Origin of the sequence: Mesorhizobium prunaredense (assembly GCF_900156895.1) — a bacterium.
GTDB lineage: Bacteria > Pseudomonadota > Alphaproteobacteria > Rhizobiales > Rhizobiaceae > Mesorhizobium > Mesorhizobium prunaredense.
The window spans coordinates 1-57,671 of the sequence record NZ_FTPD01000017.1 but is presented as its reverse complement, the minus strand read 5'-3'; the positions used below and the strand labels follow the sequence as shown (position 1 = coordinate 57,671).

Genomic DNA, 57,671 nt, shown 5'->3' with positions numbered 1-57,671 from the left:
ACGATCTCGACGAGGCTGCCTCCGTCGAAGAGCTTGAGGGACTGTCGAACAAGAAGCGTCGCGCCAAGCTCGACGCCATCCGAGACGCCTGCCGTGCGTATATCACAGGGCCGCTGAGAGACTTCCTCACCGCTCAACTAGCGGACGGTACCAACGGGGTCGGCCGCGTGGAAATCGATGAAGCCGATCCTGATGGGCAGACGCTGCTGCTCTGGTACCCCGAGGTGGAGCCGCGTGACAGCGCCTATGTGCGACCGGCCATACGCCTCGAGTCCGGGGCGAAATCGGCGCTCGATCCCAATCGCCCCATCACGATCACGCCCTATGTCGCGGAGGAAGTGGCAGGCATTGATCTCACCGTCGCCAACGTGACCACGATCGAGGCGACCCGCACCTTTTGGGACAAGGTGGTGGTCGCCCACGGATTGCGCCGCTGGTACGAGCGGCGCGGCGAACTGCGGCAGGAAGGCCAGCGGGTGTCTCGGCACTATTATGACCTGCACTGTCTTCTCGGATCCGAGACCGGAAAGGCCGCGCTCGGCGATCTCGATCTTGGTGCCGATTGTGTCCGGCACGCACGAATGTTTTTCGACCGTCCCGACTATGACCTCGCCTCAGCAGTCCCGGGCAGCTTCGCGATCGCGCCCGCTCCAAAGATGGTGGACGCGCTCACGCGCGACTATGCCAATACCGCGGCCATGATCTTCGGCACTCCGCCGAGTTTCGATGACATTCTGGAATCAGCACGGCAGATTGAGCAGGACATCAACACCCATTCCTAGTCGCCTGGCCACGTCGCCGGGGCATCATCAATCCGTTGTCGAGCAAATGGTCTGCTACTTCAAACCCGAGAACATCGAAAAACTTCACGCTGGCCGAGAGGCGACGATCGCGGCAGCGGCTGTTGGGTTTCGGGCCGCTGCTCGTCCGCCGATCGTTGAACCAGCTCGCGCGTGCCGTCCACCACGAAGACGCCGCAATCAACACCGTTGTCCTGCTGTGTCGGACTGTACTTAAACGTAAGAAGGCCGCCCTGACCTCGTTCCCGCTATGCGCCGGCAAGGCCGCCAACGTCATGCGCAACTGCGCGCCCCAGGCCGACGCCATCTTGCGCGGCGCGAACTGCTCGATCCGATTGTTGAGGTACTTGCTCTTGCGGATGCGGATCGGCTTCAGCGCTCGTCGCGATCGATTCCGCAGACGGTGTTCGGCGTCGCAGGAAATGATCGCCTCATGATTGGTCGGGCTGCCGTCGATGACGATGCGATCCGGTCTGCCGTGGCGGTCCAGGGCCTTCCGGAAGAAGCGCTTGGCTGCCGGCAGGTCGCGGTGTTCGCTGAAGAAGAACTCGGACCATGTCGCCGACGCCGTCGACGGCACGATAGATCCATTGGCAGCGTACCTTGATGTATGTCTCGTCCATGTGCCACTTGCCGGTGAGGGCGCGCGCTTGCGCCCGTTGAAGCGCTCCCGAAGCTGGGCGAGAAGTGAACGACCCAGCGGTGCACTGTCGGGCGCTGGCAGGAAGTCCGATGCGCGGGCGTGGATGGATCAAGGCGTTGCGTCAGGACGAGGCTCGGCAGGTGCGTGCGCGCATTGCGGAACTGGAGCGCGACCTCATAGCGCCCACACCTCAAGGACGCCATCGACGTTTCGAAGCCGGACATGAACTTCGCTGCGAAGTTCCGCCTGGCGCGTCTCGAGGAATGCATCTCCGAAATACCGGAGAAACATAGGCGTTAGCGGAAGCTTCGCCGCTCTCAATGCTTGTAGCCGAACATCATCTCTCTGCTGCGATCACATCGATCCTCAGAAAATGCGGAATGGAAGGCGGTCCAGCTAGGGCGCGAATGGCTGGCCCTAGCACCAAGTTCAGTCGGCTTTGCAGTCCTGTACAAGGATTCCGAAGCCACCTGCGCTCGCGTCCCTGTGGTCACACTGCTCGTCGATAGGTCCAGAGTTGTGCGGGGGGAACATTGAGAACGACGAAATCATAGTGAGAAACGATGTACCGGTCGGGCATTTTGAGCACCGGTGACAGAAGACCGTAGGTGATTTGGATCACAGGTCGCCCGGCGGGGATTCGTGCGAGCAAATCCTCGAGCAGTGTGAGGCGCTGTTGCATCGGAAAGCTCAACATCGGCACTGCGCTTATGACACAATCGAACTTTTCCCGGCGCTCCCCCAGAATTTCTTCCAAGGCAAACGCATTGCCCAAGCGGAAATCCACTCCCGGAAAGCGTCGCACCAGGCCGTCATAGAAATCCTTGGAATATTCGACCGAAGTCAGCCGATGCGGTTTGATGCCTCTTTCCAGGATGGCCCTGGTGATGACACCAGTCCCGGCACCAATCTCCAAAACCGGCAATCCAGAATGCGGGTTGACCACACTGGCCATGCGGCGCGCCGCATGGATCGACGTGGGCATGAGTGCGCCCACACCTTTCTTATCCTTCTGCCAACATTTGAAGAATTGCACTTCTTCCTCAAGTTTCTTGCCAAGTCGCTCTTTCAATCGAAAGACCATATCTGCTCCCTTCTCCCGATCCGAGTCGGAGCGACTTTTTGTCGAAGTTTCGCTATATAAACAAGCCTGACTCACAGGGATGAATGCCGCGCTGGAGGCGCGAAACGCCCGCGCCGGCTGACACGCCTTTCCATGATGACGTTTTCTCGCTCAGATGCGCGCCAGGTCTTCCTGTATGGAAATCTTGGTCATGGCCTCGAGAGCCCCTCGCGGCTCGTCGAGCAGCCGTATCTCGGGCTGCACTATCAGCGCCCGCGGGACCCACGCAGGTTCTCATCTGCTGCGCGCTTCGCCAAGCGCACAGCAGACAGCGAGGCCGCTACGGCCGCGAAAAACCCGCGACGGCGGCTCGATTCCGGGACCGGTCCGCCATTTTTGGCAGGTGATCCGTGCAAGTGCGTGGCGTGGATCACCCCAGCTATCTCGTGGCCGTCCCATTGCCAACGTCCTCTTTTCAACCGGCCGAGCCTCCCAGTCGCCGGATCAATGATGACGATCCCCTCTGAATAGTTTTTTGAAGAGCCTGACGGTCTACGCCGTCTTACTGTGGTTCCGGCTTTGCCATAGCCTTCTCTGCCGCGCAGGCGGCAAAGTGCTATGACTCTACCGTGCATTGGCCTTGGAAAATACGACGGCTGGACCACAATAATGAGGTTTAGGCTGAAGACTTTTCAGAAAAACCCCCAAAAAGGAAACAGCAGCTCTTCCGGTCCTTACGAGCCCGGCCGTTCCTATCGGCCGGTAATCATCGCAGGCCATAGTGCCTGTCCTTCCACGACCGGAGCCGAAGCGATTTTTCTGCTAGCAGCTTCACGCTGGGTCCTGTTCCAAGCCGAACTCGCTGGCAAGGCGCATAGGGCATCAGGAACCGCTTTTGGCGACGACGTGAGTTGGCGCCGGTCAGAACGCGACCTGCTCTGCAGCGCCCTAAGCCGCCTGTTGTTGGGCGGCGCGTGCTCCGAATGAGCATTCGAGGCGAACAGCGTTTCCTTTGGGTGGCAAAGAACAGCACCTGATACTTTTATAGTCTATCAAATCGCTGGACATACTAGCAGCGAAATTCGGAGCCTTCCCAAAACTGGAGCAAGACGATGGTGTTAGCTGTGGAGAGATTTTCAAGAAGGAGGTTTGATGGGTTCGTGACCGCGTTCGCGGTAGGCTTGGTCGCTTCTTTCTTCCCCCTCATTGCCCAGGCGGGTAGCCCGGACGCTGGCAAACTGCCGACCAAAATCCCGGCGGGCACTGTGCTTCGTATCGGCGATCCCGAGACGCAAAGGGCCCTGGAATTATCGGGGCTGATCGATCAACTGCCGTTTGAGGTCGAATGGGCCAATATCAGCGGCGGTCCACAGACAATCGAAGCTTTTCGCGCCAACGCATTGGACGTCGGATCCGTTGCCGACATTCCACCCATCCACGCGACCTGGACGGGGCTCAAGGTCAAGATCATTGCCGCGAAGTTCCGCAAGGAACCGGTTGCGCACCCGATTTATCAACTCGGCATTGCACCGGGAGTCGAGGTCAAGACGCTCGCGGATTTGCGCGGCAAACGGATTGCTTTCAGCCCCGGTCAGGCACAAGGCGCGCTGGTGTTGAGGATCCTGCAGGCCGCCAGCCTGGAAAAGGAGGATGTAGATCTCATCGAACTGCCTAGCAAAGGCGATGCCTATCCGGTGGCACTTGCCGGCAAGCAAGTCGACGTCGCGCCGATCTCGGGCGTCCTCATCAAGCGCTATCTCCGCCAGTATGGCGCCGACGGCGCTGCCACCATCCCGCACGGCTTGCGCGATGATCCAGCCCATCTCTATGCCCCACAAGCCGTGCTTGACGACCCGGCCAAAGCAGCCGCTCTCGGCGAATATGTGCGCTACTGGGCGCTGGCCGCCCGTTGGGTGGAAGAGCATCCCAAGGAGTGGATCGAGGGATACTACGTCGCCACCCAGGGCCTCAACACAGAAGATGGCCAGTATCTGGTCAACGCTGATGGTCGGTTCGACATCCCCTCCGACTGGAACGACGTGATCGTGCGCCAGCAGGCGACGATCGATCTCCTGGCCAAGGAGTTGAACAAGCCCGCGATCAAGGCCGAGGACCTGTTCGACAGGCGCTTCGAGGCGATCGCCACAAACGCGCTGAACGCTTCCTGACGCCTCCTTTCCGAGACCGGAGACGACACCGATGAACGCATTCTCCAACACCGCCGCAGTTGCCCCCGCCTTTCCTGCCGCATCGGATGAAAGGTTGTTGATCCCGCCGGCCGTGGAGCCCCGCAAGACCGGGACGAGGCGACTCGCACTTGGGCGAACGATCCCGTTTGGCGCGCTGATCGGGCCCGCACTTCTTCTCGTGATCTGGTCCATCGGCAGTATCGCCGGCCTGATCGATCCAAGAACGCTGCCGGCGCCTTGGTCGGTTGTCGGCACCGCCATCGATCTCATCGCCGAAGGGAAGCTTCAGCATCATTTGATGACGTCTGCCTGGCGGGCAGCACAGGGGCTGGTGTTCGGAATCCTGATCGGGACCATCCTTGCTCTCATTTCAGGTTTGTCGCGGCTTGGTGAGGCCATCATCGACGGCCCTGTTCAGATCAAGCGGGCGATACCGACGCTCGCTCTGATCCCGCTGCTGATGCTGTGGTTCGGCATCGGCGAGGGCATGAAAGTAACGACCATCGCGCTGGCTGTCCTGATCCCGATCTATATCCAGACCCACAGCAGCTTGCGCAGCATAGACAGCCGTTATGTCGAACTGGCCCAGACCTTGCGAATGGGCTACGGCGAATTCATCCGCCAGGTCATCCTGCCCGGCGCCCTTCCAGGGTTCTTCCTTGGCCTGCGTTTTGCGGTGACCTATGCCTGGCTGTCTCTGGTGGTGGTGGAACAGGTCAATGCCACCAGCGGCATCGGCTACATGATCGATCTCGCACGCAACTACGGCCAGACCGACATCATCATCGTCGGCCTCGTCGTCTACGCATTGCTCGGTCTAGCCTCCGACGGCATCGTCCGCTTCTTCCAGGAAAGGTCCCTGTCATGGCGTCGCACCTTGGCGGATTGAGCGGCGCGCCGGTGGTGCGGGTCGAGAGCCTTGTGAGAAGTTTCGGGCCGCGAACCATCCTCGACGGCCTCAGCCTCGACATCGAGAAGGGGGAGTTCGTCGCCCTTCTCGGCCGTAGCGGGTCGGGCAAGAGTACATTGTTGCGCGCGCTCGCCGATCTCGACGACAAAGTCTCCGGCTCCGGCCGACTCGAAACACCCGACAAGAAATCGGTGGTGTTCCAGGATGCCCGGCTGTTGCCATGGAAACGAGTGCTGGAGAATGTGGTTCTTGGCCTCGACCTGCCGGAAGCCGCCGAACGCGGACGGGTAGCTCTCGATGAGGTTGGCCTGAGCGGCCGCGAGAACGCGTGGCCGGTCGAACTCTCTGGTGGCGAGCAGCAGCGGGTGGCATTGGCGCGCTCGCTGGTTCGTGATCCTGAGCTGCTGCTAGCGGACGAGCCGTTTGGCGCGCTCGACGCGCTGACCCGCCTGCGCATGCACGATCTGCTGCGCCAGCTCTGCGCCCGTCACCAGCCGGCCGTGCTGCTGGTTACCCATGATGTGGACGAAGCCGTAACGCTGGCGGACCGGGTTTTGGTGCTCGACAACGGCGCGATCGCCGCCGACATCGCGATCGATATCCCCACGCCACGCGATCACGGCGATCGCCGGTTCGGCGAGATCCGCTCCCAACTTCTGCGTCATCTCGGCGTCGAGACAAAGCCTGTGTTGCCCGTCTGAACGGCCCCCCAAGACCTGTCGCTCAGCATCACCACCCAGGAGGACGAACTATGCCCGCCGAAAAACGACAATTGAATCTCAACCTTTTCATCTATCCTGGCGGCCATCATGAAGCCGGCTGGCGCTACAAGGATTCCGCCCCTGAGAGAGTGCTGGATATCTCCTATTATCAGGAACTGGCGAAAAAGGCCGAGGCGAGCAAATTCGACGCGCTGTTCTTTGCCGATGGGCCCGCGCTTGCCGACAACATTCGCTACGCAAGCCGCTTCAGACTGGAGCCGCTGACATGGATTTCGGCTCTCGCTGCTGTGACGGAACGCATCGGCTTCATCGCCACGGCTTCGACCACCTACAACGAACCCTACAACCTGGCCCGGCTGTTTGCTTCTTTCGATCATTTGAGCGGCGGGCGCGCCGGCTGGAACATCGTCACGACGGGCGATGCGTCCGCAGCTTTGAATTTCGGCTTTGACCGACATCCAACCCACGCCGATCGTTACGAGCGCGCCGGCGAGTTCGTTGATGTGGTGACGAAGCTCTGGGACAGTTGGGAGGACGACGCGCTCGTCTCGGACAGGGAGTCCGGAATCTTTGCCGACACCGACAAGATCCACCCAATCAACCACATCGGCAAATACCATCGGGTGAAGGGACCGCTCACGCTTCCGCGCTCGCCGCAGGGGCGTCCGGTCTACGTCCAGGCAGGTTCGTCGCAAGACGGACGGTCATTCGCAAGCCGCTATGCCGAGGCGATATTCACAGCCCATCAGACACTCGGCAACGCGCAGGAATTTTACGCTGACATCAAAGCGCGCGTGAAGTCGGTTGGCCGCAACCCTGACCACGTCAAGGTCTTGCCCGGCATCAGCCCCTTCATCGGTTCCACCGAGGCGGAAGCCCGCGCGCTGCATGACGAGTTCAATGAGCTGACGCAGCCGGAATATTCTCTTCACCAGCTACGCCGCATCGTAGACGCCGACCTTTCCAGCTACGATCTGGACGGGCCATTTCCGCGTGAGCTTATCCACGTAGAGGGCGAGCGCGGTGCGAGCAGCCGCTTCCACGTCGTCCTCGACATCATCGAGCGCGAAAATCCAACCATCCGCCAGTTGCTCCACCGCCTCGCCGGGGCGCGCGGCCATTGGGTCCAGGCCGGGACGCCCGAACAGATTGCCGACAAGATCCAGGAATGGTTCGACAATGGTGCCGCGGACGGCTTCAATATCATGCCACCCTATCTGCAAGGCGGGTTCGCTATATTCGCCGAAGAGGTGGTACCGATCTTGCGCAAGCGCGGACTTTTCCGGCACGACTATGACGGGGCAACGCTGAGAGACCATTTCGGTTTGCCGCGCCCGGAAAATACGTTCAGCCGGCCGCAAAAGGCGACCGCCTGAGCTACCTTCGCATCGGGCATTCAACCTAAAAGCGTTACGCCAACACCATTATGGCTTCCTGCCGGGCCATCGTCCCAATCTGTCGCGATGCGTGAGTAAGGCGGTGTTCATCGCCTTTCGCCAGGGGGCCGTTGGAAGTCCGCTGACGCGACATCCCCGTGGCAGAAATCGAACTTAAGCGGCGGCCTCCCGGCGGTGCTGTTCGACGGCAGAGCCATCGCACGAGCTGCATAGGCTGAGAGTTGGCGCGTGGCCATCGCCGAACCGTCGGCCGGGGTGACCTGGCTCGGCCGCCCTGCGGCCGCAACCGACGCTTTCCGTCCCTGCTGCCCAGACATAGCCCTCCGAAATGAGTTGGTCGAATGCGGCGGTCACAGTCTCCTCGAAACACCCAGTTCTTCCGCAAGCGAGCGACTTGAAGGTAGAGCGTCACCGACACCGTCCTCACGCCTCGATCTGCTTGACCAAGGATTGATAAATTCGACGCGTCGCTCCCGTCCTGCGAGAACCCTCCTTATACTGGACCAATGAAAATCTCCAAAAGTGGCAGTTTAATTTGGGCCAGCCAACTGCAATGTTAGCTTGTAGTCAAGGAAGCGATCGTCACTGGTCGCGCGGCTCATGGATTGCTTGCGCTTGAATTGATGGAGTTGCCTGGATGTTTGAGGGTGCAATCATCGATGGTCGAATTCAGAATATTGCATCGGGATTTAGAGCCGTGAGCGTCCACGTCGATGCCACTTCAGCTGCAGAAGGACATTTCGATCCTCGATTGCTTGCTGAAGCCTGCGATTGCGTGTTGGCGGGTGGCCCGGCTTGGGCAGAAGCTCATCTGGCGAGTTGGTCCGACGCCTACGTCCTCTTTGGCGCGAAGCCTAACCGCACGCCGTGCTCAGCCCAGGCCCTCAGAAAGCAGGTTCTGAAAGACGGCACCCTTCCCACGATCAACCCAGTCGTCGATCTCTACAACGCTGTCAGCCTGAAATACGCAATCCCGGTGGGCGGAGAGAACCACGACGCCTATGTCGGGCGACCCTTCCTGACGATCGCGGACGGGACCGAGACGTTCGACACTCTGATGAACGGGGAGGCAGTCGACGATCCTCCTCTATTGGGAGAGGTCATCTGGCGCGACGACATTGGCGTCACCTGCAGACGCTGGAACTGGCGACAAGGAACTCGAACCCGCCTGGAGGCCGCAACAGCCCGGATATGGTTCATATTGGAGGCGTTGGAAACCATGCCCGACGAAGCGCTGGCGGAGGCGACGGATGCCCTGGTCGAAGGGCTGAACGCGTTGATGCCGGGCTACAGGATCGTCAGCCAAGCTATCGCCATCACCAAATGACGTTTCCGGTCGGTCGCATTTATTGATTTGAATGAGAATTTCAAGGGCTCCGAGAATGAATGTCGATCTCCATCAGTTGCTCATTGTCTTTGCTGCATATGTCATTGCCGCGGGAAGCCCGGGCCCCAGCAACATGCGCATCATGGGCGTGGCGATGGCTCGCGGCAGAGGTGCTGCGCTCATGCTCGCCTCGGGCGTCGTCAGCGGCTCGATCTTCTGGGGTCTGATGGCCTCGACCGGCATCTCCGCCCTGTTGGCCAGGTACGCCCAGGCACTGCTCGTTCTGCAGATTTTCGGCGGCCTCTACCTGCTATTCCTCGCCTTCAGGGCGGGACGGTCGGCGCTTACGTCGAACGAGAAGCTGGCGGCACGCGCGTCGGCCGACGAAGTCGCTCTTTCACGGGGTGAGCTCTATAGAAGGGGCCTCTTGATGCATTTGGCGAACCCAAAATCCGTGCTGGCATGGATCGCGCTCGTCACGCTGGGGATCGGCCCGAATTCGTCGTGGCAGAGCATCGCGGCGATATTGGGCGGCTGTGCCGTCCTAAGTGTCACGATCTTCTGCGGCTACGCCATTGTCTTCTCCACACCGCCGATGGTGGCTCTGTATCGCCGCTGTCGCCGCTGGATCGAAAGTCTGCTGGCGATCTTCTTCGCGTTCGCCGGGCTGCGTATGCTGCTTTCCCGTATGTAGTTTCGAAAAGATAGATGATGACTTTGTTTCGTGGCCTGTCGGCGTTCCCCCTCACGCCAACCGATACGGAAGGGCATGTCGACACCGAGGCACTGGCTCGTTTTCTCGAGCGCATTCACCACGCGGGAGCAGACTCCACCGGGCTGCTCGGAAGCACGGGCGGCTATGCTTACCTCACGAGGGAGCAAAGGAAGCGTGCCGTCCAGGCTGCCGTGGAATGCATCGGCGGCAAAACGCCTCTTGTCGTGGGTGTGGGTGCATTTCGTACCGACGAAGCTCAGCGCACAGAATTCCTGACAGTCCCCAGCGAACACCATGCTTGACTCCCGGACTGCGGATACCAAAGCCAAAGGCGCTTTTGTCATTGCCCAAGTGACAATCCAATACGCCAACAGAGAAATCATGCCCCCGAGCACTCCGACCTTCCAGCATTTCTGCAGCGAGACCCGAACCTGCCCCCTTCGCAGATACAACGCACCAAGGTTATCGGAATACCGTTGAAGAGGTGAGACCAGAAAGTGTAGCTTTCTGCGCTTTCGGCAAGACGGGCGCCTAAACCATCTACGACCGTATATCCGGTGATAAATACGCCCGTGCCCACCGCATACAGCATTGCTTTTGGTTCCCGGAAGCCTCCCGCGCCATGCGTCACGGTTAGGCTCATGATACCCAGAGCGATAACAACAACCGAAAAGCCAGCCTGCATGGTCAGTGTTTCACCCACGATCGCGACGGAGATGAACGCTACGACCAGCGGTGAGCAACCCCGAGAAATGGGGTAAACGTGGCTCAGACCTCCATAACGATATGCATTGATCAGAAATACGCAGTAGGCTGTATTAAGCACACATGAAGCCCAAATATATGGCCAGCTTTCTTGTCGGGAACGCCACAAATGGGACAACCACCATACCGACGGCAACCTGGCTCATCATCATGACTGCTATCATGACTAGCCTGTCGGCATTCACCTTGACCAAGACGTTCCATGCCGCATGCAAAACAGCCGCGCCAAACACCATCGCAAACACTCCCGTCGTCATATCAAACTCCGTGTTTGGTAGTGTCCACCCTAGTGTCCATCTCGGCTCGTCTCGGTTTTAGCCACTAACTCCTGCAACGTAGCGGGTTGTAGGAGGTTTGCGACAAAGCCTTATTCGACCTGGATTGCCGGCCATGACGACGCGGATCGCCACTACAACATCGGCGCCAACTCGTCCGCTCGGCCGAGGCGCGCGGCGGCCACTGGCGCGACGTCGTCGATGAGTTGCGGCCACACAAACAATCGATCTGGCAGAGTTGGTCGATTGCCCAAAGGTTCTTCCGTCACCTGAAGGCCTGATGGGATATCCACGGGCATCGTATGGCGCCTCAGGTAAGCGAGCGCCTGTCGGAGGCAAACGCCAAGGGCCACGTCGGAAATGCTCGCTACGCCGGTCGACTGATGCCCAGTCGCCTCATTTCCCGATAGACAGTCGATCGGCCGAGACCCAATGCCTGCGCTATACAGGCGGCGTGGCCGTTGCACGGGCGAAACGGAAACGCTTTGCGAACTCTCGATCTGGGGAACTTCAAGGGCAAATCGTGACCCTGAGTTGCCCTTCATATTTCGCTGCCTTATAGCTGCCATTCACGGCAAGCAGTACGATTGACTCAAACGAAATTGACTGAACGAAGATCCTTCACGCCTTGATTGAAGATTGGCAGTTTTGCGTGCAAAGACGACGTCGGAGTCGTCCAAGAACCCAGCTGTGGCTATCGCCAAAATTTAGCCCGCTACCGACAAAACGGGCTAAGGTTTTAGCGAAATGGATGGCTGGTTGAAGAATAAGAAGCTGGAGAAGCGAGCGCGCCGTGGTACGCCCATCGCACAGGTTGCCGCATTGCCTTATCGCCGCACTGCAGACGGAGACGATGAAATCTTGCTGCTAACGTCTCGGCAAACAGGCCGCTTCATCTTGCCCAAGGGGTGGCCGATGAAGGGTCGACAAGACTGCGAGGCTGCAGCTCAAGAGGCGGGTGAGGAAGCCGGCGTAGTGGGTACTTTGCATGAGCAATCCGTTGGCAGCTTCCATTATTGGAAGCGATTGAAGGACACGTTTGTCCCGGTAAGTGTTGAAGTATACCCGCTTTATGTGCAGCAGGAGCTGGATGAATGGAAAGAGCAGAAGTATCGAAGACGGGCCTGGCTTAAGCCGGATCAAGCAGCACTCCTGGTCGATGAACCTGAGTTGGCTGCCCTATTGGAATCTATAGCGCCTGAACTGGCTCATTTCTGAACGCTAGGATAAAACATGCTCAATTACCTGGCTCACCCGGATCGCTCTCAACGAGGCGCTCCGGCGAGCGTGAAAGCGTCGGCCTTCCGCTGAACTGGCGGAACTGAATGACGGAGGCTCGGTGTTTCTGTCGCAAACGGAATGGCAGCCATATCTGGGAAGCCCTCTCTTTTTCGGGGAGCGCGCTTGTTATGTTCAAAGGCTGTCATTTCGACCGAACAGTGATCTTGCTGTGCGTGCGCTGGTATCTGGCCTACAATCTCGGCCTGCGCGTCCGGAGGAGATGATGGCCGAACGCGGCCTGAACGTCGACCATTCGACTGTGCACCGCTGGGTCGTCCACTTCTCGCCTCAGCTTCTGGAGCGCTTCAACGGGCGCAAGCGCGCCGTCACCGGCAAGTGGCACATGGACGAGACATACATCAAGATACGCGGCCAATGGATGTATCTCTATCGTGCCGTCGACGGCGTCGGCGACACGGTCGAGTTCTTCTTCAGCGAACACCGCGACCTGCCGGCAGCCAAGCGCTTCTTCCGGAAGGCCTGGAGCGCCACGGCAGACCGGATCGCATCGTCATCGACGGCAGCCCGACCAATCATGAGGCGATCATTTCCTGCGACGCCGAACACCGTCTGCGGAATCGATCGCGACGAGCGCTGAAGCCGATCCGCATCCGCAAGAGCAAGTACCTCAACAATCGGATCGAGCAGGACCATCGGCGCATCAAGCGCCGCACGTCTAGGCAGCGGTCTTGATCTCGGCCATGACGCCGACGATGTCGTTCACCACCGTCTCGACCAGCTTCTGGTCGTCGCCCTCGGCCATAACCCGAATCAGGGGCTCGGTGCCGGAAGGCCGGATCACTAGGCGGCCGGACTTGCCGAGCCGGTTGCGGGCATCCTCGATCGCGGCCTTGACGGGTGCTGTCTCCAGGGGCTCGCCGCCGGAAAAGCGCACATTCTTCATGAGCTGCGGCACCGGCTCGAACTTTTTGCAGATCTCGCTGACCGGCTTGTTCTGGCGCTTGATGCAGGCCAGCACCTGAAGCGCCGAGACCAGCCCGTCGCCGGTGGTGGAGAAATCAGACAGCACGATATGGCCGGACTGCTCGCCGCCGACATTCAGCCCATGCGCGCGCATGTGCTCGACCACGTAACGGTCGCCGACCTGGGTTCGGTGAAGTTGCAGGCCGGCTTCACCGAGGAAGCGTTCGAGGCCGAGATTGGACATGACGGTGGCGACGACGCCGCCGCCTGCCAGGCGGCCGCTCTGATGCCAGGATTCGGCGATCAGCGCCATGATCTGGTCGCCGTCGACGACAGCGCCGTTCTCGTCGACGATGACCATGCGGTCGGCGTCGCCATCGAGCGCTATGCCGATGTCGGCGCGCACTTCATGAACCTTCTTGGAAAGGCCCACCGGGTGCGTCGAACCGCATTCCTCGTTGATGTTGAAGCCGTTCGGCTCGTTGTTGATGGTGATGACCTCGGCGCCGAGTTCCCAAAGCGCTGCCGGCGCCACCTTGTAGGCGGCGCCGTTGGCGCAATCGACCACGATGCGCAGGCCCGCCAGCGACATGGACCGCGGCAGAGTGCGTTTGGCGAATTCGATATAGCGGTCGTGCACGCCGTCCACGCGCTTGGCGCGCCCGAGCCCATCCGTGTCGGCCAGCGAAATGTCGACATCCTGGTCGAGCAGCGCCTCGATGCGCATCTCGATCTCGTCCGACAGCTTGTAGCCGTCGGGGCCGAACAGCTTGATGCCGTTATCGTAATAGGGATTGTGCGAGGCCGAGATCATCACGCCGATATCGGCGCGCAGCGACCGCGCCAGCATGGCGACCGCCGGCGTCGGAATCGGCCCCAGCAGGAACACATCCATGCCGGCGGCACAGAAGCCCGCGACCAGCGCGTTCTCGATCATATAGCCCGACAGCCGCGTATCCTTGCCGAGCACGACCCGATGGCGATGGTGGCCGCGCTGGAACGACAGGCCGGCAGCCATGCCGACCTTCATCGCAACTTCGGCGGTCATCGGAAATTTGTTGGCCCCTCCCCGGATCCCGTCCGTTCCGAAATATCGTCTCGTCATCTTACTCGACGTGCCCATATATGATTCACCCAAGTGTCGCCTCGTGGACATTCCCACAGGCAGCCAGTGTCCGAGTGACTGGCCGCTTGCCACTCCGCATCTTCTTTGCAGGATACCATGATTGTCAGGACGAAAGGTGTCCTTAGCTCACAATCTGGGGTGAGGACAAGAGCTGTACAAAATCTTGCGCTAAGCCCGAACGGATCGTGAAACTCATGCGGCTCGCCGGGTTGGGGTCGGTAGCCTAAGGGTTCGAAAGCCTTCGGGCATCTGATGCTCGGTGTCCCAGGTGTAGATGCCTGTCAGGTTGATATGTTCCCAACTCAGCGGCGAGATATGCTTCAACAGCGTATCTGGAATGTTTCGCCCTGGCCTGCCGGCCATCTCCCCCGCAAGGAGGGAGATTGGCAGCTTCGCCGCTGCGCCCATCTCTGCAACATTGATGATTGGCGAAAGCATTAGTGACATATAAATGCCGGTGCTGCCGAGCAGGCCGATGGAATCGACCTCAGCCGCGATCAGCCGGCTGACCAGTTTCCCTAACGCGTAAATCTCGACCCGGCCGGAACGATCGGCGGGGGTGATCGGAAAAGCAGACAGGCCGTTTGCGAAAAATCATGGTTCAATTCCTCGATCGGTGGGGACGAAACCCGGCCAGTAGTGGCCGTCAGGCGTCGGCCGCTTGCCGAAGATGGCCTGACCGACGCGCACGACAGTGGCGCCTTCCTCGATGGCTTCCTCGAAGTCTCCGGTCATACCCATGGAGAGCCCGGTGAGCGCGGCGTTGTGCTTCACGGCTTTGTCCCGCAGCCGGCGCAGCAGAATGAAGCAAGGCCGTACCTTGGCCATGTCGGAGGAAAACAGCGCAAGTGTCATCAACCCGCATGGCCGGAGACGGGGAACCTGATCGAGGGTCTCCACGAAGGGCAGCAGTGCGTTCGGATGGAGGCCGAACTTGCTGTCCTCGCCAGACGTGTTGACCTGCACATAGACGTCGAGGAAGCGATCTTCGCGCTCCAGCCTCGTGTTCAGAAGGTCGGCGAGCCGCAGGCTGTCGAGCGCATGAAACTCACGCGCGAAGCGGGTCAGATATTTGGCCTTGTTGGTCTGCAGATGTCCGACGATGCTCCAGTCGATGGCGAGATCGTGAAGCGCCTCGCACTTTGTCATTGCCTCCTGGATCTTGTTCTCGCCGAAGGTGCTGATGCCGACGTCGAAGGCATATCGCAGGATATGGGCCGGCACCGTCTTGGTGATCGGCAGCAACCGCACGGAGGCTCGGTCGCGCCCGGCCCGTGCGCAAGCAAGCGTGATGCGCTCTTCAACCGACGCCAGATTGGTGCGGAAGCTGGTCAGGGGATCAGGCCCGAAGCGTTCGACGTCCGCGGGCGAAAGCGGCGGATTGTTCGTGCCCATTGTGATCTGCCCCTGTCGTAGACAAGCTCGTTGGCCTTGAGCCACGTGTAGCCGACGCCACTAAGAAACACGAGGCTCTTGTCGGGCGCTGCATAGATGGTCCGATCCGCCGCCGTAGCGACGGCAGACAATGTGCAGACGGTGGCGAAAGCAAGAATTGCAACTGATGATGTGCAGCGATTCATGGGGCGGCCTCCTTGGCCCCCCAGGGATCGGGATAGCCCGTTTGTGATTTTCCGTTAAACGTCGGCGGCTCTCAGCGCCTGTACGCGGGGAGTTGTTTGTCGCGTCGACCATTCCTGGGCATTGGTGCAAAGACGTTGAACTCCGATGCGATGTCGAGGACGGCTTTGGTCATTGCCCTTTGTTTGGTGCGCACCGCGCTCGTTGCCCGTTCTACATGGGTAGCGGTGGGCTGCCTTGAGCTGGATCAGTTTTAGGGCGAACGGCCTGGTTGAATTCCGGCTCGCGACCCCGTTGCGGGGCCAATTGCAGTGGCGTCGGCAAACGAGCCACCCCCCGGCCCTGCCGGTTATGCGTTCGCTGACCCCAATTCCCGAAGCTCGTCGAGCATGGCGACGTCGAGCCGGTTGGGGCAATCTGCCATGCGCCCCTGCTCCTCGGCGTGTTGCCTGCGCCGTTGCGGACCAGAGGCCGCGATAGCACCGGCGCAATTAACCAGCGGTGTTGCGCCACCCAACTCTTGTACCATGCCTTGTGACCCGGTCCGGATTGCACCAGACGGAGTTTCCAATGCGTTTTTCGACTCGGCTCAACCCTCGTATCGTAAGCTTCTGTGTCCTTGCACGTTCGGGCACCGCCTCAGCAGCGCGCTTTGTGTCCCGCGTCCAATCGTCGACGACAGTGAGGATGTGGAACGGTCGGAGACGAAGTCGAGCGATCACTACTGCTTAAGACTCGGCGGTACCAGCATCGGCACGGCGGCGGGCGGTCAGCTTCTCGCGATAGAACCGAAGAGCTCTTGTGGCATCTCGTCGCCCATTCCCACACATTTGCGACGGAGGCGGCGAAAGCCGAGATTTGTCTAACGCGAACATGCCCGCTCTCTACGACAACAGCCAAGCATTGCGAGCAGCGCGGAGCCGTGACGAACGACCTTCCAGTCGGCTTATCTCTCCTCGGAACTGTCGGCAATGTGGCCGCCGGTCTGCCGCCGCCACAGGCGGGCATACAGGCCGTCGCGTTTGAGTAGCTCCGAGGGGGAGCCCTCCTCAACGATGCGCCCTTTGTCGAGCACGACGATCCTGTCCATGCTGGCAATCGTCGACAGGCGGTGGGCAATGGCGATCACCGTCTTGCCCTCCATTATAAGCTCGAGTTTTTCTTGGACCGCCGCCTCGGCTTCACTGTCCAGGGCAGAAGTCGCCTCGTCTAGAAGGAGGATTGGCGCGTCCTTAAGCAGCACCCGAGCGATGGCGACCCGCTGACGCTGGCCGCCAGAAAGCTTCACCCCGCGGTCACCGACGAAAGCATCGTAGCCGGTGCGGTTTTCGCTGTCCTTGAGATCGGCCACGAAACCGTCCGCATCGGCCAGCATTGCGGCGCGTTCGACCTCCTCCGGCGAGGCATCCGGCCGGCCGTAACGGATATTGTCCCCGACAGAGCGATGGAGCAACGAGACATCCTGGGTCACGACCCCGATATTCTGACGCAGGCTTGCCTGCGTCACCGAACGGATATCCTGGCCGTCGACGAAGATTGCGCCATCGTTTACGTCGAAGAACCGCAGAAGCAGGCTGACAAGCGTTGACTTGCCGGACCCCGACATGCCGACGAGCCCGACCTTCTCGCCGGCGCGGACCCTGAGCGATAGATTCTCGATTACCCCTTTTCCTTGCCGGTATTCGAACCGGATATCCCTGAACTCGACCGTGCCGGCGATAACGGCCAGCGGCCTGGCTCCGGAGACATCGGTTACCGTTGAAGGCGTGGTGATGACCGGCATCGCGTCGCGTATCGTGCCCACAGCCTGGAATATCTGCTGTCCTAGCTGGAGAAAGGCCAGGGAGTTGGCGTTGAGCCGCTGAACGAGTGCGATTGAAGCAACAAATTGGCCGGTGGTGACAAAACCGGCCACGAGTCCCCAGAGCCCGACGGCGATGTTGGTCAGCGAAAGAAGGACGTTCAGCAGGACGACGCTGGTGTCGGTTGTTAAGTGGATGCGCCGTTCAAGCTGTTGCGTCTCGATGGCATCTCCCATGATGGTGCGCATTGCGTCCGCCTCGCTGTCTTCGGCCGCAAACAGCTTGACCACGTGGATGTTGCTGTAGAGGTCGGTCATGGCGCCGACGACGAGGCTGCGCGCGCGGGCAGAGTGGCGGGACCGCACGGCAAAATATGGCACTGCCACAACCGCGACTGCGGCGTTCGCCACGATCCAAAAAAAGACCGGAAGCGCCAGCGGCCAGGACAACGTGGCAAGCAGCGAAAGCGAACCGAGAAACTGCACTAGAAAATACGGTATGCTGGAAGACGCTACGACGATCTGCTGCTGCACGGCGACGGCGAGTTGCGAAATACGCGACGCCACCTGGCCGGCGAAGAGATCGTGGAAGAATGCAAGGTCCTGACGTTCGACCGCCTTGTAGCCATGCCATTGCATAGCCGCGGGCATGCATACGTACACTGCCTGGGAACCCAATGTCTTGGCGATGAACATCAGCAGCGGTTGCACGGGGAACATCAGCAGGCCGAGGAACGTGAGCATAGGCCAAGCTTCCTCAAGGAAAACCGCCGCACCGTTCGTGCTCACCCCGTCCACAATGATATACATGCCCCAGATCACCGCGAGGTTGATTCCCTCGACCGCCATCATGAAGACGGCGATGGTCGCCAAGGCGCCACGGAACATGCGTGCGAAATGCAGAAGCAGCGCAAACGGACCTGTTGCCGGCAAAGGCGCGTAGGGGATATCCAGCGGGCGGATAAGCGTCTCAAAGGGACGATAGATGAAATGCAAAGGCGACATGGCGGGTCAAACCGGCTGATCAGAAGAATGGGTGCGGCGCATCGGAGGAGTGCGAGAGCGCTCGCCCCCCTGAACTGCCAAGCGCACGTTCCTCGTCCACACACAATGCGTTCCTGGCGCGCTTCGAGCGGACCACGCAAGGCTGAGGGGCGCACTTGAATGTACATGCGCGCTGTGGCCACGTTCGAGAGCTGCATAGGGTGGCCCCCGTAGTGCTGGTGGACGGCTTGGCTGAAGTAGGCGCGATCTACGAGGAGGCGCCGCGGCTGGCTATAGCGGTCCAGCTCCCCAGGTGTGGCTGGGTTCATCGTCCTGTTCTGGCCGTCTCATTGCGGGCATCGAGCACGCTCCTGGTTGATTTCTCGGTCCTCCACGACGCCCTGCCGACGTCTCACTTACGAGATCAAAGCAATTTGCGTGCCGGATTTGCGCTCCGTTTCGTTCCACCGCTTGCTCGCCAGCCGGTGCCTGGCTGTAACGGCCAGCGGGTGGGGCTCCGACATTCTTGTTCAGTTTCGGACACGCTCGGGAAGACCGAATGGAACCTCGAGCATGTAATCGTCGCACCCGAGCCGAATTTCATCGTCACCGGCTCCCGACCAGGGCGCTTGCTGAAAAGAGCGCTTGCTGCGCCGGCCATGGGTTCGCGGTAACCGCCGCAACCTTTTTACTTCTGATATCGACCTGCTGGTTCACGGAAGAAGCCGATCCCGTGCGTCGCGCGATCGAGCGACTGCCGATCATCTGCGGGGAAGGGACATTCCCTCACGACCTGATCTTTGCATCGGACATTTCGGTCGAACGAGTGCAGGAGCTACTCCATGACGGCGTTTAGAAGCCGGGGTCGCTAGGCTGTCGCTGAAGATCGACCACGTTGCGAAAGAGCGGCAGTTTCGCCAGATCGAACTCGTCGAAGGTCGGGCCGTCGTGCCTTGCTCACCGCGCGACGCACCGGTCCGATATTCTCCTCCAGCACGAAGATCCGGTCGCCTCGCCAGGGAGTTCAGCACCACTGCAAGCGGAATTCCGGTTTATAGAATTAAAAGGTTTCATGACCTTCACACTGATGCGATTGCAGTTAAAATGGAGAATCCGGGCTACGCCATTCTCGCAATAAACTGCCAAATCTGACCGAACGACTGCGTTCTCACCATTAACTGCCAAGCGACACTTCGTGGATTTCGCGCCGGAAGGCTTCCGAGCCGAGATAGCGGGTGAGAAAAATGGTCTTGATTGCCTTGCGGAGTTGGGCCAGCGCCTTGTAGCTCGGGCGCTGCACGCTCGCCCGCGCAAAGCGGCACAGGATCGATTCCGCATCGGCCGTGCGGTGCTGCGGGGCCGCCGCATATTTGATCAACTCGTCATACTGCTGCTCGATGAGGCTCCGTCGATCGCCCGTGTCAGGATCGGCAGAAGGTTCGGGAGCTCGCGCGCCCTTTCGGTGTCGGGCACCCCGCACTTCATCGGCAAGAGAACGGGCGACGGTTCCCGCCACGGTCGCCAACCATCTGGTGGCGCACCGCGACGATCCGAATCTCTTATGGTACGGCGAACTGGAGAGCACATGCGCCCCCTGCCATGACGCGCGCATCCAAAAGGAAGAGGTGAGAGGCTACGCGATCGGGTGTGATGAGAGTGGGAGGCGCATCGCGTCCGACCAATCCGTGGAATCGGCAGCCTTGATTAACGTCTGCGATGTCTGACCAAGGCCATCCATGGCGGAGTGCTCTCGCTGAGGTTAAAGGCAGCCTCTTCGGCCTCGTACCGGGTCAGCCCGGTGAGCGGCCGACCGTATCTCTCGGCCGGAAGCCCTGTCAGGCTATCGATCACAGACCACAGCCCTGATTCCGACGGCAGAATCTTGAAGCGCCTCATGAGACCTCGCTTGCTAGAAGCACAGAGAACTCCCACTTTACCGCAAAGTTCCGCAGTGCAGCATCGAAATGTTGCGACGCACTATGAGGCATGCAGTTCATATGACGGGCGGGGTCCTTTTGCCTCGCTGCCCGACTCCGGGCTGTCGCTTTGCAGTTAATGATGAGAATGGCTTGTCAACGGTTTCCGTGCTGAAGCGCACAGGTTGGACGCGTTGAACGCGACAATGCGCGTCAAGAGAGCGGCCCGCTATCTCCAAATCCTCAGTAGTTCGGCAACCTGCCAACGGAAGCATTGCGGCCATTCCGAGTTTGATGAAGTCTCGACGCAGCATTACGCTTCTCTTCGTGTGCAGACCGAGCTCAGGGAGGTCGTGCAGAGGGCCTCGCCCCTACTGCACAGACGCTCGACTTCTCACTGAAACGTTATTCTCACCAATTTCGGATCGTGGTCGCTGACTTTTCGGCTGTCCGGCTGCACCGAATTGACGTGCAGCGTTTTCATGGTGGCCGACTGTCCTGGCCCCAGCAGGGTTAATGCGTGATCGAGCGATTGCGAATTGCCGTCAAAGACGTAGCTGATGCGTTCCGAAGGCGGCTCGTCGAGGGCAAGATTCTTGAATTGCGGTTCGCTGCCGGTCAGCAGGAGCAATGGGGTCTCATACCAAAACGCGTTGAAATCTCCCAACACGACGACTGCCCGATTGCTATCTGCAGGCAGACTTCTAACGAAGTCGCGCACCGCCCGAGCCTGTGCGATACGCGCCGGTTCGGCCGGGTCAATCGGTGGTTGGATGGCCCCATAGGCGCCACCGCTACCGGATTTCGACGAGAGATGAACGTTGATGACGGTTACTTCGCTGCCGCGGAATCTGAACGACGCGACCAAGGGCAGACGGCTCCGGCCAAAAGCAGGTGCATCGATCTGCTTTGGTGTCGAGGCGTGGGGGGTAAGGCGTGCGGGATTGTAGAGGTAGGCGACCCGGATGTTCCCTCCGGGCTGGCCTCCTGACGTGTCATCGAGCGGGTCGATAGAGAGCGGCTGATAGGCCGGACCACCCGCCGCAACGATTGCGTCGATCAGAAGTTTGAGCGTCTGGTCGGCCGCGACCACTTCGCCATATTGGCCACCGTCGTTGTCCTGCATTTCCTGCAGCGCGACGATATCGGGCATTGACAACGTGTTCTGCAATCGAACTGAATTTTCCAACGCCGACATCGTCATCCGGATCGTTGACGGGCGTCTTGTCGACAGCCTCGATGACGGGATCCAAATTCTCGACATTGTAGCCAGCGATCGTCAGCACATTGTCTTCCTGTGCCTCTCCGACAGGTTCGGGCGCCCACGCTTTTGGATTGGCGCCGGTGGTGTTTGCCAACCGAATTTCATAAAGCCCGCGATCGTAGGTCACGTATCCTTCGATACTGACAAACGTGTCACCCAACGCGTGTTGGAATTGCGGCTTCTGAGCGTCCGTCACCTGAATCTGGATTCTCTCAGGATTGGCGTCGCTGGGTGTAGCGGTGATGCCGCCGAGCGAGTTCATTCCGGAAGCGCCGGCGCCACCGTCGGCGACGACCCAGAACTCGCCAAAGTCGTTAGTCGGACCAACGACAACCGGATTGTCGATCTGGACGTACGTGCCTTCCAGGCTCTCGTAGAAACCGGCGCCAGAGTTTTCCGGGTCGGCGCTGTGTTCCGAAATGAAGAGAATATCGGTCGGCGGCAACCTGCCAGCCGCTCCAATGACCACAGCGGTAGAGGCACGCCTGAAGAAAGTCTCTCGAAGACGGCATCATTGATGTCTGTTGTTGTCCGCGGCTCATCGTTCTCATTGAACTCGCGAACCACGCCCTCCACACGCACCCGGTCACCCACGGTCAAGCCGGTCGCTTTGCGCCGGACGATGATGCTGTCCGAAGTTGCGTCGTTGCCATCCCCCGCTTCATCTCGGACAATGAAATTGTTGCCGAAAATGTGGGTCACGGCTCCCTCGATGATCACCGTCGATCGAGCATGGGGAGAGATGTGCGTTGAACCTTGAATCTGGGGAATTGTCAGCTTTTCGGCTGCGTGAACATAGGCTGGAACCGCAAGGAACAGTCCGGTGGTCAGAATGCAGACCAGGCGGTGTTTCATTTTCACCCTCCCCTGAAATGTGCCCATCTCTCGAAATCAACAATAGGATAGAACAACGCGCCCAGCCGCAAGACCATAAGGAATATTAATGTCCCAAAAAAACGGTCCGCTCTATCTGTACAAACGGATCGGAAGAGCCTCACAATGCCATCAAGGCAACCTGTCACTCCATTCCCGAGTTGGCCGCCTTATGGGAATATCCCAAAGGCACATCGAGAAGGCTACTGGTTCAATGAGTTGGTCGGCACATTCGAGGCAAGCATGAAGTATCTCTGGCTGGCTCTTTTGACCTCCTTGGTACTTGGACACTCGACTCAGCCTGGCTCTTCACAGCCGTTAGAGCTGAGGCCTGCCTCCACTGAATTTGCCCGCGCTCAAATGGTTGATTGGATCGATTCCGAAACCTTTGTCGTCGGACGTTGGGATGGCTCCGTATCGGTCTTTAGGACACAGCGTGCCGGTGAGTGGACGCCAGTCCTGCTTCAAACACAAGCAACCGCAGGCGGTGCCGGTGTTGAGCTTGTAGTCGCGCTGGACGAGAGGACGATCCTTTATTCAAATGGTGAGAATGAGCTGGCGCTTTGGGGACGTACCGGGAAGGGAGCGTTCGATGCCCCTCTCCCTATTGGCTATGATGTCACGTACGGCGTTGCCAACAGCGCAACCCAGTTCCACTATCTAGGCGACGATCTGGTCGTTACCGGCCATGCCAACGGCTTCGCCTTGGTGTGGAAACGGAATTATCAATCGTTGACTTTGCTGCGGGCGGTAGACCTTAAATCTGCTAACCCTATTCCAAGCCCATACCCGCTGAAAAACATCCGCGGTCTTGCCGCCTGGAAGGGGGACCTTGTCCTCTCTGGTTCGGAGGACGGCGACATCGTCGCGTTTAGCGTCACCACAGGGAAAGAACGCTTCCGTCAGCGATATTCAGCCACTGCCCAGCGCGGCATTAACGCCATTTCCGAGATAGACGGGCAACTGCTTGTCGTTAACTGCTCGGTCGGGGCCGCGGACAAGAACCTTTGGCTCTATGAGGTGACCGACGCCGGTCTCACTTTGACAAGTTCCCTCAATCTTATTCGCGACGCCACTCGGCCACAGGTATTCGATTTCGATGGAGATCTGTTCGAGGCACACGGAAAAGTCCGCTTCGTCGCCAGTACGGAAGAGGGCCTGATGTGGCGAGGCGTGGTCAAGGCCGGCGTGTTGGAGGTTGACGCATTCGCGACTGTGGCGCCGAGCGGCGGCGCAAGCCTTGATGTGAATGATACAACCGGCGGCATTGTTGCGGTCGCCTACGATGTGATGTTGTTTGAGGGAGGGAACTAGGGCGTGATCCGGCTGAAACGCATCGCCGTTGAGTCAGCCAACACGGCGCTCGTCCGGCGGCCGCTCCTTGTCGCAATGGCCCTTTTTCTGATTGCGACATCCGCCGAAGCGGACCAATTCGCTGTTGATCTCGACAGCGTTCTGCCAACCGTACGTGCAACCTATTCCTACTTCCATGAGAACCCTGAACTCGGCAAGGCGGAGACCAAGGCGCACGACTTCCTCCTAGAACGCCTTGAAGCCATCGGTGGCTTTGGTTTCGTGAAAATCGAAAGCCTTCCAACCGCGATCGTCGCGGTCATGGACACGGGCCAAGCGGGGCCAGTTATCGCGCTTCGCTCTGAATTGGATGCCCGCAAGCTAAATCCAGGACAAGTTGAACCTTCCGAACATCAGCCGCGCTCTCTGCTCGACGGGTTCATGCACAATTGCGGGCACGACGTTCATGCGGCGATCCTTCTCGGCACGGCCGAACTCGTAGCGCGCCACCGCGATCGTTTCCTTGGGAAAATCGTATTCATATTTCAGCCGGCGGAGGAGGTTGCAGGCGGCGCCGACGATATCGTCAAGGAAGGTATCCTGGACCAGCTGAAGATTGAGGCGGTTTTCGCGCTCCATTCAGCCCCCGGTCTAGCGGTAGGATCGATCGCAATCGCCCCTGGCAGCGTCCTTGCCGGGAGCAGTTACTTCACCCTGAATCTGACCGGTAAGAGCTCGCACGCCGCCGCCCCGTTCGGGGGAAGCGATATCCCGATGCTTGCCGCAGAGCTTGCGCAGAGCCTGTCCTATCTGCCGGCACGAAAGGTCGACATTGCCAACCGGCCGATGGTGATATCGGTCACCCGACTGAAAGCGGAGTCCTCCGCATCAAATAGTCTGCCCAGCGACGCCGAAATCGGGGGAACTATCCGCGCGTTTGAGGACCCTTTCATTGCTGCCGATGGCGCTCAGTCGATCAACGCGATGATCACCGACCTGACGGCGCGTTTTGCAGCCGCGAACAATGTAGCAGCAAATTGGTCGTTGAGACCCGGGGCGCCGCCGACGCGCAATGACGAAGGTCTCTTTCAGCGTATTGTTCCAAAACTCCAGGGTGCATGGCCAGGGACCGTGGCAACCGCCGCGTGGCGCGGCATGTTTTCGGAGGACTTCGCGTATTACACGGCGAAAAGGCCGTCGCTCTATTTCTCCCTTGGCATTGCGAAGGACGGCCTGGGCCAAGCCGGTGTGCATACGGTTGACTTCACCATTCATCCCGACAGTTTCGTCGAGGGCGTTCGCTTGATGAGCCTTGCGGCGCGTATCGCGACAACTGGGGAAGCAACTTGGAATTAATCTCGGTGGCATTTGCAGAAGCCGTGAAGAAGCAAACCCCAACAACCAGGCAGCTAAATGACGTTCAGATAGGCACGTAATTCATAAGCCCGGCAACCGAACCGAGGTACATGGGGCACAAATGGCATCGTTCGCAGTCGTCATAACTACGCAAATTCACAAGGTCCAAAAGGGAGTCCGGATCGAGCTCTCGAGTTTTAACACCTCAACGATCGGTGGATTTTCCTCAGCAGCGCACGCGGGTCAGGCGGCGAAGTCTCTCGAGTTCCACAATGTAGCGTGTGACCGCGATGCTTGGGTTGTTCAACTGACCGACTGAGATCTGCAATAGGCTGTCAATAGTGGGGGCTCGCATGATTGGTCACTCTCTTTGGGATCGTGTTCCACAGAAGCTGCGCCTGGGCCTCGTGCCGATACTGACGACGGCGCTGTTGGTACAGGCTGGCTCCCAGACCGCCACGCTGCTGTCATGCCTGTCTCGGGGGATGCCCTTTTGCGACAATCCCAGCAAGCTCTCCGTCACCGACATTCAGGGGCTCCTAATTCTTGTGAATTTCGTGGTCGTTTTTTGGTTCGCCTATCGGACCTTGGGTGAATTGGTAACGAAACCCGGACCGATCAGCCTTGACGTCAAGGTCATTGGTCTGGGAACCGCATTCCTGAGCAGAGTGGAAATTTACGGATACGCTTTGAGAAATGGCGTGCCCGAGCGGCTGGTGTTCATACTGCCGGTCATCTTCTTCGTGTTTATCGTGCCATTCGTGCTGCTGCGGGATACCCGAGCCAGTGGGAATATTGACGATCCCAGCGAGACCGCGCGCCAGGCGTATTCGGCTTTGAGGCAAGTTGTCGTTGCATTTGTCGCCTGCGCAGCGGCGACGGTCGCGGGTTCGGTCCCGAACCTGGGGCGGCGCTCGGCCTGCACCTCTTTGATCTGGGCGATCACCAGTTCGAGCCGGTCGAGCTCGCAACGGATTTGCCCCTTCAGATGTTCAGGCAGCGCGCCGCCGCAGGTCCTCAGTTCCTCAAGCCGGTGTCGCCGGTCACGCCGCAGCGGCTCGTAGCCGGTGATGCCCTGAGCAAACAGTAGGCCCTTGATCCGGTTGACATGGCAGGTCCGCTCACCAACCAGAACCTTGCGTTCACGGCCAATGCGCCGATGGTCCTCCTCCTTGACGCTCGGTACCCTAACCATCGCGCGCATTGCCTTGCCTTTATTCAGAAGTCCGGAGGAATGCACATCTTTAGAAGCTGAGCTTACAATAACAGCGGTAATAAATAGCGGATACCTAAGAACAAACAACATGCAACCAAGCACACTTAGTTTCTCTAATTTGCATGAAACGACGAAAGCACGAAAGCAGCTCGCCCGCCTGTTCAGTTGAGAACATCCAGTTGATGCGGGCACCGCTATTGTTTCGCTGGTTTACCCAAGCAGCGACCTCGGCAACGAGGCTGTCGCGATTTCGATGCGGCGGTCGAGGCACTGACTGCGCAGGACGCGAATCTCGATCTCGACCATGTTGAGCCAGCTGGCAGCTTGGGCGTCTAGTGGAACACCAGCCGTTGCAGGATGCGTCGCGCTTTGAGGGCGGCAGAGCCTGGTAGAGTGCGGCCGGCGTATGGGTGGACAGATTGTCCAGCACCACGCGGATGCAGGCGGCCTCGGGATAATGGCCATCGGCGAGATCGCGCATACAGTGGGCAAAATCGGCGGCGCGCCGCTCGGTGACTGTCACCTTGCGCCAGGGTCGGTGAGCGTCGAGGAAGACGAGCAGATTGGTGGTGCCGTTGCGCCTGTATTCGTAGTCGTAGCGCTCCAGCCTTCCCGGTGCGGCCGGGATCGGCTGGCGCACCTCGCCGACGAGCTGCGTCGGGCTTTCGTCGAAGCACACGACCGGCCGCTTCGGATCGGGCGTCTCGGCATAGAGGTCGAGCACATCCTACATGCGCGCGACATACTCCGCATCGACCTTAGGGATGCACCACATGTCCTCGCGCCAGGGCTTGAGGTCGTTCTCGGCCAGGCGCCGGCGCACCGTCTCGCGCGACAGCTGTTCGTGCTCGGGCAACCGACACTACTGCCGGGTTTGTCGAGTGAGCGACACGGGTTGTCGGCTTGGCTCCTGCTCTAACCATCATTCAAGTCATTGAATAATATCGAGATTGCATTGGATGAACGCCGGGGCGGGGCGCATCAACGTCGTTTTCTGGGAGGCGAAAACCCTGGGCGACAGCAGGCTGCGCAGCAGGCGCAATCCTGAGGTCATCCGGCAGCTGGGGGTTTACAACAAATATCTCAGCCGCCCTGTCTACCGAGACGCGGCTTCCGCAGCTTATGTCGAGACATGCAGGCTTCTACGGACCTTCCATCGGATGGCGACGAAGCTTTCCGGAGAAGCAGCTCTGCCTCGGCTCGGCAATCTTGTGGCCCGGATAGCCGCAGGAGCCGAAGCTCCTGTGGTCGATCCGATGCCGAGACTGTTGATATTCCCTGCTGAGTTGGAAGCGGGAAAATTCGAGCGGCAGGTATCGACCTGGAGCAGTCACCTAGCCAAACTTGGAAGCGAGTTTCCGGTCTATTGCGTCGACGACGCGAAGGCTGCTGTGCTGGGTCGTCTTAATCGGCAACTCGACGGCGAGTCCGCCTGAGGATGTTTAAGATCGCAGGTCCGGCTTGATCATCAGCTTCGTCAAGGACGCCAGGCGACTAACCATACGAGGAATCAATTTTCGATGCCGGACAGCGCGTCGGCGGATGGCTCGCCAACGCAAACTTTCGTTGGCGGCCCGCCGCTGCGCTGAGTTCGAAGGTCTTCCTCAACGCCCTCCGACTGACAAGCGTCGCTAGGCGATGGGATGCACCCCGAAGCTGTTCAAAACTGCGAACGATTGCCAAGCGTTCGCCGCGATGTAGCGAGTCCCTTGTTTCAAGGCCATTCCTGATCCAACGCACGTCGAACCACGCCATGCCAGGCTGCCGCCGAGAAGCCAGTCGATGGATGCTTCATCCGCACAGCGCGGATGGGTGGATTTCGGGGCAGGTCGATCCACTCGCCGGAGAACGACCATGTCGGCCACGCCGAACTTGGCCCCTCCCCATGCCTTAAACATCGCCGTCCTCATTCTACTCGATCTCGAAAGGCAGCAGCTCGTGCGTCCATCCCGCTAGCATGGCTCCCAGCACGGCTCCGATGATAGCGTGCGGCAGGTCATGTGCCCTGTGAACGTGGACGATGTCGGACTGCTCATCTAGAAGACCAACGCTATATTCAGTTCCCCAATCGATGCCTTCCAGAACTGCGAGATGTCTTCGTCGCTGACCTCGATCGTTCGCCTGTGGCGGTTGCCTTTCAGGAAATCGAGGAGCGCGCTTCCGCTTGCACCTCGTGGTTGGTCATTGAGCCGAACATGAGGCCGTATCAGTGCCACGTCCTTGAGAACCACATCCAGGGTTTCCTCTCGTAGGAGGGGTCCCTTAGAGCTGGCGCGAAAACGATCCGGTTGTCCACCGGGCGGATCGGAATCAGCGCGACACGGCTTCCAAGGCAGCGACCAAGTTTGCATGGATCCAACGCGCTTTCTCGTCGGCGGTCATGAAGCCGTCGAAGTAAGAGGCATAGACGCAGAAGCTCAGGTCGATCATGTCGTTGCTCATCCTGTCCATCCGCTTGACAGGTTGGCTGCCGCTTCTGATCCGAAAAAGCAGATGAATGACCAATCCAAGCGCATATCGAAAGAGATAGGTTTGAGCGACGCGACCGTCTCCGAGATTCTGCCATGGCAACCGATAGGCCTGTGCGAGAGTCTCCCATATCTGCACGGCGGCGCCGTAAATGGTTTCCATCATCGCAGCCGAATATCGGCTGCTCGTCCTGATGATGCGGACTTCGGCCTTGGTGAACATCTGCTCTTCCATTTCGGGCAGAGATGCCGCTATTTCGACTGCGCCTTCAATCAGTACCGGAAGCAGGCTGTTCGCGAAATTCCAGTGACCATGGAGTTGCCTCAAGATGACCGCATCATCGACTGTGGCGCTTCTGAATATGGCGGCCATCTCACGAATCCTGTCGGCTGTTCCCTTGAACTGCATCCGCTCACGCAGGTCCGGCTCCTTTGGGTCGAGCTGGATTATCTCGCCGTTGGCCCGCAGCAGGATCAGCTGATCAGGGAAGCTTCGACAACCTCAGCTTTCCCAGTCCGGGCCGGATGGACAACCTATGGAAAGGTCACAGCTAGCGAGCGCATCAAGCTCCTAAAGACTGAGATGAGGCACCTCGCGAGCGACTAGACGCGGAAGTCGGCGGCAAGTTGTTTCAAGTCATCCTGAAAAGTGCGCTGAGGCACTCCTGTCGGCATAAATCGCACGAGAGACAGGGCGGTCAGGTAGGGCGGCGGTCAGGTAGGGCGACACAATATCTCGACGGTTGGCCTCGTCAATTCCTAACCGGAAGCCCGGTTATGACCGAGGCCGATAAGACCCGCTGAATGGCACGACCAGAAAAACGACAATGCTCATGCATCCTGACATGAAGGTGCGAACCCGCGTGCTACAGTTCCTGCGACACCAGATTTTTCCGCCATTGATCGAAGAGGAGTAGCCACCACGTCGAAGATCAGCCGCCGCGCAGTGCTGGTCCACTCCAGCAGCGCTGTCGTCTCGTCGACGGTTGCAGCAACGGCGCTCGCCTCAGAGCGCAGGCGGCAAGACTTGGTGCCGTCCAGCGAGTTGTGTGAGCTGATTGAGGCGCATATGCGGGATTACGTCAATAGCCGGTACGCCGACGACCGCCGCGCCATCGCATATGTGGCTCGGAACATCCGTCGACGATGTCGGAAGCAATGACCATGCTCGAAACCGCCTTCAGAAAGTAGAGGCTTGAGCCAAAGCGATCGCCAGCAGCGGAAATCTAACTAACTAAGGGCGGGCCGCCGCTCACACCACGGTCATAACGTCTAAAGCCATATTTGCAACAGAGCCCTACCGACGAAGTTAGGAGCTGTTGCACACCTGTCCCTTTGTCGGGTCCGCTACACGGACTTGCTTGGCCATTTTTTAAATCCCTTCGGTCAACCGCTTGAAAAGAATTGCAATTATCCCAGGCCGCCGAACTGGCACGGGTTTTGAATTGCCTGGGTACGAAGCGGCGAAAGCTGCCGAACGGCTTCCTGTCGCACGAGCCGAAATGGATGAAATGAAGAAAGGTAACCACACGACAGATCTGCGTCGCGGCCTCTCTCACACCCAAGGCGATGCGATCAACGCCATCCTGGCCGCAGCCGGTTACAACTTCTCCCTCCTGCTCAGGTGGCTGAAGCAATTTTTGTGGCTCTTGATCGCCGCGTTCCTGAACCGGCCGAAGCAGCTTGCCGCTTAGCGGTCAAGATTGTTCGCGCAATGACAAGGAAGTTCGGATCGGAACGCGCCGCGGCACCTGAGGCGCGTGTCATATCATGACGAGCCGCCCCCGACCGTCTTCCGTCGCATATTCCCGGGCGATTACATCGCTATCCGCAACCGGCGCAGTATGATGCACAAGAACACCTGAGCTTGAGATGAGCATCACGTCGAAGGTCGGCTCCGATTGGATGAACTCGGCGACGCTGTCTTCGAGGCTCAAAGCAATGCGATGCGCGACACCACGGTTGCAGCTGTAGGGAACGCCGTTCCAGGAGCCCGCCGTCGTGAGATGCAGGTGGCCGAAGGCAAGGTGCATTAGCGACTTATCGGCAATGATCCGGTTCAGAAAAGGCTCCGGGTTTTCGATCAGCATTTCTTCGAACACTTTCACGCCGACAGAGAAAGGAGGGTGGTGCACAAAGACGACCGACCTGCGTCCGGCAGCTGCAGTCTCCTTCAGGGCTGCCTCCAACCATTGCAGACGCCCGTTGCACAGACGCCCCAGTCCCGGATGATCGTCGTGAAGGCTGTCGAGGAAGATCAACCTGATGTCGCCGAAGTCGGCGGTAGACTGAACGAAGCCGTGGGTATCGACAGGCGCATCTGCGAAGACCCGCCGGAAGTTCGCCCGGTTGTCGTGATTTCCCAGCAGGAGTCGGTAAGGGATCTTGAGCTCGCTCACGAGTTCGCGAAACGCCCGATAGGAAGCCTCGTCGCCACGATCAGTCAGATCACCTGTGATGACGCAAAGCGCAGCGTCACCGTGGTTCGTGTTGATGGCATGCACAACCTGCCTAAGGCGCTCGTGCGGATCAAGACCAACCACCAGCTGGCCGGCGGGTGCAATATGTGTGTCACTGACGTGGATAATTTTCAACATTCTACTCGCTTTCGATGAGGCGGAACGAGGTGGAGACGGGGAGAGGCACAGGCCCCTCCCCGTTCTTCACCTTGCTTATTCCTTGACAATCGCTTCGGTGGACTGGACCATCTCCTTGAGGCCGTCTACTGGCGAGACGTCGCCGCTGCCGATGCGGAACAGAACTTCGGACTGGGCCTTCCAGACCTTGATGCTCTTGACGTTGGGATAGCCGAAATAGGCCACAGCAATCGGCCACTGCGTCAAGCTGGTCTTCCAGTCAGGGTTCTTCGCGTAAAACTCACCGAGATATTCATTCTTCAGAGCCTGCTTGTTTGTCGGCATATAGCCGGACCCGAGGACAGTCACTTTCTGACCGGCAGGGCTGGTCAGAAATTTCACGAACTCCCACGCCGCCTTCTGCTTTTCGGGATCCTGCGTCAGGATCGTTGCGAAGTTGCCGCCGGTCGGCAGGTGGCCGTCTTTGGCTCCCATCGGGAATGTCCCGGTGACCAACTTGAACTTGCCGCCGATGGCATCGTCCATGGTACGGATGTCGCCAGTCGAACCGATGAAAATGCCCAGCTTGCCTGCCGCGAACTGCGCCATGCCAGCATCTTCATCAATCCAAGGCATACCCACTTCTTCAACAAGGCGACGAACAGTCGTAGCCGCTTTCAGACCCGCATCATCACCGTAGGTGACTTTGGTCCTGTCGGGACTCATCATCGTGCCGCCATAGCTGTAGACCATGGCCTGCCAAAACCAGTCGCCTAGAGCCAGGTTGATCTGCATTCCGTCGACGTCACTGTTGGCCTGCTTGATCTTCTTTGCAGCTTCGATAAACTCGTCCCAGGTCTTGGGAAGCTGCTGGGGATCAAGCCCCGCTTTCTTCATAAGGTCGGCGTTGAAGTAAGCAATCGGGGTCGATGCGTTGAACGGCAGGCCCCATTGGTGCCCGTCAATACGTCCGAGCTCAAGGACGTTTATGTCGTAGTTTTTATCAACCCAGGCCTGGCCTTCCTGGTCGAGGAAAGGGTTCAAGTCCGTGATCTGGTTACGTGGCGCCAACATCGACGCAAGATCGGGAAGTAGATTCATTCCGGCGAAGAAAATGTCTGGCGTCTGACCGGTCATGGCCTCGCGGGCAACGGCCAGATGCCCCTCATAATAATCCGTCGCCGGGGCACGGAACTTGATCTTGATGTCGGGGTGATCCTTCATGAAAGCGTCGGCAAGCGGCTGGTAGAACCGTTCGCGGAACGCTCCGTAGGCATGCACGACCTCAAGTGTGGTTTCTGCACGAGCCGGAGCCGCGCTGAACGCGGCGGCAGCCGTGAGGCCGGCAGCCATCAGGAAAGCCAAGGTCTGTCTCATCGCGATATTCCTTTCGCTGAGTTGATAAAAAAACAGTTATGTTTGTTGGGTGCGGCGGTGCAGCCTTGGGTCTGAAGCCAGACGTCCCGCCTGGCCCGGAATTGGAAGTTACTTCACTCCGGTCATCGTCACTCCTTCGACAAAATACCGCCTCGCCAGAAGGAAAACGCAAACTAGCGGCGAGGTGATGATGGTGGCGGCCGCCATGAGAGGCCCGTAGCTGACGCCTTCTGCCGATTGGAAGTTCAATAAGCCCAAAGGGGCGGTCATCTTCTCGGTCACGTTGACGACGATCAGAGGCCAATATAGATCGTTCCAATGTGCGGTCACCGAGAAGACCGAGAACGCGGCTATCGCTGGCAGAGCGCTTGGAACGATGAGTCGGAGCACGATCTCGATTTCCGTGAACCCGTCAATCCTGGCGGCATTTATGATTTCCTGGGGATACGTGCGGAAGTGCTGGCGGAAGAGGAAGATCGCAAAGGCCGAAAAGAACCAGGGGAACATCAGCGCAAAATAGCTGTTGAGAAGCCCGAGTTTCGCAAGCGCGATATACATGGGCAGGGCTGGGACCTGAACCGGAATGCACAGCGCAAATAACACAAGCCCGAATAGCAGTGTTTGTCCGCGGAACTTCAATTGCGCGAGAGCATAAGCTGCGGCAACGGAGGTGATAAGTTGTACGCTCAGAACCCCGACGACCACGATCAGGCTGTTGAGCATGAACAGGCCCATCGGCGCGGCGGTCAGGGCCTTGCTGAAGTTCTCGACAGCCCGCAGCTTCGCCGGATCGAGCGAGAACGGATCGGAGAAAATGTCTGACGGATCCTTTACCGCTGCGAGGATCATCCAGGCGAACGGAAGAAGGATGATCGCCGCGAAAATCAGCAATAGTCCGTGTCTGACCGCAGCGGCGAGAGACGGGGCCAAGGACGGCGCGCGAAGCTCTTGGGTAGACACGTCAAGTTTGGCGGAGGTCATGAATAGTGGACCCCCCGCGCTGCAAAGATCTGCACAGCCGAGATCGCCATCATGATGATCAGGAAGACGACGGTTAGCGCCGAGGCGTAGCCAGTCTCGAAATATTGGAAGCTCGCCTGGTAGAGTTGATAGAGGATGACATCGGTCGATCCCGCCGGTCCGCCATGGGTTATCACGGCGACAGTGTCGAAGACCTGGAAGGCAGTAATCGTCGACGTAATAGTCACGAATATGGTCGTCGGCCCGAGCATCGGCCATGTGACGCGAAACAGGCGGTCCCAAAAGCCATCGGCACCATCGATCGCAGCCGCCTGATAAAGATCCCGCGGGATACCGGTGAGCCCGGCCAGAAACAGGATCATATTGAAGCCGACCAAGTGCCAGACACCGATCGCGGCAAGCGCGAAAATCGCGATCGATGGGTTGTTGAAGAAGTCGATGCGCTGGAGGCCAAGGGCGGCGATCAACTCGTTGATCGGCCCAATGCGGCTATGCAGCATGAACTTCCATACAAGCCCCAGCGCAACGAGCGTGCTGGCGACAGGCAGGAAGAAGATGACCTCATAGAGCCGCCTCAGACGGCCGGTGCCATGGACCAGGATCGCGAGGAGCAAACCCAGCAGTACCGACATCGACACCACGACGGAAACATAAAGAGCCGTGTTTGAGAGCGCATTCAAGAAACTGCGATCGTGGACCAATTGGGCATAATTGCCAATCCCCACAAGAGACCAGTCGGTTGCTCCGAGGCTGTAGTTCGAGAAACTCAGCAGGATCACGACGGCGATCGGAGCTAGCACAACGATCGCGATGAGCGCGACGGCCGGCAAGGCGAACAAATATGCTGCGTTGACCCCGCGTAGCTTGTCAGGAACTGCGCGAGCCGGCCTACAGGTGCCACAAGTCGGAAGAGAGGTCATGACACCGCCTCGAGCCGTTTGGAGACTTGTACCCCCTTCGAAGGGATAAGCCGGCCGGCAGCGTTAAATACGAGAAAGCGCTCTGCCGGCAGTCCAACCTGGACAAGATTAGGATTCCCACCACTCGCCTGGATCGTCGCCCATTCCCTCTGTGGCAGCCGCGCCGTAAATGGAACTTGTCGGTCGCCAGCGAGAGTAAGATGGAGAATGATCTCGTTTCCGAGGTTCTCAGTGTGAAGTAATCGACCTTCATGGCTTGAAGAGGCGCCGCGCGCCCGCGTGTGCGCGGCCACCGTCACATCTGCAGGGCGTATGCCGACTTGCGCCTTTTCTCCCGCCCTCAAAGCGGTACGCAAATTCTGGCTTTCACCCAGGAGACCAACGATACCCGCTTCGCCGATGTTGGCTGGAAGAATGTTGATTGGCGGCGATCCGATGAAACGCGCCACTCGAATGTCTGCCGGCGCAGCATAGATCTCCGCGGGTGTAGCCACTTGAACGATCCTACCGTCCATCATCACGGCGATCCTGTCCGACATCGTCATAGCTTCGACCTGGTCGTGGGTCACATAGAGGAATGTCGCGTTCAGGCGCTTTTGCAGCTGGACCAGTTCGGTGCGAACTTGTGTCCTCAACGCCGCATCCAGGTTGGAGAGCGGCTCATCCATCAGGAAGACGCCGGGTTGGCGCACCATCGCACGTCCAAGCGCCACACGCTGGCGCTGCCCTCCTGACAACTCGCTTGGTTTGCGCTCAAGTAGCGCTTCGATGCCGAGCGACTTCGAGACGTCTCTCACAGTCGAACTTATCTGGCGGCGTTTTGCACTCATACCGGGCACTAGAGGACCGATCACAGGCATTCGCGCCACGAAGGGCAAGTCTGCCATGATCAACGGCATTGCCAGGTTGTCCCGCACCCGCATATGCGGGTATAGCGCATAGGACTGAAACACCATGGCAATGTTGCGTTGGCTCGGGCGGAGCTGGTTCACGCTCTCGCCGCCTATCTCGATCGATCCACCATCCGGCTGGTCGAGGCCTGCAAGAATCTTCAGCAGCGTCGACTTCCCGCAGCCCGATGGCCCCACGATGGTCATAAACTCGCCGGCATCAACCGCCAGATCAATGTCTCTCAATACCCGGCTCGCACCATATCCCTTTGCGATTTTCGATATCCGAACTGCGGATCCTGTCATATTGCTCTCCTCCGTGGACGTGTCCATATTGGAGTTTCTTATCACTTCTATGACAATGGCTACGGATTTATTATCCATTGTGAAGCTGGCGCAACGCTCCATCGTAGCGAAACTGAAGTGACGCCGCCACCAGGCGGTCCCGCACTCCTCCGTCGGTGCGTCTCCCAGCAGACAAAGCCATACCCAAAACTTCCAGCGGTTGTTTTCAACGGGTTGGACGGTAGAGTGTTCTGGCCCTATGAGGTTTAGGCATGCAAGCGCAGGCGACGCCATGCGAGATTCTGATCGAGTTCGGAGAATGATATGGCCATGCAAGGTGAGAGCTCGCGGCTTTCCTCACAAGAGAACGAGACGCATACGCCGGTTCTCTTGAAAGTGGAGACCGCGCTAGACTTTCCCAATGCATTGGCCAGGGTTGCTCTGTACATCCTCGAAAACCCCAAAAAGGCTGTTCGTCAATCTCTTGGCGAACTGAGCGCAGCTTCTCAAAGCGGGCAGGCGACGATATTCCGCCTTTGCCGCGAGCTTGGGTTCAAAGGGTTCACTGACTTCAAGCTCGCCCTTGCCGCCGAGGTTGGGCAGCTCGAGAGCGAGCCCAACAGGGGCGTGAGCCTGACCGTCAACTCCCTCGATGAAACGGTTTCGCTGATTTCACGCTCCGTATTGAATACGCGACAGCTAGTGCAGCCCGAGGTACTGGCTTCCGCCGCGCTGCCCCTATTAAGCGCACGCCACGTCAACATCTACGGCTCCGGCGATTCTGGACTTGCCGCCGAGGTGCTGTTTCATCGTTTGCGGCGCAGCGGCGTTAACGCCCGCTTCTTCGCCAATGCTGGCTACGCCCATGAAGCCGCCGAGACCATGACAAAGGAGGACGCCGCCATTGCGATCTCTCAATCAGGCGCCTCACCCGACACTGTCGAGTTCCTGCGCAAAGCTCACCATATTGGCGCCTTCTCGTTGGCGATTACCTGCCATCCGAAGTCGAGTCTTGCGAAAGTTTCGAATGCCGTCTTGCAAATGGCGCGGCTGCCGCAGCCTGGTCTTCGTGAACAGATGATCGCCCTGCCCCGGGCCGTCTTCCTTGCCGAAGCCCTGGCCATCGCTATCGCCGACCACGCCAAAGGCATGGCGCGGACATCAGACGGCAAGTAAGAATCACTCCATAAATATCATTGCATTTCGATTATTAATCCATTATGCGTGCCCTAACGGCCCTGGCTTCGCGAACAGGACCGACAGTACAGTTGTGCATCCGCCGATGCCTAAACTACCGCCAGTAACTTGAATTGCAGCGGGCCAACGTCGAGCCCGCTCCTCGGAATATGAATAATGGACACCAAACCAAAGCTGGTCATCTTCGATTGTGACGGTGTGCTGGTCGACAGCGAGATAATCGTCAGTACCGCTGAAGCCGCAGAGATAACCCGTATCGGCCGTCCCATCACAGTCGAGGAAGCGGTCCATCAGTTTGCCGGTGTTCCAGCCAATGACATGTATCGTATGATCGAGGCGCAGTTGGGCACGCCCCTTCCGACCGACTTTTCCACCCGCATCGATGAGCGTGTTCGGGAACTATACCTCTCCGAACTCACCGCGATAGCTGGTGCGCGCGAGACGATCCGCGCGCTGCAGATACCCTGCTGCGTGGCCTCGAGTTCCGCACCGAACCGACTCGGGCTTGCCCTTGCAAAGACAGATCTGTTCGACCTCTTTTATCCTAATATCTTCTCCACCGTGTTGGTACGAAACGGTAAACCCGCGCCGGACATCTTTCTCTATGCTGCCGAAAAGATGGGCATGTCGGCCGCCGACTGTGTCGTCATTGAAGACAGCATAGCCGGTGTGACGGCAGCAATTGCAGCTGGCATGACCGCTGTGGGTTTTGTAGGCGGCGGACACTGCACCCCTTCCCACGCTTTGCGCCTGAAGGAAGCGGGAGCCACACGCATTCTTAGCCGCCTGGAAGATCTGCTGGCCATAGTCGAGGGGACGTCAGAAGAACCTTACCATCTGTCCGTAGTCCCCGATGAAGTCGCGCTAACGGTGTAAGACGCTGCGGATGGGCGGTCGGGACCTCGACGATCTCTGGCGCACCACCATCCGCTGTCCTCCACCGGATTCCGCCATCAGCCGCTCTTTCGGATCTAATCATGATGCCTCGCCCGTGGTTTTGCTTGGCCACCCTGTCCGGTGTGCTCGCCCTTGTCGGCATCGATATGACGGTCCTCAACGTCACCCTGCCGCATCTTACGGAACAGCTAGGCGCCTCGACATCGGAAAAGCTGTGGATGGTCAACGCCTACTCGCTTCTCATGGCAGGATTTCTACCTGGATTTGGCGCACTGTCTGACAGGATCGGCCATCGAAAGATGTTGTGCGGCGGGCTGCTCGCTACTTCTTTTGGACTTACCTGCACCAACCCGTTACCGAAGCTTAGGCCCTAAGCAGGCTCATCCCATTTCGGCGAGTAATCGCGATCGTAAATGCGCAAGTTGCGCGACCGAAGGCACGAAATCGCTGCCATCTCTTCGCAGGAAAGCTCGAAATCGAACAGGTCGATGTTTTCAGCCAGCCTCTCCTTGCGCTCGGTGCGCGGAATGGCGACGACACCTTCTTGCTGCACATGCCACCGAAGCACAACCTGTGCTCGGCTCTTTCGGTGGCGCTCGGCGGCGTCCCGAATTGCCGGTTGTTCAAACAACGCTTCGCCTCGGCCGAGCGGGCTATAGGCGACCATCGCCATGCCCGCTGCGCGGCAGGCGGTATGGACCTTGATCTGGTCGAGATAGGGATGATACTCGACTTGGTTGGCCACAAGCGGGGCATTCGATAGGCGCACCGCCTCCGCAAGCAACTCGGTGGGGAAGTTCGATACGCCGATGTGCCGAGCCATGCCGCAATCCCGAACCGCGTTCAGCGCCTTAATGGATGCCGCCAGCGGAATTTCCGGGTTCGGCCAGTGAATCAGCAGCAGGTCGACCGTGTCGAGGCCAAGGCGGTTCAGGCTCTCCTCGGCCGATCGCTCCAGGTCTCCCGGCGCGATCTGGGTAAGCCAGACTTTGGTCGTGACGAAGACTTCGTCGCGCGGTACGCTGGAAAATCGCAGTCCCTCGCCCACCGCGCTCTCGTTCTCATAGGTCGACGCAGTGTCGAGATGGCGGTAGCCCAACGAAAGGGCATGCATGACCAACTCCGAGCAGACTTCGCCCTTCAGCGTCCAGGTCCCAAGCCCGATCACCGGAATTGCCGCGCCATTCACCATGAGGTTCTGCATAAGGTCTCCTTGCCCGTTCGGTCGTTTGTTCGTCCTACTTTCGACCTATAGCCGCAACGATTAGGTACGCTGAGCGATCCGCGGATATTTCACTTGAGCGCCTGCGACCTTTTCGCTCGGCGAAATCCTTTACTGCCGCAGGTATTTCCTCACTCGACTTGGCTTCGGCGCTGCGGCCCACGGCTGTCGGAGGCCACCATTTATCGAGCATGTCGGAGTTGTGGAATTGGTGGATCGCAGTAGTATCCGATGTCGGTTGGTATCACTCAATTCAGCGTCTTTGAAATATTAGAGCAGCCGCAGTACCGCGGTGATAATTCGTTCCTTCGTCGCGAAGAAGTCCTTCTCGAGTGCAGGGCTGAAGGGGACATGAATGTCAGGGGCGCACACTCGCAGAATCGGTCGCTTCAATAGATCGAACGCCTCTTCCGCCATAACTGCGGCGATTTCGGCTCCGACATTGCAGACCCGATGCCCATTCTCTACGACAACAAGCCGCCCCGTCTTGGCAACCGACGACTTGATCGTCTCATGATCAAGCGGTTTCAAGGTGCGTGGGTCAATCACTTCCACCGAAATACTCTCTTCAGCGAGTGCGTTAACAGCCTCCATCGTGGGGCGTATCGCGCCGGCAATAGCGACAAGAGTAACGTCGTTCCCCTCCCGCTTCACATCCGCTTTGCCGATTGGGATTAGATGGTCTGGATCTGTGGGCACATCGCCTTTCAGCGGCCACAGGCGGGGGTCCTCGAAGACGAGTACAGGATCGCCGTCGCGAATGGCCGATTTCATAAGCCCCTTGATGTCGGCGGCAGTTGTCGGGCTGATGATCTTGAGGCCCGGCACATTCATGAAAAACGGATAGGGCCGGTCGGCATGCTGTGCCGCCTTGGCACCGACCGAATGCATACAGCAACGGAACACGATCGGAATGTCGATCTGGCCTCCAGTCATATATCGCAACTTTGACGCCTGGTTGATGATCTGATCTGAGGCGAGATAGATGAAGCTGGCAGTTGTGAGATCAAGAACCGGTCGCAATCCGTTGATGGCAGCCCCGATTGCCAGTCCTGTGAAACTGCCTTCTGAAATCGGCATGTTCCAAATTCGGTTATTTCCGAAGCGCTGAACAACTGTGTCTCCGCCAAAGACCAAGATGTCCTCTCCCATCAGGACGACGCGCTCATCACGTTCCATTTCCTCTATCTGCGCCTGCACGAGCGCTTCGAGATACGTCAAGCGCGTCATGGCGGGCTTGTTGTCAGCAGTTTGCATGTCGATCAATCCTGTGCTGCCCAGCTGCGGGGCCGCAATGTCCTGGGAGGGGCGAGTTGAACATGTAGTCGGGCAAAGTTTCGGGCCGAGGCATGGGGCTGGACAACGCAAATTCTGCAGCCTGCTTGACGGCTTTGGCGACTTCGTACTCGATTGCTCTTAAGCTCTGGTCGTTTACCCCTTCTTCGATGAGCCGAGTGCGATAGAGCAAAATCGGATCGCGGTCGCGTTTGTGAGCCTCGACGTCTTCAATCGATCGATAAGGCTCCCCCGGAATCACCAAGCGGAAATCGTGCTCATCGAACCGATATGTGTTGGCAACCACGAGAGTCGGGCCATCACCCGCTCGCGCCCGTGTAACCGCCTCCGCTGTCGTGGTGTAGACGGCGCTCACATCCTGCCCATCGACGGTCACACCCGGCATCCCGTAGCCTGCTGCGCGCAGAGCGATGTCGGGCTGCCCGTGGCTTTGCGCTACTGACGTCGTGATCGCGAAGCCGTTGTTCTCGCAAACGTAGATTACGGGAAGCTTCCACAGCGAGGCCATGTTGAGAGACTCGTGGAAAGTGCCCTGGTTGACCGCGCCGTCGCCGAAAAAGCAGAGAGTGACCTGGTCGATGCGCCGCACTTTTGCGCCGAACGCGCATCCCGTCGCGATTGGGATGCCTCCCCCCACAATGGCCGATTCACTGATGATGCCGACCGATCGATCTGCAAGATGCATCGATCCCCCACGCCCCTTACAAATGCCGTCCTCCTTGCCCATAAGCTCGGCCATAAGAGCGTTCAGATGAGCACCCTTTCCGATGGGATGACCGTGCGAACGGTGCGTTCCAGTCACCGTGTCATCGTACCGAAGCGCGAGACATGCTCCCACAATAGCGGCTTCCTGACCCACGCTCGAGTGAAAGGGACCAGGGATTTTGCCACCGTTAAATTGGCGAATACCCTCTTCTTCGAACCGACGGATGCGAAGCATCCGCCGATAGGCTTCTAGTCTATAATCACCATTCAGCCGCATGATCCGAACGTTGCTCCAATATCCAGCACAAGATGCCGCATGGGATCGCCAAGCGCAGGTCCAGCAAATCCAGCGGGTGTAATTCGTCGACTTTCGAGGCAGTGGTAATTACGAGAATGGCTGCTTTGTCGGCCTCAGGTTTAACGGGTCTTGGACGTTTCAAGAACGTTTTGCGGCGACGACACCCTATAGGGGTTGCTCTCGCTGCCGTCTGAGAAACACAATTGCTCAATCATTGATCACGGCGGCGTGGCACCACGGCCGCATACCGAATCCACCGCTCGATGCCCAACTTGCACGTGATCTCGCCTGAGCCGTCCGGGATAAGCTTGACATCCCGCAGACGCAAAGGTTTGACCATGCGCTGACGACGGAGGCGTCGTGGTCGAACACGCAGTAGGCCGCGTCAATTCCCTCCTTCTCGAAACTCCCCAGGGGGCCTTTCAAAATTGGCCGTTCATAGAACGAGCAGATCGGGTGAAGGCGAGGGGCAGCGAGAACAGGACGCCGCGCTTGGCACTGACACAGGTGACCTGGGTATAGCAAGCTCTTGCGGCCCCTCCTCTTTGCCATCCGGATGTTGGCGACGTCTTGGCTCCTCCTCGTCTTTGCCATCCGAATGATCAGGTCGGTTGGCTGATCTAAGTGTATTCGGGCGGCTCGGGCCGGCCTTCTACTCTTGTGGCGCTTTAATGCACATTGATGTTGAGGAAAAAGGTGATGGTGATCGCAAGTGTCCGTACCGAAATAGGCGTATGATGCGTCAACTGTGAGAACGCCCAAAACTCCCGATTCAGGATACTGGTTCAGCGCGTTGTGGAGGATTGCTCGCGAGACGCCGATCTCGGCTTGCGTAAGCCTTCCACGGACTTTTTCGGCACGCACATGCTGATGAGGACCAGTCGACGGCAATTCGGCGAGCACCACGCGTTGGCGCGTCGGCCCTCTCCGCCCAGCCAAGCGCAATGCAGCTGCCGACGATAAACTCCGGGAGTCGACCATGTGCCGAGGTTCAACGAAAGTCGCGACGCTCTCCTCGTGCGCGTGTAAGGAGTTTCGCGGAATCAGCAATGGTCTTGCTCCCAGCCTTGTACGTGCTTTCTCTGAAGCAAGCACCGCGCCATTTGACTTAAGGCTAGGGAGCCACACGACTTTTGCACTGAGGAGGCGTCGACGGAAGAAATTCGCAATCTTCTTTGTCCGAAGCTGGACAAGAAATGTTGAAAGCCCACACAAAAGGATGGAACCGTGCGGGCGCTACGAACAAGCGGCGTGACCTGATGGTATGGACGGCCTCCGCTCCGGCATCGAAGTGCCATACTGTGGCCGCCGCAAGTCACATGAGGGAGAGCCGTCCATGGAGAAGTTTACTACAATCCGTCTGGATATCGCCAAGCAGGTTTTTCAGGTCATGGCATCGATGCCGGCGGCCCGATCACGCAAGAGGGCAACTGCCAGCATCGTACGTCAAGCCATACATCAAGTAATGCGCACCTCTCCATTCCTTGACTAGGACTAACCCGCTCCGCGAATGCGGAGCGGCAAGGAGGGTGAGTGCCGACAGCGTGATCTGATCGCGTCGTCTGTCGTGCTGGTCATGTGTCCACAACAAGCTCCGACTGCGTCAGCATGGAGTGGCTGCTTGCAGCCCATTCCATCAGACAAAAGGAGGAGTTTTGTCATGACCCAACTTCGCCAGCGCATGAGCGAGGACATGCAGGTGCGCAACTTCGCGCTCAACACCCAGCTTCGTATCTGCAACAGGTGTCGCTGTTCGCCCGCTATTTTAGCAAGTCGCCGGACTTGCTCGGGCGCGTCCTGCGCGCTCAAACCCAGATGCACGCCCGACAAGCACAAGCGCCTGAAGCGCTGGCAACACGAAGGCGTCCTCGACAAGATGCAGGACAGGCTCGATCGCATGCCGGATGCCATGACCATCCGCCGGCAGACCGTCGAGCACCCGTTCGGAACGCTGAAGGCGTGGATGGGCAGCACCCATTTCCTGACAAAGACCCTGGAACAGGTCAGAACCGAGATGAGCTTGCAGGTGCTCGCCTACAACATGAAGCGCATGATCAACATCTTCGGCGTCAAGCCGCTGATGACGGCAATCGCCGCCTGATCACGCCCCCGACCGCCAGCGGCCTCATCGCTGCCACGCTCGAAACAGCGAAACAGCGGCCGTCATACGCAATCTGCAATCGCGTTTTTACACGACCTCGGTCGTATCTGGACGTATGTGCGCCACGATCAGCCGTTCGGCGGCGCCGCGCCGGCGGCGGCGGTCTATTACGCCTCGAGCGACCGACGAGGTGAGCACCCACAAAAACATCTGGCCCGGTTCGGCGGCATCCTGCAGGTCGACTGTTATAGCGGCTTCAATCCGCTCTTCGTTCCGAAGCGGAAAGAGCTGCCGATCACGCCCGCATTCTGTTTTGCGCATGCGCGCAGGGGATTCTTCGAACTGGCCGACGTCGAGAAAAATGCCCGCGAGGGCAAGAGGAATGGCAAACCGATCTCCCCGACGGCGCTGGAGGCGGTCAAGCGCATCGACGCGCTCTTCGACATCGAGCGCGCCATCAACGGCCGCCGCGCTGACGAGCGGCGTGCCGTGCGGCAGGAAAAGAGCAAGCCGCTCTTCGATGACATGCACGAGTGGTTGCTCCACGAGCGCGATACCTTCTCGCGCTCCTCCGATGTCCTCAAGCCGATCAACTACATGCTCTCGCGCTGGGATGACTTTGCCCGCTTCATCGATGACGGCAGAATGTGCTTGACCAACAATGCCGCAGAAAGGGCATTGAGAGGTGTGGCCCTGGGAAGGGGTGCGTGGACATTTGCCGGGAGCCAGCGCGGCGCCGACCGGGCTGCCGTCATGCTGACATCCATCACCACCTGCCGCCTGAACGACATCGACCCAAAAGGGAAGAACGGCGACCATGGCTAACGCGCATGCATTGTCTCTTTGAGATATTCGGCGAGCCGAAGGGAAAGTGCGCATACTGTCAACGTCGGATTTGCCGCTGCTCCTGTCGGAAAAACTGCGCTGCTGGCAACCAAAAGGTTCTTGTGGGAATGTGCCATGCAATTCGCGTCTACGATCGACGTCTTTGGATCGTTTCCCATGACAGTAGTGCCCATAATATGGCTGCCACCGGCATCCGACGCAGTTCTATCGTCTTGCAAATGAATGCCGCACTCCATTTGGTCGCAGCGTAACGCGCGAAAGATCTCTCGATGAAGGCGTGCTGCGGCCGCGATCCCATCGCGGCTGTATTTGTCGAGCCGGAAATGAATTTCCGGACGAGGCAAGCCAAGGCCGTCTTTCTCCGAGGAGAGCGTAATCCGGTTAGACGGATTTGGAAGTATTTCAACAATGCTTTGCAGTGCAAATTGTCGAATTCCTATGCGGTGGACCGCATTGAACAAATCCTCACCGATAAGACCCTGCTGGTCGACCAAACCAACTAACGTCCCTCCGACCGCAGCGGATGATAAAGCTCCTTCACCATACGGGGCGCCATTAACGTTGCGCCAGCCGTCATTGCGCAGCGCGGTCCGAAATGCTGCTCGATCTTTCCGAAATGGCCCGTCACGCAGAATTTCAATCCCCGATGTAGATTGTGGCCCTCTGTAAGGAAAAATCGGATCAGGAACGAGAGCCCAGGAGTGCTTCTCAGCATGATCCATAAGATTACATCCGACCAGACCACTCTCATTCGCCAGTCCAGCGGCAGATTGATGATTGGACTGCATCAGCAACTTCGGCGTCTCTATCCCATTCGCAGCCAATACGAACACGCGGGCTTGGAGGCTTCCGGTCGAGCCGTCGCTGTGCTCGAACCAAGCGGTAGTTATCCGGCCGTCGCTGGACGCGTCCAGTTTCGAGACGACCGCGCCCACAAGCAGTTCCGCTCCATTCAATAGTGCGCGTCGTAAATGTACTAAAGGATCGTATTTTGCGCCTATTGGGCAAAGTGGCACGCAGGACGAATACCCTTCACAAAGTGGCCGGCCGTTATACCCGTCAATTGAGTTACGGGCTTGAGGAGTAGGCACAATACGGATTTCCTGAGAAGCAAATTGCAGGCCCTTGATCCGAGCAATTGCGTATTGATCAGCGTAGCTTTGCGGTATAGCTGGCATGGGGAAGGGCTTGCTTCTCGATGAATTCAAGGAGACGTCGGCTTCCGGGCTGCCGGCCACTCCAGTTGCTTCTTCAGCCAAGCAGTACCATGGCTCCAAGTCCGCATAAGTGATTGGCCAGTCTCGCCCCCGGCCATATGTCGTCTGCATCCGAAAGTCGTTCGGGCACATACGCAACGCTGTCCCTAACCAGGCAAGGCCTGTTCCACCAGCAACGCGCAGATACTGACCTTCGAAACGGTCGGCTCCAGTAGCCTCTTGGACGTAATATTCGGATTTGTATTCCCTATCTTGTGGGGCAAGGAGGTCCGCATATGGGGCGAAGATTTCGGCTTCATCTGAGTTGGCAAATATCTCGCGTCGCCATTGCCTGACGTGCCTCTCGTCTTCGATTGGCAAGCCAGCTTCGATCAGCACAACATCCATGCCCGCTTCAGCCAATGAACTTGCGATCAGGGAGCCTGCGAATCCAGATCCGATTATCGCGACGTCGCGGAGGTCAATGCTCACGCCAGTCGCTCGTTCCGCTGGTCCGTCCGAGCCCGGTGTCGCGGTCTATCGGCCCAATCGCCAAACTCACCCTCCCCCCGGGTCATAGGGGAATGAACGCCAAGCGCCTTCCAAACGAGCGCGTCTTCATGCTGCCTCCAACCGCAACGTTTCCAGTGTCCGTTGACGCGAATCGATCCCAAATAAAGAAGATAGAGGATCTGCTTGAGCGTTTCCTCAAAGTCTCCGTTGCTGCGAAGTGCTTGGCAACGGTACGCAACATCGCCCGGAGCGGATTCTGCCCGTAGCATACTGTATGCGCTGAGCAATTGATCAATATCGCCCACGGCAGCTCTTTCCGCTCTTAAAGTGGACAGATTGAGGGCGAGCAGCTGAGTGTCAAAGTCATCGAACGCGGTGAGGTCGCAGACTAGCAAGCTGAACAGGGCGATCTCCGATTCCGGTGGCGACGTGGTTTCGCTCATGTGGCAGTTCTCCGATCGAGTCTCTTGAGATCGGGAGTTTCGCGGAGACATGCGCGGAAGGCATCGAGGAAATCGTCGACGTGAAGTTTTGTCACTGAAGTCGAAATACCCCCCCCAGAAAGGGGCCGCTACATAAATGCCGCGTTCAAGCATCCCGGCGTGCAGTCGTCGCAGAGCCTCGCTTTCCGCGATATCATGATGGGCTTCGCGATACGACAATGGCCGGTGCTGCTTTGCATGGAATCGAAACAGCGATCCGGCCCCTTGCACCGTGATAGCCACGCCCGCCTGGGAGGCAAACTCCTCCGCTTGTTGACGGAGGTAGTTACCAAGTTCGTTGATCCGGTCAATTTCGCCCACCGTCAGCGCGGCAAGTGCAGCGCGACCGGCGGCCATCGTGAGTGGGTTCGCTGAAAACGTTCCACCTTGAGGTACTGTCGCACTATCGTGGGGAGCGAAGGCTTCCATGGTCGCGGAGGTCCCGCCTACCACCCCGATGGGTAATCCGCCGCCTACCACCTTGCCCAATGTTACGAGATCAGGGTGGAAACCTCTCGCTGCAGAAGCACCGTGGTAGTGAACTCGAAAGGACACAACCTCGTCGCTAATCAACAAAATCCCATGCCTTCTCGCAGTGTCCTGTAGCATGGTCAAGTAGTCGGGGTTGAGCGGGATCATGCCCGCGGCGCAGGGAAGCACATCGACAACAATGCAGGCGAGGTCGGAACCATGCTGCTCGATAATGGTCTTCGATCGTGCGGTGTCGTCGAGTGGCAAAACGACGACTTCCTCGCATACATGCGGGGGCGTGTTGCGATACGGTGGATTTGATTTCGGGTAGTCACCTCCCCAATTGTTAGGGCTGCTGCGCGCGCTCACCTCAGCCCAATCGTAAGTACCATGAAAAGCTCCCTCGAGCTTTGCTAGCCGAGTGCGGCCGGTCATGGCTCTGGCCGCCTCTATCGCGAACATTAATGCTTCAGTCCCACTGTTCAAAAAGCGAACACGCTCGATGGCGGGAATGCGCTCGCAAATCGCCTGTGCGAGATCGATGTCAGCTACCGTCGGATTGCCAAACAAGTGCCGCGCTCCAGTTGAGAAGCAATAGCTGCGATGGTTGCCGGGTGCCGATGTCCGTGGATCAAGGTCGAAAAATTGTTGTGAAAATCAACATAGCTGTTCCCGTCGGCATCTTGTATGCGTGCGCCTTCTCCCGCATGCGCGTAGATGGACAGATTTTCGTTTCTCTTACCGATAGGGACTGGTGCTATCGAAACTTTGGTGACGCCGGCCGGATATAGCCCCCGAGTCGCGCTCGGTGAGTACCCGAGACTGGCTGAACCGACTATATGGCTCTTCGTGACCCTTACGGACTTGCACAAGCCGATATGTCGCTGTCCGAGCCTGCCGCGATCCCTGAACTAGTATAGATGCTTCAAGCCGGTTTTCGCGTACAATCTGTGAAAGAATGTCATCGCGGGCGTCGCTACCGAAGGCCATGATTATCCGGCCATCGTTCGTAAGCCACTCCGGCCCCTCTGATAAGAATCTCCGTAGCAAAGCGTATCCAGCGTCGATTATCCCACGTTCAAGATCGTTTTCATGTTCATAGTCGTCCGGGGCGAACCGGCTGGGAAAATTCCAGAAAATGATATCGAACCGTCGCTTGGGCCGCACATTAGAGAAAACGTCGCTTTCGAAAGCTTCAAGGTTAGAGATGTTGTTTCGGGCGGCATTTTCAATCGTGTTGGCGACTGCGCGGGCGTTTATATCAACGGACGTCACAGATCTGGCCCCCGCTCTCGCGAGGTGCAGGCCAGGCAGACCAAACCCGCACCCGATTTCTAGGACCTCTAGTCCATGAACCGGGGGGAAATTCTCAGTCGCCCATCGCCAGCCAACGAACTCTTCTGGAGGAAACACCCCTTCCTGCACAACCAAATCTAATCCGAACTCGGTCATGTGGAATGGAAAACTGCGGTTTTGGCTTGAGGCCAAGATCTCTCTTATTTCTTCTACGTTCGTCATGTGGGATTTCCCGATAGGCAGGTTCATCAGTTTCGTCTCATGGTAGGCGCTCTCAATTCCAACGCGGCGAGCTGAGATCTGAAGCATGCGATGTCGAGTTCGGTCTCCATGGAAGCTTTGCTGCGGAGCAGGCAAAGAAGATCCTCTCGGTGTTTGGCGAGGCGGCCGTGTTTGTACATCTCGATTTTGCGTGCCACGACGGCCGCATAGTTGGCGCGTACACCGATGGTCGGATCAAAAATAAGAGGCTTCGGCCTCTCAGGCTCTATAACCCAGTCGATTTTTACTGTTCCTAGCGCATGGACAAAGGTTCTTTCGAGTTCACTAAAGGAAACGTTTGACTCAGTTGCCACGAACCCCAATCGTGTCAGTACATTCGTGTCTTGCTCGATTGCATGTTCAAATGCGTCCTGTTGAAGGTGATGGATATCAATGTCGTTTGGGATTCGCTCTAGGAGATGAGCGATGACGCTGCTGCCCGCGAGCCAACTCTCTTCTGATCGATTAGGCGCCATCGCCGTGAGCGCGGTGCACAATACGCCCGACATCATGCTCCCTCACCAGTCAGCAATGCCGGCGAGTCATTGATGAGTGAGTTCCAGTAAGGCATCGCAAAAAGGCCCGCCTCGAGCAGAAGGCGGTCCCAGGCTGAAAGCCCGCCTACCCTGTTGAGGAGGTATTCCAGGCTGGCAAAGTCACCCGCGAGAAATCCTTGGACTGTCTCCAGCATTCCGCAGCTAACGGCCAGCGCTTCTGCCTGCTCGAATGCAGCGCGTGCGTTCGCAACCGCATCGTCGCCGCTGTTGCAGATGTCGGATTGAGGTGCTTGGGTATTCCCCAAGCTTGTAAGCAGCACGCGGAACGATGAGTGTGAAATCCGGCCGGAATTGAGCGCCCGCCAACTTGTGTCGCCTGTCCCCGTGGAGTGAGCACGAAGAATTCTGAGTTCCTCGTCCATCAAGCTCTCACTGTCGCTGACGTGGACAAGATTCGTGACTGGATTATCGCAGTAAAAGCGACTGCGAATGGTTCCTTTGGCCGCTTGGGCAGGCTGGGTCTTGCCCTTCAGATTTTGAAGGCTCGATAAAGCGCTGTCCCCGATCCATAGTGTTGCACAGACCGGCCGCATGTCGAACAGGTCCAGCACGAGCGGCCAGTGTTTCCCGCCCGTTGATCCCGTGAGGGAATAGAACGCTTCAATGGAAGTGCGACTGTGGACGGCAAAGGATCGTTCCTCGATTTCAAGTTCTGTCTTCCGGCGAATGAAATCGTCAAGTGCTGCAGTCAGGCCGGATTTTGCGACCTCGGGCCCGTAAACCGTCAATCCCAAAGAAGACATTTACGCGGCCCCCAATGCAGTTTGCGGCGCAGAAATGATGTGAGGTGTAGACGTGATACGTGTGCCCGTTACTTGTTTCCCCTCAAGCCAATCACCCAAGCGATGCGGGTGGGCACCGTTGAGCACCACGCCGGAAAGCCCGTGCTGTGACATGAAGTGAGCGGCACAGGCATCAATTGAAGTGTGACCAAGGCGGCCTAATTCATCGGCGCTGCTTTCAGCGATCAGGGCCGTGGGATCACCCGTCGAAGCATTACGATAAACGCCGTCGACATCCGTCAGGATCGCGAGCTTCGGAGTATTCGTAAGCCAAGCGATCCAGGCAGCGACCGCATCAGATGTAACATCCCAGCTCCACTCCACCGGATCTAGGGCGAACAGGATCTGAGACGGTAACAGTACGGGGATCTTGCCTTCTCTCAGGCGGAACCGGCACTGGCCCAATGTCGAGCACGCGACGAGATCGGATGACAGGGCGGGATCAGACAACATATAGGCGGTCTGATCCTGGGCGAGAGCACATGCATGGTGAGCCGTGAATGGGGCCAGCGGATGTGTCGCGTCAACAGCCTCGATAGCCTTGTCTGGTATCCCGCCTCCTGGAACGATCAAAATTCGATGACCGCGGCGCCCCAGGCGTTCCAGCTCAGCCAAAGCCGCCCTACACGCCTCTAGATCGCGCATCAGGCTTCCACCGAACTTCACCACAACGGAAATGCCGTAAGGCGGAAAACCCTTTATGGCCGGCTGCATGTTCCATCCTTCTTCAAAACTCAAGCGGCGCTTGCAACTTCCGGGTATTGGAGACCAATCTTGGAAGGACCTCCCAGACCTTATGAAATGCGTCGGCATAGAGCTTCATCACCTCAGCATCGTTCGGCGGGGCGATTTCGGAGACATAAAACATCGTATCCAGAAGCTTGATCGTCTTTGGAAAATCCGCCGCACGCCATTTTTTGCGAATGCCCGGCAAATACTCAAAGACGGGCTTTGTCAGCCAGACCCAAACCGGTACACCCTCAGCCTGCAGCAACTTCACGACAAAATCTCTCGCCGCCGGACCAGCAGGAAAGCCGAACCGTTCCAGGTCGATGCGCAGAGGAAAGTTGAGCATCGACTGATGGTGATCATTCGGATCGAAAAGCGGCACTAAGCCAGGAAGATGCTCGACCATATTCCAGAGTAGCGTCGCGTTGCTTCTCCGCTTCTGGAGCTGCTTATCGAGACCCTTCACGCGAGACCTGGCTATCGCGGCCGAGAACACATTGGGTCGGTAATTGTATCCCTGCGAGTTTGGAGAAAAAATCCGTGCCCCGTTCCTGGACGAGCTAGTCAAGGACACATGATCAACATGCTGTATGAGATTCGGGTCCTTTGTGACTACGAATCCCAACTCACCTGCCCCCAGATGTTTGGCGCCGTTTCCCGACAGTGCAAGGGCATCGCTGTCGATATACATACCATTGACAATGTTCTTGATGGCACCAATTGACTGGCACACATCATCAATGATCGCGATTCCCCTCGTTCGCCCAACGGCTCTCAGTCTCGGTGTAAATATGTTGTTGCCAAAAAGATGCGTAATGAGGACGGCCGCAACATCAGGTTCAAAGCAACTCGCCGCGGCCCCCTCATCAATACCGGCCAGGTCCAGATCGACGTCTATGAATACTGGCTCAAGGCCGCTGATCGAAATCGGGCCCACGGCGCCTGGCCAGTTGAGCGCGGCGGTGACAACGCGGTTCCCTCGATCTTTGAAGTAGTCAAGTTCCACATGGATGGCTGCAGTACCACTTCCCACAGCGCGAACAGACCAGTTCCCCGCCCAGTCGGTAAGACGCCGCTCGAGATCCGATACAATAGGGTGGTTGGCGCGATGGTATTTTCCACTCTCTACGACCGTGCGAAGTGCCTTGAGGTGCTTTCTCTTTGTTGCCGGCCATGGCGCTATCCGCCCAGGAGAAACAATAGGGTTTCCGCCAAAGAGTGCGAGTGATGTCTCAGGCCGCCCAACAGTCTTGGCGCGAGCTTCCAAATTCAGATTGACGTTTTTGTTCATCAAACCTCCGGCCAATGCGTCCAGACCGCGACGGCGGCAGTCGCCATGCGCCCCTGACTCCCTTGGAATGAGTTCTCTTCAATCCGCGCCAGCAGCCTCGCAAGTGTCGAGCCAAATGAGGAAATCGTTTCCAAACAATACGATTACGGTGATGGCGCTGTGTCGCACGTCCGACATGTCGAAGATCCGACCTATTCTCCCCCGCCTTCAAGAGATATAAACCGGCGACCCGTGCGATCGCCCCTGTCGATCTCGATGATGTTGTCGTCGAGAAAGCAGTAGAGAGAGGTCCATTTGCACTCGATGCTCGGAGCCAACAGCATCAACGTGCCGTCCCGAACAGCGTCCAAGAGCTGTTCGGCTATCGGGACCCGCGACCCGCGCGACGCCAAAGATCACGTATGCCGCACTTGCACGTGCTCTTACGGAGCCGCCCAGGACGGATGCCAGGACTTCGTGGCACGACGAGGAACAAAAGGGGGTAGCTGAATGCGAGAACTGACTGGAAAACCAGGTTTTGAGTGGTGTCTTCAACGAGATGCACTTCTACGATCTGCCCTGGCCGAAAACGGCGCTGGAGCAGATCGAGAACGAATCGTCGTCATGAAGGTGACGCTCTCCTATTTCATCGAGCCGAACCTCTCCGGCAAGGCCGCGACCCGGCCGGACACCTACCGCTCCTTCGGGCTCCGCTTCGACATGAAGAAACGCACCGAGACGAATGCGCGGTTCAGAAGCCGCATCTCCGCCAGCCAGGAAAAAGACGGGGCCTAAACCGGAGCGGAAGCAAGCTGCTGGCTGCTCGGCCCCAAGGCCAATCAGGCGGGATCGCTACACTGCGATCTGTGGCGTGGCCGTGCGATCGAGCTTGCGGGTCATGACGCCATCGCCGTCTATCCCGTTGGCGGCTGGTGAAAATCGCACACCGGCCAGAAGCGGGTAAAGGACAAGGCGCTATTCCCTGGCCATCTCGATCTCTGCATCGGGCCCAAGCGGTCGACCTCTATTCGGAGATTGCCGCTATCGTGGAGGTGAACGAACTCCAAATCTCCATCGGCTGACCTTCAAATCGCGCCGAGACGCCAACCGAGTTTTCCGCTAGGTGGACAAATGCAATGTTCCGGTGCCGGGACGCATTCAACCTTGCCTCGATCGTATAGTTTCAGCCATGTCGCAGAATTTTCAGATCGCTACGGCTTCAAGCCGGCCGAACCGGAGATCACCATCCGGGAAGACGCGCCAGATGATCTACGCTTTGCCATCGCGCAGATCGCCGTCAACGCAGGAATGGGGCCGACCCGCATTCGAGATGTGGTCTGCACCGTCCTATTTGTGGCGCCCGACCGCAACAACTGGTCCGAATACCCGAACATCTGGGATGAGGTTCGGGGGCTGCTCGAAGATTGCGAATGGTTCAAGGTCTATGACATCGCAGAACGCCTGCATCGCAGCCTCCACTATCAGCAGGCGGATCAGTTTCGCGACGAGCTGAACGGATTTTTCCGCGAAAAGGGCATCGGCTGGGAGTTGAAGGACAACGAGGGCATCGTGTTTCGCGGCAGCGCCCCCTTTACAGCCGCGACCATCAACGCCGTCGAGGCCCTAACAGCGACCGGACGCACAAATGCCGCCCCGAAATCCGCGAGGCTTTGCGCGACATTTCCCGCCGGCCAGAGCCTGACAGGACAGGCGCTATCCAGCATTCCATTGCGGCGCTGGAAAGCGTTGCACGCGACATCGCCAACGAACCGGGACTGACACTCGGCCGCCTGGTGCCACGCCTCAACCTTCCTCGTCCGCTCGACGAGGCCGTGGAAAAGCTCTGGGGCTTTGCTTCAGACCGGGCGCGACACATTCGGGAGGGACAGCAACTCGGAGATGACGAGGCAGAGCTGGTCGTCAGCGTCGCCTGCGCCGTGTCGATCTTCCTGGTCCATCGGACGCGGCAAGTGCACTGAGCGCTTGCCAGGGTTTTTGACTGATCTCCAGCGCCAGCTTCTATTCTGCCCTGCGGGGAACCGGAACCCTTGACGTCTCGGTGCTTGGTCGCACCATCGCCGACCTAAACGATCCCCCAAGCACGATAACGCCCCCTGCCCGTCACCTCACGCAGATTGAGTTCGCCGACAAGGTTAAGCGCACCTCTCGTCGTCACCTTCAGGTCTTTTTCGATCATCGCGCTGGACACCAGGGGCCGCGACAGGACGTAGTCGATCAGCTGGGGCAGTTTCGAGTTGCCGCGTCGGTTTCTGGTGCGGCGAAGCATCTGTTCTCGCGCCATCCCCAGGCGGTCGTGTTCCTTTAGGCCGAGCGCGGCCGCTTCCACAACCGCGTCGAAGAAGGCCAGCCATCGCTCCGTCCTGTTGCGATGGCGTCGGCGTTCGCGGCCGATCACACGCAAGCCCGTGTTGAGAGCCGGCAGATGAGCGATAGTCTTGCGACGCTGCCGCAGTGTGGCTGCCACCAAAAGGGTGCCAAGCCAAGGCTGATGCTGCAGCGGGCCGATGTCCTCCCAAGCGTCCCAAAGCACCGCAGCTGCCAATACGGGCGAAAGATCGGCCGTGCGATCGAGCAGCGTACGCCAGTCGTCGAGTCGGGCGGGCTCGTCCCAATCCGCGTCGTAGACTAGCGGATCCCGCTCAGGTGTCGTTTGCGGCCGTGACGGCCGCTCGACCGCGACACCTTCGAGGACCGCGCTTGAGCGCGCGAGCACGGCGTCGATGGCTGCGAACTCCTCGGCCAGCGGATCGGGCCCGTCCGTCTCGATTGTCTCATCTGGGTGCATCTGCGGCTCCGGTGTCCCCTCGCCTTCCCGGCCCTTCCGCAGCGCCCCGCCGCCGCCGCGCCCGATGAGTTGCCGCATCCCGTCCCTGCCGATCGCCCAATCAGCTGCGTTGCCAAAGATCTGACGGTGAGCGCGCAGGATCGTGCGCGCGCGGGTGAGTTCGTGCGTGGGCGTGCGGATGTCCATATGCGCATCGTGCAGGACGAGATCCTCGACATGGACAAATTCGCCCTCGAGCCAAAGCACGGCCGCCGCATCGTGAAAATGAAACCGCTCGACAAAACCGTCACGCACCGGCGAACGGGAAAGCCGCTCGTCGAGACGCGCGATGGCGTCCTCGGCCGTCACCAGCGGACCGGCGATCTCGGCCCACGGGATTGTCCGAGACATGCCATCAGAGATCTCCATCGCGCATCGGCTCTCTGTCAGTCGACAATCACGACGTTGCCGAGCGGCCATTCCGGGCCGGCCTAGTAGCCTCGTGATCGCGGTTCCTGGGCGGAAGCCAAGCCAAAGTCGACCTGCCCGCCTGACGCCAGACTTCGCGGATCGCGAGACCGGGCCGTTGTTGAAGCGCCAAGCTGAAAGCATGCTTTTCCGTTCCGGGCAGTTTTCGAGGGTGCGGGCCTTCCACCTCGCCAAGCTAAGCCGTTGAATTCATGCTAGCCGAGGCGCAGCAGCTCGGAGGACCAGTCTACCGGCTGCACGGCCGCGCCGGCGGCGGCATCGTTCACATGAGGAGATTCTTGCACATGAGGAGTTTCTTGGCGCGCCTGGCGCGCATCGGCAAGGAACAGCGCGAGGCAAGCCGTCGGTGGATGCGCGCCTGCCAAGGCCCGTACCAGACCAAAAACTCCGCCGTGCGGAGGCGCTCGATGCGCTGGATTCGGTGCTGCCATTCGACCGGCGCGATTTTCTGGCCAAAATCCTCACCGCGACGATGTCGCCACTGCGCCATCTCGCCAAAGAAGGCATCGGCGAGAATTCCCTGCGCGCCCTGGCCTCAGATCTCGGTTACCTCGAAGCATGATCTCTGGCTGCGGCGGGCTCACTCCCGTTACGCGCCAAACAGCCGTCGGTCCCAGTAGACGGGCTGGTGCAGACTTGTCTGAATCCTTGAAAACTCCGAATGCGCCGGGTTGATCAGCACATTGCAATCGAGACGCGCCACGACACTCGGCACCAGCAGGATGACGCTGCGCCGTTCTAAACACCAGGTTTCGCCAAATCCCTGGCTCACCGTCGCCGGCATCGCGTCCCAGCCCGGCAGTGACGGCTGGGAAAAGACCTCGTAGCTCAGCCCGCGCGGGATCGTGATTTCGATGTAGTGCTGGTTGGGCGGCAGGCGGCCGCTGCCATGCACCAGCTTTTCCAAAAGGGCCGTCGAATAGTGCTCGCTGGTGTAGATGATAGGACTTCCGGGCGTATTCCATCGCCCTGGCGCGATTGTCGAGCCGGTCGCGTCGAAGATCGGATAGGTGCCGGCCGGATCGCCGATGCGAAAGGACGATAAGGTGCGATCGAGAGTCTGCGCCGTCACGCAGCGCTGCCGTACTTCAGACCTCCGAGGATATCGACCACCATTTCGGCGCCGAACTCGCTCAGGATAACGACGTCGATCGGTCGCTTGTCCTCAATCATCGGGTGCGGCCGAAACAAGAAATCGCGCGCTTCCTCTTCGTTCTGCCAGACATCGACAGCAAGACCCCAGACGCGCGCCACGCGGGCCAATCGTGTGCCCTCGTCCGATGAGAGACGATGTACCATCTTACGCCGCTCGTAGGTCGCCTTGGGGATCAGCCGGTATTTGAACTGAGCATCGCCAGGCGCCAGAAGACGTGCAACACGCTCGAGTGCCCCAATAGGAAGTCCATCCTCGATCCGGGAGATCAGCCCGAAAGGCGACCGCGCCGCCACCTCTTTGACGGGCAGCCCCAACACGTCGGCGACATTTCCGAACGCTAGCATCTCACTCTCCATCCGTTTGAGGCAGAATATAGCCTCACATGGTGCGTCATGCAAGCGCCGCATGAGCGCGTTTCGTAAGCAGATGAGTTGTCCAGATTAGGTAGCACGTGAGTTGTCCGGTTTTCGCCAGCGCATGGAGGCTGGGGATGAAACGGACAGCATGGCTACAGGACCGGAGAATGCAGAAGTTTGTAGAGGTTTTGAGCCGCTGGAATGGCGGCGATCTTTCGATGATGTAGGCAGGCGAGTTGCTTGGCGGTCGGGGCGGCAATTTCGCCCGCGACCGTTACAAGAGGCTGGGGAAGTTGGGTTGCTCGACCGGCGTTTGGGCAAGATTTCGACCCGTCGAGTGCCTGCCGAAGCGATTGAAGAGATGCTGGAACTTTATCGTCATCGCTACCTGGATGGAATGTAAAGCATTTCCACGAGCACCTGCTGCCCGATCTCGGCTCGCTGAGGAAAGCGAGCCCCGACATCCCAGACTGACGGTAGTTCTGCGAGCAGGATGCAGTTATTTCCAATGGGATGGGAAGGGAATCGAAATACGCTCTCTCCGCCATCTTCAATGGTAGAGCGATCAGAGGTCGGGAATCGGAGGCAGCGGACCTGCGATTAGCTCACGCACCATGCAATGCGATCGAGAGGACCTATCTGGACCAAACTCGAGTAGCGACAGCAATGGGCTTTTGAGATAAGGTTGGGACGCGATGGCATTGAGCGAATAGAGCGATATCGGGAACCGAACCAATCCACAGAAATATTTTGTTGGTATTTTTGTTGGCTAGTCCTGCTATTGCGTGAGTCCTAACCATTTGGAAACAGAGCAAGTTTTCCACCGCTTGGATTCCGCCTCTGGGCACCAT

At 58.6% G+C, this 57,671-nt stretch carries 46 protein-coding genes and 11 pseudogenes (1 of these 57 running past the window's edge); 23 read left to right on the top strand and 34 right to left on the bottom strand.

The features are described 5' to 3' along the window. Positions 1–782: the 3' portion of a nucleotidyl transferase AbiEii/AbiGii toxin family protein gene (locus BQ8794_RS14750; RefSeq protein WP_077378794.1), read on the top strand. Its footprint begins 262 nt before the window's first position; 782 of the gene's 1,044 nt are visible here — the last part of the coding sequence; its start codon lies off the left edge, out of view; it ends in the stop codon at positions 780–782. 340 nt (positions 783–1,122) lie between these two features. On the opposite strand, the pseudogene BQ8794_RS14745 reads toward BQ8794_RS14750, so the two are convergent. The 3 genes and pseudogenes from BQ8794_RS14745 to BQ8794_RS34740 form a co-directional block, all read right to left on the bottom strand. Then, a pseudogene (locus BQ8794_RS14745) lies at positions 1,123–1,511 on the bottom strand (IS6 family transposase); the annotation flags it as partial. Between the two features lie 422 nt (positions 1,512–1,933). Further along, entirely contained in the window at positions 1,934–2,527 is a 594-nt protein-coding gene (gene pmtA / locus BQ8794_RS14735) for a phospholipid N-methyltransferase PmtA (protein ID WP_077378791.1), read from the bottom strand. A 153-nt stretch (positions 2,528–2,680) separates the two neighbouring features. Then, positions 2,681–2,788, bottom strand: a pseudogene (locus tag BQ8794_RS34740) (ABC transporter ATP-binding protein); the annotation flags it as partial. 833 nt (positions 2,789–3,621) lie between these two features. Between BQ8794_RS34740 and BQ8794_RS14730 the strand changes: the two are divergent. The 7 genes and pseudogenes from BQ8794_RS14730 to BQ8794_RS14700 all read left to right on the top strand — a co-directional run. Continuing rightward, positions 3,622–4,674, top strand: coding sequence for an ABC transporter substrate-binding protein (locus BQ8794_RS14730; protein ID WP_244554987.1), 1,053 nt, complete (start codon positions 3,622–3,624; stop codon positions 4,672–4,674). 31 nt (positions 4,675–4,705) lie between these two features. Further along, positions 4,706–5,584, top strand: a complete 879-nt coding sequence (locus tag BQ8794_RS14725) for an ABC transporter permease (RefSeq protein ID WP_077378786.1) — start codon at positions 4,706–4,708, stop codon at positions 5,582–5,584. Further along, entirely contained in the window at positions 5,560–6,306 is a 747-nt protein-coding gene (locus BQ8794_RS14720; protein ID WP_077378783.1) for an ABC transporter ATP-binding protein, read from the top strand. Before BQ8794_RS14725 ends, BQ8794_RS14720 begins: the two co-directional genes overlap by 25 nt. Positions 6,307–6,356: 50 nt before the next feature. Then, positions 6,357–7,703: an LLM class flavin-dependent oxidoreductase gene (locus BQ8794_RS14715; RefSeq protein WP_008872032.1), complete on the top strand. Its 1,347-nt coding sequence runs from the start codon at positions 6,357–6,359 to the stop codon at positions 7,701–7,703. A gap of 658 nt (positions 7,704–8,361) precedes the next feature. Continuing rightward, positions 8,362–9,051 (top strand): B3/B4 domain-containing protein, encoded by a 690-nt coding sequence (locus BQ8794_RS14710; RefSeq protein WP_077378780.1) that lies wholly within the window; start codon positions 8,362–8,364, stop codon positions 9,049–9,051. Between the two features lie 55 nt (positions 9,052–9,106). Beyond that, positions 9,107–9,745: a LysE family translocator gene (locus BQ8794_RS14705; RefSeq protein WP_077378777.1), complete on the top strand. Its 639-nt coding sequence runs from the start codon at positions 9,107–9,109 to the stop codon at positions 9,743–9,745. A gap of 17 nt (positions 9,746–9,762) precedes the next feature. Continuing rightward, positions 9,763–10,026: pseudogene (locus BQ8794_RS14700) on the top strand (dihydrodipicolinate synthase family protein); the annotation flags it as partial. A gap of 119 nt (positions 10,027–10,145) precedes the next feature. On the opposite strand, the gene BQ8794_RS37370 reads toward BQ8794_RS14700, so the two are convergent. Next, a complete protein-coding gene (locus BQ8794_RS37370) occupies positions 10,146–10,640 on the bottom strand; it encodes an EamA family transporter (protein WP_367185473.1) in 495 nt (164 codons plus the stop codon). Then, positions 10,585–10,788, bottom strand: coding sequence for a hypothetical protein (locus BQ8794_RS14695; RefSeq protein ID WP_077378774.1), 204 nt, complete (start codon positions 10,786–10,788; stop codon positions 10,585–10,587). Before BQ8794_RS14695 ends, BQ8794_RS37370 begins: the two co-directional genes overlap by 56 nt. 777 nt (positions 10,789–11,565) lie before the next feature. On the opposite strand from BQ8794_RS14695, the gene BQ8794_RS14685 reads away from it, so the two are divergent. After that, positions 11,566–12,024 carry an NUDIX hydrolase gene (locus BQ8794_RS14685; RefSeq protein ID WP_342188137.1) on the top strand — a complete coding sequence of 153 codons (459 nt, stop codon included), beginning with the start codon at positions 11,566–11,568 and terminating at the stop codon, positions 12,022–12,024. Between the two features lie 191 nt (positions 12,025–12,215). After that, a pseudogene (locus BQ8794_RS14680) lies at positions 12,216–12,759 on the top strand (IS6 family transposase); the annotation flags it as partial. A 4-nt stretch (positions 12,760–12,763) separates the two neighbouring features. On the opposite strand, the gene glmM reads toward BQ8794_RS14680, so the two are convergent. From glmM to BQ8794_RS14640, 5 genes and pseudogenes are all read right to left on the bottom strand, one after another. Further along, the gene (gene glmM / locus BQ8794_RS14675; RefSeq protein WP_077378765.1) at positions 12,764–14,116 is read right to left on the bottom strand and encodes a phosphoglucosamine mutase; all 1,353 of its coding nucleotides are present in this window, start codon (positions 14,114–14,116) and stop codon (positions 12,764–12,766) included. Between the two features lie 615 nt (positions 14,117–14,731). Beyond that, positions 14,732–15,532: a YggS family pyridoxal phosphate-dependent enzyme gene (locus tag BQ8794_RS14665; protein WP_077378757.1), complete on the bottom strand. Its 801-nt coding sequence runs from the start codon at positions 15,530–15,532 to the stop codon at positions 14,732–14,734. Between the two features lie 1,129 nt (positions 15,533–16,661). Then, positions 16,662–18,521: an ABC transporter ATP-binding protein gene (locus tag BQ8794_RS14655; RefSeq protein WP_077378751.1), complete on the bottom strand. Its 1,860-nt coding sequence runs from the start codon at positions 18,519–18,521 to the stop codon at positions 16,662–16,664. 1,171 nt (positions 18,522–19,692) lie between these two features. Continuing rightward, a pseudogene (locus tag BQ8794_RS14650) lies at positions 19,693–19,958 on the bottom strand (Tn3 family transposase); the annotation flags it as partial. Positions 19,959–20,810: 852 nt separating this feature from the next. Further along, on the bottom strand, positions 20,811–21,569 hold the full coding sequence (locus BQ8794_RS14640; protein WP_078060889.1) for an endonuclease/exonuclease/phosphatase family protein: 759 nt from the start codon (positions 21,567–21,569) through the stop codon (positions 20,811–20,813). 1,227 nt (positions 21,570–22,796) lie between these two features. Between BQ8794_RS14640 and BQ8794_RS14630 the strand changes: the two genes are divergently transcribed. Together BQ8794_RS14630 and BQ8794_RS14625 are read left to right on the top strand one after the other, a co-directional pair. Beyond that, positions 22,797–23,867 carry a hypothetical protein gene (locus BQ8794_RS14630; protein WP_143744568.1) on the top strand — a complete coding sequence of 357 codons (1,071 nt, stop codon included), beginning with the start codon at positions 22,797–22,799 and terminating at the stop codon, positions 23,865–23,867. A gap of 3 nt (positions 23,868–23,870) precedes the next feature. Beyond that, complete coding sequence (locus BQ8794_RS14625) at positions 23,871–25,202, top strand: M20 metallopeptidase family protein (RefSeq protein ID WP_077378734.1); 1,332 nt, start codon at positions 23,871–23,873, stop codon at positions 25,200–25,202. Between the two features lie 910 nt (positions 25,203–26,112). Here the strand turns inward: BQ8794_RS14625 and BQ8794_RS14620 are convergent. Continuing rightward, a pseudogene (locus tag BQ8794_RS14620) lies at positions 26,113–26,400 on the bottom strand (IS110 family transposase); the annotation flags it as partial. 91 nt (positions 26,401–26,491) lie between these two features. Then, positions 26,492–27,277 (bottom strand): annotated as a pseudogene (locus tag BQ8794_RS14615) (IS630 family transposase); the annotation flags it as partial. Positions 27,278–27,377: 100 nt separating this feature from the next. Here BQ8794_RS14615 and BQ8794_RS14610 point away from each other — a divergent pair. Beyond that, positions 27,378–27,854 (top strand): hypothetical protein, encoded by a 477-nt coding sequence (locus BQ8794_RS14610; RefSeq protein ID WP_077378731.1) that lies wholly within the window; start codon positions 27,378–27,380, stop codon positions 27,852–27,854. A 195-nt stretch (positions 27,855–28,049) separates the two neighbouring features. On the opposite strand, the gene BQ8794_RS34710 is transcribed toward BQ8794_RS14610, so the two are convergent. Both BQ8794_RS34710 and BQ8794_RS14605 read right to left on the bottom strand, forming a co-directional pair. Then, positions 28,050–28,316 (bottom strand): hypothetical protein, encoded by a 267-nt coding sequence (locus tag BQ8794_RS34710; RefSeq protein ID WP_143744567.1) that lies wholly within the window; start codon positions 28,314–28,316, stop codon positions 28,050–28,052. Positions 28,317–28,728: 412 nt separating this feature from the next. Then, positions 28,729–29,295 (bottom strand): hypothetical protein, encoded by a 567-nt coding sequence (locus BQ8794_RS14605; protein WP_244554967.1) that lies wholly within the window; start codon positions 29,293–29,295, stop codon positions 28,729–28,731. Between the two features lie 985 nt (positions 29,296–30,280). Between BQ8794_RS14605 and BQ8794_RS34705 the strand changes: the two genes are divergently transcribed. After that, a complete protein-coding gene (locus BQ8794_RS34705) occupies positions 30,281–30,580 on the top strand; it encodes a hypothetical protein (protein WP_143744566.1) in 300 nt (99 codons plus the stop codon). 69 nt (positions 30,581–30,649) lie between these two features. Here BQ8794_RS34705 and BQ8794_RS14595 read toward each other — a convergent pair whose 3' ends face one another. The 5 genes from BQ8794_RS14595 to BQ8794_RS14575 form a co-directional block, all read right to left on the bottom strand. Next, complete coding sequence (locus BQ8794_RS14595; protein ID WP_077378728.1) at positions 30,650–31,483, bottom strand: phosphodiesterase; 834 nt, start codon at positions 31,481–31,483, stop codon at positions 30,650–30,652. Between the two features lie 75 nt (positions 31,484–31,558). After that, complete coding sequence (locus BQ8794_RS14590; protein ID WP_077378727.1) at positions 31,559–32,839, bottom strand: ABC transporter substrate-binding protein; 1,281 nt, start codon at positions 32,837–32,839, stop codon at positions 31,559–31,561. Between the two features lie 108 nt (positions 32,840–32,947). Further along, positions 32,948–33,820: a carbohydrate ABC transporter permease gene (locus BQ8794_RS14585; RefSeq protein WP_077378726.1), complete on the bottom strand. Its 873-nt coding sequence runs from the start codon at positions 33,818–33,820 to the stop codon at positions 32,948–32,950. Further along, on the bottom strand, positions 33,817–34,659 hold the full coding sequence (locus BQ8794_RS14580) for a carbohydrate ABC transporter permease (RefSeq protein ID WP_244554966.1): 843 nt from the start codon (positions 34,657–34,659) through the stop codon (positions 33,817–33,819). Before BQ8794_RS14580 ends, BQ8794_RS14585 begins: the two co-directional genes overlap by 4 nt. 77 nt (positions 34,660–34,736) lie before the next feature. Continuing rightward, positions 34,737–36,014, bottom strand: a complete 1,278-nt coding sequence (locus BQ8794_RS14575; protein WP_244554965.1) for an ABC transporter ATP-binding protein — start codon at positions 36,012–36,014, stop codon at positions 34,737–34,739. 225 nt (positions 36,015–36,239) lie between these two features. Here BQ8794_RS14575 and BQ8794_RS14570 point away from each other — a divergent pair, with 225 nt between their 5' ends. From BQ8794_RS14570 to BQ8794_RS14560, 3 genes are all read left to right on the top strand, one after another. Further along, on the top strand, positions 36,240–37,091 hold the full coding sequence (locus BQ8794_RS14570) for a MurR/RpiR family transcriptional regulator (RefSeq protein ID WP_077378722.1): 852 nt from the start codon (positions 36,240–36,242) through the stop codon (positions 37,089–37,091). A gap of 177 nt (positions 37,092–37,268) precedes the next feature. Then, the gene (locus tag BQ8794_RS14565; RefSeq protein WP_077378720.1) at positions 37,269–37,988 is read left to right on the top strand and encodes an HAD family hydrolase; all 720 of its coding nucleotides are present in this window, start codon (positions 37,269–37,271) and stop codon (positions 37,986–37,988) included. A 101-nt stretch (positions 37,989–38,089) separates the two neighbouring features. Then, positions 38,090–38,383 (top strand): MFS transporter, encoded by a 294-nt coding sequence (locus tag BQ8794_RS14560; RefSeq protein WP_077378717.1) that lies wholly within the window; start codon positions 38,090–38,092, stop codon positions 38,381–38,383. On the opposite strand, the gene BQ8794_RS14555 is transcribed toward BQ8794_RS14560, so the two are convergent. From BQ8794_RS14555 to BQ8794_RS37365, 4 genes are all read right to left on the bottom strand, one after another. Beyond that, positions 38,380–39,213, bottom strand: coding sequence for an aldo/keto reductase (locus BQ8794_RS14555; RefSeq protein ID WP_077378714.1), 834 nt, complete (start codon positions 39,211–39,213; stop codon positions 38,380–38,382). The two genes, BQ8794_RS14560 and BQ8794_RS14555, sit on opposite strands and share 4 nt — an antisense overlap. A 288-nt stretch (positions 39,214–39,501) precedes the next feature. Continuing rightward, positions 39,502–40,488 carry an alpha-ketoacid dehydrogenase subunit beta gene (locus BQ8794_RS14550; protein ID WP_210189838.1) on the bottom strand — a complete coding sequence of 329 codons (987 nt, stop codon included), beginning with the start codon at positions 40,486–40,488 and terminating at the stop codon, positions 39,502–39,504. Next, complete coding sequence (locus BQ8794_RS14545; protein WP_244554986.1) at positions 40,475–41,467, bottom strand: thiamine pyrophosphate-dependent dehydrogenase E1 component subunit alpha; 993 nt, start codon at positions 41,465–41,467, stop codon at positions 40,475–40,477. The genes BQ8794_RS14550 and BQ8794_RS14545 overlap by 14 nt, the downstream gene beginning before the upstream one ends. Before the next feature lie 270 nt (positions 41,468–41,737). Continuing rightward, positions 41,738–42,511 (bottom strand): transcriptional repressor, encoded by a 774-nt coding sequence (locus BQ8794_RS37365; RefSeq protein ID WP_425293539.1) that lies wholly within the window; start codon positions 42,509–42,511, stop codon positions 41,738–41,740. 679 nt (positions 42,512–43,190) lie between these two features. Between BQ8794_RS37365 and BQ8794_RS37200 the strand changes: the two are divergent. From BQ8794_RS37200 to tnpC, 3 pseudogenes are all read left to right on the top strand, one after another. Further along, positions 43,191–43,324: pseudogene (locus BQ8794_RS37200) on the top strand (integrase); the annotation flags it as partial. Between the two features lies 1 nt (position 43,325). After that, positions 43,326–43,631 (top strand): annotated as a pseudogene (locus BQ8794_RS14540) (transposase); the annotation flags it as partial. 99 nt (positions 43,632–43,730) lie between these two features. Then, positions 43,731–44,432: pseudogene (gene tnpC, locus BQ8794_RS14535) on the top strand (IS66 family transposase); the annotation flags it as partial. A 20-nt stretch (positions 44,433–44,452) separates the two neighbouring features. On the opposite strand, the gene BQ8794_RS14530 reads toward tnpC, so the two are convergent. The 8 genes from BQ8794_RS14530 to BQ8794_RS14500 form a co-directional block, all read right to left on the bottom strand. Further along, complete coding sequence (locus BQ8794_RS14530) at positions 44,453–46,165, bottom strand: GMC family oxidoreductase (protein WP_077378708.1); 1,713 nt, start codon at positions 46,163–46,165, stop codon at positions 44,453–44,455. Then, positions 46,162–47,709 (bottom strand): aspartate aminotransferase family protein, encoded by a 1,548-nt coding sequence (locus BQ8794_RS36420; RefSeq protein ID WP_244554964.1) that lies wholly within the window; start codon positions 47,707–47,709, stop codon positions 46,162–46,164. Before BQ8794_RS36420 ends, BQ8794_RS14530 begins: the two co-directional genes overlap by 4 nt. Further along, complete coding sequence (locus BQ8794_RS37015; protein ID WP_254022829.1) at positions 47,688–47,828, bottom strand: aminotransferase class III-fold pyridoxal phosphate-dependent enzyme; 141 nt, start codon at positions 47,826–47,828, stop codon at positions 47,688–47,690. Before BQ8794_RS37015 ends, BQ8794_RS36420 begins: the two co-directional genes overlap by 22 nt. Positions 47,829–47,877: 49 nt before the next feature. After that, positions 47,878–48,591, bottom strand: coding sequence for a methyltransferase (locus tag BQ8794_RS36415; RefSeq protein ID WP_244554985.1), 714 nt, complete (start codon positions 48,589–48,591; stop codon positions 47,878–47,880). 92 nt (positions 48,592–48,683) lie between these two features. After that, the gene (locus tag BQ8794_RS14515; protein ID WP_077378702.1) at positions 48,684–49,208 is read right to left on the bottom strand and encodes an alkaline phosphatase family protein; all 525 of its coding nucleotides are present in this window, start codon (positions 49,206–49,208) and stop codon (positions 48,684–48,686) included. Further along, positions 49,205–49,996, bottom strand: a complete 792-nt coding sequence (locus BQ8794_RS14510; protein ID WP_077378699.1) for a nucleoside-diphosphate kinase — start codon at positions 49,994–49,996, stop codon at positions 49,205–49,207. Before BQ8794_RS14510 ends, BQ8794_RS14515 begins: the two co-directional genes overlap by 4 nt. Next, positions 49,997–50,773 (bottom strand): amino acid kinase family protein, encoded by a 777-nt coding sequence (locus tag BQ8794_RS14505; protein WP_244554963.1) that lies wholly within the window; start codon positions 50,771–50,773, stop codon positions 49,997–49,999. It abuts the gene before it with no gap. Then, a complete protein-coding gene (locus BQ8794_RS14500; protein WP_077378693.1) occupies positions 50,763–52,055 on the bottom strand; it encodes a DegT/DnrJ/EryC1/StrS family aminotransferase in 1,293 nt (430 codons plus the stop codon). Before BQ8794_RS14500 ends, BQ8794_RS14505 begins: the two co-directional genes overlap by 11 nt. A gap of 603 nt (positions 52,056–52,658) precedes the next feature. Between BQ8794_RS14500 and BQ8794_RS36410 the strand changes: the two genes are divergently transcribed. Together BQ8794_RS36410 and BQ8794_RS14485 are read left to right on the top strand one after the other, a co-directional pair. Continuing rightward, positions 52,659–52,829 carry a hypothetical protein gene (locus tag BQ8794_RS36410; protein ID WP_244554962.1) on the top strand — a complete coding sequence of 57 codons (171 nt, stop codon included), beginning with the start codon at positions 52,659–52,661 and terminating at the stop codon, positions 52,827–52,829. A 336-nt stretch (positions 52,830–53,165) separates the two neighbouring features. Continuing rightward, positions 53,166–53,813 (top strand): AbiJ-NTD4 domain-containing protein, encoded by a 648-nt coding sequence (locus BQ8794_RS14485; RefSeq protein WP_244554961.1) that lies wholly within the window; start codon positions 53,166–53,168, stop codon positions 53,811–53,813. A 304-nt stretch (positions 53,814–54,117) separates the two neighbouring features. Here BQ8794_RS14485 and BQ8794_RS14480 read toward each other — a convergent pair whose 3' ends face one another. Beyond that, positions 54,118–55,299 (bottom strand): RHE_PE00001 family protein, encoded by a 1,182-nt coding sequence (locus tag BQ8794_RS14480; RefSeq protein WP_244554960.1) that lies wholly within the window; start codon positions 55,297–55,299, stop codon positions 54,118–54,120. A gap of 367 nt (positions 55,300–55,666) precedes the next feature. On the opposite strand from BQ8794_RS14480, the pseudogene BQ8794_RS14475 reads away from it, so the two are divergent. Further along, positions 55,667–55,867: pseudogene (locus BQ8794_RS14475) on the top strand (integrase); the annotation flags it as partial. 30 nt (positions 55,868–55,897) lie between these two features. Here BQ8794_RS14475 and BQ8794_RS14470 read toward each other — a convergent pair. Next, positions 55,898–56,380, bottom strand: a complete 483-nt coding sequence (locus tag BQ8794_RS14470; RefSeq protein WP_077378684.1) for an RES family NAD+ phosphorylase — start codon at positions 56,378–56,380, stop codon at positions 55,898–55,900. Continuing rightward, entirely contained in the window at positions 56,377–56,808 is a 432-nt protein-coding gene (locus BQ8794_RS14465) for an antitoxin Xre-like helix-turn-helix domain-containing protein (RefSeq protein WP_077379097.1), read from the bottom strand. Before BQ8794_RS14465 ends, BQ8794_RS14470 begins: the two co-directional genes overlap by 4 nt. Positions 56,809–57,671: the final 863 nt, after the last annotated feature.

What these genes read in the sequence shown, in the direction of transcription:
- pmtA (WP_077378791.1), bottom strand. Translation starts at nt 2,527, where the DNA reads ATGGTCTTTCGATTGAAAGAGCGACTTGGCAAGAAACTTGAGGAAGAA.
- BQ8794_RS14725 (WP_077378786.1), top strand. Translation starts at nt 4,706, where the DNA reads ATGAACGCATTCTCCAACACCGCCGCAGTTGCCCCCGCCTTTCCTGCC.
- BQ8794_RS14720 (WP_077378783.1), top strand. Translation starts at nt 5,560, where the DNA reads ATGGCGTCGCACCTTGGCGGATTGAGCGGCGCGCCGGTGGTGCGGGTC.
- BQ8794_RS14715 (WP_008872032.1), top strand. Translation starts at nt 6,357, where the DNA reads ATGCCCGCCGAAAAACGACAATTGAATCTCAACCTTTTCATCTATCCT.
- BQ8794_RS14710 (WP_077378780.1), top strand. Translation starts at nt 8,362, where the DNA reads ATGTTTGAGGGTGCAATCATCGATGGTCGAATTCAGAATATTGCATCG.
- BQ8794_RS14705 (WP_077378777.1), top strand. Translation starts at nt 9,107, where the DNA reads ATGAATGTCGATCTCCATCAGTTGCTCATTGTCTTTGCTGCATATGTC.
- BQ8794_RS14695 (WP_077378774.1), bottom strand. Translation starts at nt 10,788, where the DNA reads ATGACGACGGGAGTGTTTGCGATGGTGTTTGGCGCGGCTGTTTTGCAT.
- glmM (WP_077378765.1), bottom strand. Translation starts at nt 14,116, where the DNA reads ATGACGAGACGATATTTCGGAACGGACGGGATCCGGGGAGGGGCCAAC.
- BQ8794_RS14665 (WP_077378757.1), bottom strand. Translation starts at nt 15,532, where the DNA reads ATGGGCACGAACAATCCGCCGCTTTCGCCCGCGGACGTCGAACGCTTC.
- BQ8794_RS14655 (WP_077378751.1), bottom strand. Translation starts at nt 18,521, where the DNA reads ATGTCGCCTTTGCATTTCATCTATCGTCCCTTTGAGACGCTTATCCGC.
- BQ8794_RS14640 (WP_078060889.1), bottom strand. Translation starts at nt 21,569, where the DNA reads ATGCCCGATATCGTCGCGCTGCAGGAAATGCAGGACAACGACGGTGGC.
- BQ8794_RS14630 (WP_143744568.1), top strand. Translation starts at nt 22,797, where the DNA reads ATGAAGTATCTCTGGCTGGCTCTTTTGACCTCCTTGGTACTTGGACAC.
- BQ8794_RS14610 (WP_077378731.1), top strand. Translation starts at nt 27,378, where the DNA reads ATGAACGCCGGGGCGGGGCGCATCAACGTCGTTTTCTGGGAGGCGAAA.
- BQ8794_RS34710 (WP_143744567.1), bottom strand. Translation starts at nt 28,316, where the DNA reads ATGTTTAAGGCATGGGGAGGGGCCAAGTTCGGCGTGGCCGACATGGTC.
- BQ8794_RS14605 (WP_244554967.1), bottom strand. Translation starts at nt 29,295, where the DNA reads ATGCAGTTCAAGGGAACAGCCGACAGGATTCGTGAGATGGCCGCCATA.
- BQ8794_RS14595 (WP_077378728.1), bottom strand. Translation starts at nt 31,483, where the DNA reads ATGTTGAAAATTATCCACGTCAGTGACACACATATTGCACCCGCCGGC.
- BQ8794_RS14590 (WP_077378727.1), bottom strand. Translation starts at nt 32,839, where the DNA reads ATGAGACAGACCTTGGCTTTCCTGATGGCTGCCGGCCTCACGGCTGCC.
- BQ8794_RS14585 (WP_077378726.1), bottom strand. Translation starts at nt 33,820, where the DNA reads ATGACCTCCGCCAAACTTGACGTGTCTACCCAAGAGCTTCGCGCGCCG.
- BQ8794_RS14575 (WP_244554965.1), bottom strand. Translation starts at nt 36,014, where the DNA reads ATGGATAATAAATCCGTAGCCATTGTCATAGAAGTGATAAGAAACTCC.
- BQ8794_RS14570 (WP_077378722.1), top strand. Translation starts at nt 36,240, where the DNA reads ATGGCCATGCAAGGTGAGAGCTCGCGGCTTTCCTCACAAGAGAACGAG.
- BQ8794_RS14565 (WP_077378720.1), top strand. Translation starts at nt 37,269, where the DNA reads ATGGACACCAAACCAAAGCTGGTCATCTTCGATTGTGACGGTGTGCTG.
- BQ8794_RS14560 (WP_077378717.1), top strand. Translation starts at nt 38,090, where the DNA reads ATGATGCCTCGCCCGTGGTTTTGCTTGGCCACCCTGTCCGGTGTGCTC.
- BQ8794_RS14555 (WP_077378714.1), bottom strand. Translation starts at nt 39,213, where the DNA reads ATGCAGAACCTCATGGTGAATGGCGCGGCAATTCCGGTGATCGGGCTT.
- BQ8794_RS14550 (WP_210189838.1), bottom strand. Translation starts at nt 40,488, where the DNA reads ATGCAAACTGCTGACAACAAGCCCGCCATGACGCGCTTGACGTATCTC.
- BQ8794_RS14545 (WP_244554986.1), bottom strand. Translation starts at nt 41,467, where the DNA reads ATGCTTCGCATCCGTCGGTTCGAAGAAGAGGGTATTCGCCAATTTAAC.
- BQ8794_RS37365 (WP_425293539.1), bottom strand. Translation starts at nt 42,511, where the DNA reads ATGGTCGACTCCCGGAGTTTATCGTCGGCAGCTGCATTGCGCTTGGCT.
- BQ8794_RS36415 (WP_244554985.1), bottom strand. Translation starts at nt 48,591, where the DNA reads ATGACCGAGTTCGGATTAGATTTGGTTGTGCAGGAAGGGGTGTTTCCT.
- BQ8794_RS14515 (WP_077378702.1), bottom strand. Translation starts at nt 49,208, where the DNA reads ATGATGTCGGGCGTATTGTGCACCGCGCTCACGGCGATGGCGCCTAAT.
- BQ8794_RS14510 (WP_077378699.1), bottom strand. Translation starts at nt 49,996, where the DNA reads ATGTCTTCTTTGGGATTGACGGTTTACGGGCCCGAGGTCGCAAAATCC.
- BQ8794_RS14500 (WP_077378693.1), bottom strand. Translation starts at nt 52,055, where the DNA reads ATGAACAAAAACGTCAATCTGAATTTGGAAGCTCGCGCCAAGACTGTT.
- BQ8794_RS36410 (WP_244554962.1), top strand. Translation starts at nt 52,659, where the DNA reads ATGAAGGTGACGCTCTCCTATTTCATCGAGCCGAACCTCTCCGGCAAG.
- BQ8794_RS14485 (WP_244554961.1), top strand. Translation starts at nt 53,166, where the DNA reads ATGCAATGTTCCGGTGCCGGGACGCATTCAACCTTGCCTCGATCGTAT.
- BQ8794_RS14480 (WP_244554960.1), bottom strand. Translation starts at nt 55,299, where the DNA reads ATGGCCGCTCGGCAACGTCGTGATTGTCGACTGACAGAGAGCCGATGC.
- BQ8794_RS14465 (WP_077379097.1), bottom strand. Translation starts at nt 56,808, where the DNA reads ATGCTAGCGTTCGGAAATGTCGCCGACGTGTTGGGGCTGCCCGTCAAA.